Here is a 43,002-nt window from a genome sequence, read left to right as displayed (position 1 = left end):
TATAAGATCCCTCAAAGATGATGAGGTTAATAGGTTCGAGGTGGAAGCGTAGTGATACGTGGAGCTGACGAATACTAATCGATCGAAGACTTAATCAAATTTAAATCACAAGTTTTTGTTTGTGTAGAAGATATACTTACTATCTAGTTTTGAATGTATCAGCATTCAATTTTATCTGGTGCCTATGGCAAAGAGGTCACACCTGTTCCCATGCCGAACACAGAAGTTAAGCTCTTTAGCGCCGATGGTAGTCGGACTTACGTTCCGCAAGAGTAGGACGGTGCCAGGTAATTCAACGAGAGAGGTCATGATGACTTCTCTTTTTTTGCGTTTAAAGAAGAAAGTTTTGTGGTGAGATCGCTTGTGTAGCTGTCTCGCCTTTTTTGATAGTACACAAAAGCGAGAGATTCGGGCGTTTTATCTAATTTTATAAGAAATACTTGAGAAACACGCATGTGATCATGAATCATCGCAAATTCAGAAATAGTGGATTTACTTGTGGATCCGTATGAAATTAAGTAATCAAGACATCAAGACATGTGGGTATTAAAAAAGCGCACAACCTATCAAGATTGTACGCTTCGACATGCCTCGCTATTTTTACATATATGAAATTATAATAAACCTAGGTACTTTTAATTATCTATCCACCACAGAAGATGGACAGTCGCTTAAATGTTATCACGGGATTATTCTTTTTTATCAATGCTGTTTTTCATATCGTCGTAGTTGCCATAAAATTTTGTTAATGTTTGATTTTCTAATAAGTAGGTTGTATGGAACAGTTTGTTTAAGAAATATCTGTCGTGTGAGACAGCAATGACAGTGCCATTATAATCTGCTAATGCGTCTTCAATCGTTTCTTTCGCTTCAATATCTAAATGGTTGGTTGGTTCATCTAATATCAGCATATGGTAGTCACTGTTTACTATTTGTGCCCAACGTAGACGAACTTTTTCACCACCACTCAAATCTTTTACCCTTTTAAAAACATCTTCTCCGTAAAACATGAATTGTGCAAGGATATGACGTGCTTGTCCTTCTGTTACAGAGACTTCTTTGCGAAATGTTTCAAGTAGTGTGTCATCTGTGTCGTCATTAAATATATGTTGAGATAGATAACTAATTTTCAGATGGTCGGCCGTTTTAACCGTGCCTTCGTCTGGCGCTACATGGCCTAATATCATTTTGAGCAGCGTAGATTTACCTATACCATTGTTACCTACGATGGCGACATGTTCATTTTTTCGTACTAACATATCAGTGTTTTTTAGTAATGTTGTGTCATATGTTTTGGAAACATCTTGCATTGTAATGACTTTATCTGCACCTAAAGTATTGTCTTTCAAATCAAGGTGCATTTGTTTATGTTTTAGTGTTGGTTTTTCCAATGTTTTAATGCGATTTAATGCTTTTTCCATACTTTTTGCACGTCGGAACATGGAAGCGTTGGGTGGTTTCGCTTGGCTTGCCCATATACGTAATTGTTTAATCGCTTTTTGCATTTGTTTGATTTTCTTTTGTTGCGTTTTATAAGCTTCGAATTCAGCGAGTATGCGCTTTTCTCGTTCATCTACAAAATATGAATAATTGCCATGATACGTATGAAGTTGTTGCTGATCAATTTCAATAATTTGAGTTGTGACGTCATCTAAAAAGTAGCGATCATGTGAGACAATCACGACGGCACCTGTATATTGCTTAATGTATTGTGTAAGCCACTCAATCGATTTAATATCAAGATGATTGGTTGGCTCATCTAATAATAAAAGTTCAGTAGGTTGCAGTAATATTTGGGCAAGACAGACCTTTGTACGTTCGCCACCGGATAGTTTGCCCCACATTGTATCAAGCAAATGTGTAATGTTCAATCCGTGTGCAACGCGGCGTATTTTCGCATCTATTTCATAACCACCATGTGTTTCATAATAAGACTGTAATGCGCCATATTGTTGCATGTAGGTATCTAACTGCTCTGTATCATTTGCCATCTGCTGTGTAAGATATTCAAGTTGTTGTGCGATATGATGTAATTTTTTAAAAGCCGATTCGAGGTATGTGTAGACAAGTGTCTGTGCATCAGTATTAGGTAATTGGTCTAAATAGCCAATCGCGATATCTTTCTGCCAACTGATTGTGCCTGAAGAGGGCGTTTCAATGCCAGCAAGCAATTTGAGTAATGTGGTTTTACCCTCGCCATTTCTACCGACTAAACCGATAATGTCTCCAGCATTAAGTGTGAGCTTTACTTGATCAAATAGGACGTTATCTAAATAACGCTTTGTAATAGAAGATGTATTTAATATATTCATTTTGCTTCCTCCGTAGTAGCCATAAGGAAGCGCAAAAGGTGTCAGTTCCTTATAGCATGATTATTTTTTCAAAAAAGACAGACTCCACCAATTTTGAAAAAACAGTCGCAAATTTGTTGCGAATGATTTGTAAAAATCTGCAACAAAACGCTATAAGAAACATATGGACACCTCCTTGAGTAGAATTACTTCTATTGTATCTAAAATGCCTTATTATTTCAAAAATAGCCAAAAATTCTTTTTAGCCTGTGCTATGATATACAGAAGACAATCAATGGAGGTGCGGGAGATGGCGCAAGTGTTATGGCAACAAATGCGTAATTGGGAGGAAAAGCAACCTATCTCTCTACATGTTCCTGGTCATAAAAATGGAACGATTGGGGATACGTCATTTGTGCAAGCGCAGTATGATGTGACGGAGATTACAGGTTTTGATGATTTACACCAACCTGAAGCTGTACTCAAAGAAAGTATGGCAGGTGTAGATCGACATCCGGATTATGATGCATTTTATCTCGTGAATGGTACGACGAGTGGTATATTGGCAGTGATTCATGCGTTTCAATCGTTAACAGGCGATGTAATACTTGCACGCAATGTACATAAGTCTGTTTTTAATGCGTTAGATTTGGGGATGCAACAAGCAGTCATTCTACCTACAGCAACGGATGCGTTAACCCAACAATATGTGAAACCAGATGGAACGGCGATTCAGCGATTGACTGGTAAGCTGGGTGTCGTTACCTATCCCAACTACTATGGCCAGACATTTGATATTGCACAAACGGTCCGACAGTTTCATGCACAAAATTGTCCGATTCTCGTGGACGAGGCACATGGGGCACATTTTGGGCTGACAGGTTTTCCGTCATCAGCATTGCACGCTGGAGCGGATTTCGTTGTACAGTCGTTTCATAAGACGCTACCGAGTTTGACGATGAGTTCGGTTTTATTTATACACAAAGCAGCCCCGAGACGTGATGAGGTTATCCGTTTACTACAAACGTTTCAATCGTCTAGCCCGTCTTATTTGTTAATGGCGAGTTTAGAGGCGGCCAATGCCTTTTATGCATCATATGAAAGTGACTACTTTTTTGAACGGCGTGCCAAATTGATAGATGTGGTATTATCGAGTGGCTTGCGTGTCAAAGAGATGGACGATCCTTTGAAATTATTAGTGTATCATCCGACTCTAACAGGACATCAGTTACAGCAATGTATGGAGGATGAAGGCATCTATGTTGAGTTAGCGGATACGCAACATGTGCTATGGGTGTTACCGCTATGGCATGAAGGAGATACATATCCTTTTGAACAGTTGATGACACGTATTAAAGCAATTCATATACCAAATGACGTGATGACTGAGCTCGAATTGCAACAACAGTTATATACAGAGGAAGGACGCTATGTGCCGACACAAGTGGAACGGAGTCGTTGGATTTCTTTTGAAGAAGCGTGTGGCAAGGTGTTAGCACAGCATCTCGTGTTGTATCCGCCGGGCATTCCGAGCATGCTGAAGGGCGAACAAGTCACGTCATCTATGATAGAATTAATGGGACAATGGTATCACAGTAACTTGAGAGTTGAAGGTCTCAAGGAAGGTAAAATAAAAGTGAAGGATGACGAATAACATGGGATTATTTATTACGTTTGAAGGGCCAGAGGGGTCTGGTAAAACAACAGTATTACATGCTGCGGCAGCTGAACTTGAAAAGGCACATCATGTTGTAACAACACGTGAACCTGGTGGTGTTGAAACGGCTGAGGCGATTCGCAACATTTTGCTAGAAGGTGATGCGATGGATGGTCGTACAGAAGCATTGCTATTTGCAGCTGCACGACGTGAACATCTTGTTCAAAAGGTGTTGCCAGCATTGGATTCTGGCGCGATTGTCTTATGTGATCGTTTCATTGATAGTTCGCTTGCGTACCAAGGATATGCACGTCATATTGGCGTAGAAGGTGTCGAGCGCATTAATGATTTTGCAATTGAAGGACATTATCCTGATATGACGATTTATTTGGATATTCCAGCAGCGTTAGGGCGTGAGCGTATTGCGGCGAATCAGCGTGAACAGAATCGTTTGGACAAAGAAGATCATGCGTTTCATGACCGTGTTGTTGCGGGATATCAGCAGTTAATTGCACGTCATCCTGAACGTTATACGGTCGTTGATGCGAGCAGAGCGGTTGATGACGTTGTGACAGATGTGGTCGCTGTTATTCGACAACAAATTGAGAAAAAATCATTGGAAAATTAAACAAGACTGATACTAAGATATGATATAATACTGGGTAAGAGGTGTGACAAAAAATGAAAATGATTATAGCGATTGTTCAAGACCAAGATAGCCAAGAACTTTCGAATCAACTCGTTGAAAATAATTTTCGTGCGACAAAATTAGCGACAACAGGTGGCTTTTTGCGCGCAGGAAATACGACATTTTTATGTGGTGTAGACGACGAGCGCGTGGATGAAATTCTAGACGTCATTAATAAAACGTGTGGCAATAGAGAACAACTCGTTTCTCCGATTACACCAATGGGTGGAAGTGCGGATTCCTACATCCCGTTCCCAGTTGAAGTGGAAGTAGGCGGCGCAACGGTGTTTGTGATGCCGGTAGATGCGTTTCACCAATTTTAAACATGATACTGAAGGTTGTGGCAGTGTATGCACGTCTTAGGATAGCAGCCTGTCGCACCCTTTTTTAATTTGATATAATTTAAGCAGGATTTATAGGGACATGATGATGTCTTAAAGGAGGTTTGTGCACAACATGACGGAGATGGAACGGCTGACGGCAGCATATCGCAATGGCAAATTATCACATGCGTATTTATTTGAAGGTAATGATGCGGAAGCAATGACGACAACGGCGTTAGCATTTGCACAACTCATATTATGTCAGGACAATGAACAGTGTCGTATGAAAGTAGAGATGCACAACCATCCGGATTTTCATTATGTTCGAACGGAAGAAACAAATATTAAAAAAGATCAGATTGAAGAACTGGTACACCACATGAATCGATTACCGATAGAGAGTGATTATAAAGTGTACGTGATTCAAGATTTTGAAAAACTGACGGTTCAAGGGGAAAACAGTATCTTGAAGTTTTTAGAAGAACCGCCGGCAAATACCGTAGCGATTTTATTGTCTACGAAGCCGGAACAAATTCTTGATACCATTCATTCACGCTGTCAACACGTGTATTTTAAACCGATGCAACGTGCTGATTTTGTCACATATTTAGTAGATCATGCCGACTTTACACGCCCGATCGCAGCGTTGATGAGTGCGTATACGACACAAGTTGAAGTGGCGACACAGTTGGCTGAAACGTATGAACTCGCCCCATTAAGACAAGTGATTTTGCAGTGGTGTGATAAGCTCGTGAAGCAACGAGAGATGGCATTGATTGGCGTGATTGAATTATTGAAACATGCGAAGAATAGACAATTACAGCAATTGGTTCTTGCGACAATGAATGCATATTTTCAAGATTTACTCTATATCAAAGTAGGGATGCATGAGAAAATTGTATTTACGGAATTGCAAGAAGACTACGAAGCGATTGCAACGACGTTAAGTTATCGTCAGTTGACGCATATCATTGAAACCATCACGGAAGCACATAAAAAATTGATGCAAAATGTGAATCCAGCGTTGGTATTTGAACAAATTGTTATCAAAATGAAAGGGTGACGCGTGTGTATCTTGTCGTCGGAATATACTTTGAAAAGTCAAATACATTAGAATACTATGCGCCATTAGACCACACTTTGATAGAAGGACAGCATGTCGTTGTTGAGTCCAACCGTGGGATAGAGCTAGGGGTTGTGAAGTATGCCCCGAAAATGGTGCATGAAGCAGATGTTGTTCTACCGTTGAAGCCGGTTCTGCGTGTTGCAACAGAATCTGATATTGACACATATCATTACAATGAAGCACGTGCTGACGAAGCGTTGGCGCTATGTAAAGATTTTGTACAAACACTTGCGTTAGATATGCGACTGGTTAACTGTGAATATACGTTGGATCGTGCGAAAGTGATTTTTAATTTTACAGCTGACGAGCGTATTGATTTCCGTAAACTGGTGCGTATGTTAGCACAAAAGTTGAAAACACGTATTGAGTTGCGTCAAATTGGGGTGCGAGACGAAGCGAAGTTATTAGGGGGCATTGGTCCATGTGGGCGCTCCTTGTGCTGTGCAACGTTTTTAGGTGACTTTGAGCCAGTGTCTATTAAAATGGCGAAAGATCAAAACTTATCGTTGAATCCGACTAAAATTTCAGGTGCATGTGGGCGTTTGATGTGCTGTTTGAAATATGAAAATGATTTTTACGAATCGGCGCGTGCGAGTATGCCTGACATCGGTGAATCTGTGGAGACACCGGAAGGCATGGGCGAAGTGGTGGCACTTAACATTATCGACGTAACGATGCAAGTACGTCTGGAATGTGATGACCAGTTGATGGAATATCATATTGAAGAATTAGAGATATTAAAATAAGGAGGCAAGCATATTGGATCGAAATGAACTTTTCAACCGCTTGATGCAACTAGAAAATAATGTAAATCGCATCCATGAAGATATGCAAGAACTCAAATCTTTGACGGTGGCGCTTGTGGAAGAGAATGTCGCGTTACAGATAGAGAATGATAATTTGAAAACGTTGATGAACCAAGAACCGGAAGCGACACCTGTTGAAAGTGTGCCGCATGTTCAAGAAGCGAAGAAAACGCCTCAAAAGAAACAGCGACAAAGCCGAGAATATTTTGCGACGCTTTATCGAGAAGGTTTCCATATTTGTCACGATGTGTTTGGTAAGCATCGCAATGGACAAGATTGTATTTTCTGTATGGATATTCTCAATGATAGGCTGTAACAGGTGGGGTTGTTATGTTAGAAGCAGATGAAAGGTTCGATTATTTATTAAAAGAAGACTTGCGCATTATTCAAAATGATGCGGTCTTTTCTTTTTCAACGGATGCGTTATTACTGGGGCATTTTACGAATGTCCGCAAGCGTGACCGCATACTTGATATGTGTACAGGGAATGGTGTTATACCGCTATTGTTATCAGATAAAGGTCAGAATGAAATCACAGGCGTAGAGATACAATCCCAACTTGTAGATATGGCACGACGAAGTGTAGTGGCTAATGATTTGGCACAGCGCATTACGATTGAAGAAATGGATATCAATGCGATTCCACAGCGTTTTAAGCCTGCCCAGTTTGACTTGGTAACGTGTAACCCGCCATACTTTAAGGCGAATCAAGTGCATCAACATCAATTGGAAGCACATAAAATCGCCCGCCATGAAATTTACTGTACGCTAGATGACTGTTTACGCGTTGCAAATCATGCGTTAAAGCAAGGTGGCCGTATCGTCATGGTGCACAGGGCGGAACGTTTATTAGATGTCATGACGTCAATGCGACGCTATCAACTGGAGCCAAAGCAGTTGTATATGATTTATAGCAAGCCTGGTAAAGAGGCGCAAACGATTGTTGTTGAAGCACGCAAAGGTGGCAATCAAGGCTTGCATATCGCTCCGCCATTTTATATTTATGATAAAGATAATCAGTATACACCAGAAATGAGGCGTGTATATTATGGCTAAACATTATACGTATATTGTAGAGTGTGTCGATCATTCGTTGTATACGGGTTATACGACGGATTTAACAGCACGTATTCATAAGCACAACGAAGGCAAAGGTGCAAAATATACAAAAACAAGACGGCCGGTACGTCTAAAACATTACGAAATCTTTGATACGAAGTCAGAAGCGCTAAAACGGGAATATGCCATTAAGCAACTGACACGCCAACAAAAAATAGCGTTAATTGAGGAGCGATAAGATGGCACATTTATATTTAGTAGGAACACCTATTGGGAATTTGGAAGATATGACATTTCGCGCAATTCGAACGTTGCAAGAAGTCGACACCATTGCATGCGAAGATACACGTGTAACGAAAAAGTTGTGTCATCATTTCAATATTGAGACGCCTTTGAAGTCTTACCACGAGCATAATAAAGATCAAATGACAGAAGCATTAATTCGTCTTTTAGAAGCGGGACAAAATATTGCGCTTGTGTCAGATGCAGGATTACCGCTTATCTCAGACCCGGGTTATGAACTCGTTGTGCGTGCAAGACAAGAAGGTGTGGACGTCGTGCCAATTCCGGGTGCCAATGCTGGTTTGACTGCCCTCATGGCAAGCGGACTACCGTCTTTTACGTATACATTTTTAGGGTTTTTGCCGCGTAAAACAAAAGAAAAGTTAGAAATTTTACAAGTGCGCATGTTTCAAGAGAGCACGCTTATTTTGTATGAATCGCCATTCCGTGTGAAAGACACGTTACAAGCGATTGCGGAAGTGGATTCTGAGAGACGTGTGACGCTTGGGAGAGAGTTGACGAAGAAGTTTGAGCAAATTGCGACAGCGACTGTGTCGGAGTTGGTTGCACAACTCGAAGATACGATACCGCTTAAAGGGGAGTTTGTCGTGTTGATTGAAGGGGCAGTACCTCAGGCAACGACGGCATGGTTTGATGGTCTCTCCATCGTTGAGCATGTGGCACATTATATCCAGCAACAAATGAAGCCGAAACAAGCGATTAAGCAAGTGGCACAAGAGCGTGAGATGGCGACGAAAGAAGTGTACAACATCTACCACAATATTGAGACGCCGGAGTCTTAGGACAATAGGGAGGTATATTGAAAATACAAGTAAATTTCGATATATTAGATAAGATAAGAAATGAGGAGGAGCGCTGATGGTGAAAGAGACATTTTATATTACGACACCGATTTATTATCCGAGTGGCAATTTACATATCGGACATGCATATTCGACGGTGGCTGGGGATGTCATCGCACGTTATAAACGTATGCAAGGTTACGATGTACGTTATTTGACAGGAACAGATGAACACGGTCAAAAAATTCAAGAAAAAGCTCAGAAAGCTGGAAAGTCTGAACTTGACTATTTAGATGGTATGATTAAGGATATTAAAGCGCTTTGGGAAAAGTTAGACATTTCCAATGATGACTTTATCCGTACGACAGAACAACGTCACAAAGTTGTTGTTGAAAAGATTTTTGAAAAGTTATTAGCACAAGGTGATATTTACCTTGGTGAGTATGAAGGTTGGTATTCTGTACCGGACGAGACGTATTATACAGAAACGCAACTTGTAGAGCCTGTTTACGAAAACGGTAAAATTGTTGGTGGGAAAAGCCCGGATTCAGGACACGAAGTAGAGCTTGTGAAAGAGGAAAGTTATTTCTTCAAGCTGTCTAACTATACAGATCGTTTGCTTGCTTTTTATGATGAGCATCCGGAATTCATTCAACCACCATCTCGTAAAAATGAGATGATTAACAACTTCATTAAACCAGGTTTGGCAGACTTAGCCGTGTCACGTACGTCATTTGACTGGGGCGTAAAAGTACCATCAGATCCGAAACACGTTGTCTACGTATGGTTAGATGCGTTAGTGAACTATATTTCTGCACTTGGTTACTTAACGGATGACGATGAATTATTCCGTCGTTATTGGCCAGCAGATATTCATCTAATGGCGAAAGAAATCGTGCGTTTCCATTCAATTATTTGGCCGATTATTTTAATGGCGCTTGATTTACCATTACCGAAAAAAGTGTTTGCACATGGCTGGATTTTAATGAAAGACGGTAAGATGAGTAAATCAAAAGGGAATGTTGTAGATCCGAACGTCCTCATTGATCGTTATGGTTTAGATGCAACACGCTATTACTTAATGCGTGAATTACCATTTGGTTCGGACGGTGTTTTCACGCCAGAAGCATTTGTTGAGCGTACAAACTATGACTTAGCTAATGACTTAGGTAACCTTGTAAATCGTACCATTTCAATGATTAACAAATATTTTGATGGTGAATTACCAGCGTATGCGGGTGCCAAACATGCGCTAGATGAAGAAATGGAACAAATGGCGCTTGATACAGTCAAAGCATATCATGAGAATATGAATGACTTACAATTTTCAGTCGCTTTATCAACTGTTTGGAAATTGATTAGCCGTACGAATAAATATATTGATGAAACGACGCCATGGATTTTAGCAAAAGATCCAGACCAACAAGAGATGCTTGGCAATGTGATGGCACACTTAGTTGAAAATATCCGTTTTGCAGCGGTATTGCTACGTCCGTTTTTAACAAATGCGCCAAAACAAATTTTTGAACAACTCCATATTAATAATGAGACGTTATTTGAATTAGAAAGCCTGACAACATACGGTCAATTAACAGCGCCTATTACAGTAACTGGAAAACCAACACCAATTTTCCCACGTTTAGATGTGGAAGCAGAAGTAGATTTTATTAAGACATCTATGCAACCTGCTCAGCCGGAAAAAGAAGCTGTACCAACTAAGGAACAAATTGATATTAAAGCATTCGATAAAGTTGAGATTAAAGCTGCAACAATTATTGATGCTGAAAATGTGAAAAAGTCAGATAAGCTATTGAAAATTCAAGTAGATTTAGATAACGAACAGCGCCAAATTATTTCTGGTATTGCGAAGTTCTATCAGCCAGAAGATATTATTGGTAAAAAAGTAGCAGTTGTTACAAACTTAAAACCAGCGAAATTAATGGGCCAAAAATCTGAAGGTATGATTTTATCAGCCGAAAAAGATGGTGTGCTGACATTGATTAGCTTACCAAATGCTGTACCAAATGGTGCGGTGATTAAATAGTAACGCATTAAGAGGTGAGGTCATGCTTTGAAGGACTCACCTCTTTTCTATAAGAATGATGTTGAAGCAAAAGGAGGCAGTGACATGTTAATTGATACACATGTTCATTTGAATGCAGATCAATATGATGAAGATTTAGAAGAAGTGATTGAACGTGCGCTTGAAGCGGGTGTTGACCGCATGTTCGTTGTCGGATTTGATACGAAAACGATTGAACGTGCCATGCGCTTAGTAGAAGATTATGACTTTATTTATGCGATTATCGGCTGGCACCCAGTTGATGCGATTGACTTTACAGAAGAACGTCTTGCGTGGATTGAGAAGTTAGCAGAACACCCTAAAGTGATTGGTATTGGTGAGATGGGATTGGATTATCATTGGGATAAATCGCCAAAAGATGTGCAAAAAGAAGTGTTCCGCAAACAGATTGCATTGGCAAAACGTGTGAAGTTGCCGATTGTCATCCATAACCGAGAAGCGACGCAAGATTGTATCGATATTTTAATGGAAGAGCATGCAGAAGAAGTCGGCGGCATTATGCACAGCTTTAGTGGCTCACCAGAAATTGCTGATGTTGTGATTAATAAACTTAACTTCCATATTTCATTGGGTGGTCCCGTAACATTTAAAAATGCGAAACAACCGAAAGAAGTAGCGAAACATGTCCCATTAGATCGTTTGTTAGTAGAGACGGATGCACCATACTTAACCCCACATCCTTATCGTGGTAAACGTAATGAGCCGGCACGTGTGACATTAGTCGCTGAGCAAATTGCAGAATTACGTGGCATTAGTTATGAAGAAGTGGCACAACAAACAACAGCCAATGCAGAACGTTTATTTAATTTGTAATGAACGTGTGATAGGTCCTATGAAAAAGAAGGTGTGAGTGTGAAAATAAATGAATTCATCGTTGTTGAAGGTCGTGATGATACCGCACGTGTCAAAAGTGCAGTAATGTGTGAGACGATTGAAACGAACGGCAGTGCGATCAATCAAGACGTGCTAGATGTGATACGACAAGCACATGAAACAAAAGGCGTCATCGTGTTAACAGATCCTGATTTCCCGGGTGATAAAATCCGCACAACGATTCGCAATGCGATTCCCGGTGTCAAACACGCGTTTATCGACCGTGAAGCGGCGAAAAGTAAACGTGGTAAAATTGGTGTAGAGCACGCCTCTTTAGAAGATATTAGAGACGCTTTAATGCACGTTGCTACCCCTTTATCAGAAGGAGAAGAAACGATTGATAAAGCGGTGCTGATTGATTTAGGGCTAATTATTGGTCCAGATGCAAGACGACGACGTGACATATTAGGCAAACGTCTGCACATCGGTCATTCGAACGGGAAACAACTATTAAAGAAACTCAATGCGTTTGGCTATACGGAGGAAGATGTGCGACGCGCATTGGATATAGAGGAGTAAAAAGATATGTACGATAAAGACATTGCAACGCCCTCGAGAACGAAAGCGTTGTTGAATCAGTATGGTTTTAGCTTTAAAAAAAGTTTAGGTCAAAACTTTTTAATCGACGTGAATATTATTCATAAAATTATTGATGCGTCAGGGATTGATGAACAAACGGGTGTGATTGAAATTGGTCCGGGTATGGGATCACTCACACAGCAACTGGCTAAGCATGCGAAACGTGTGCTTGCTTTTGAAATCGACCAACGTTTGATTCCAGTACTGGATGACACACTATCACCGTACGATAATGTGACGGTCATCAATCAAGATATTTTAAAAGCAGACGTGGCACATGAAATTACGACGCACCTTCAAGGCTGTGACAAAATTATGGTCGTTGCCAATCTGCCGTATTATATTACAACACCGATTTTATTGACATTATTAGAACAGAACTTGCCGATTGATGGTTATGTTGTGATGATGCAAAAAGAAGTGGGCGAGCGTTTGAATGCGAAAGTAGGAACCAAGGCATACGGCTCTCTATCAATTGTGACGCAGTATTATACAGAAACGTCAACGGTCATGACAGTACCTAAAACGGTCTTTATGCCACCACCTAACGTTGATTCTATTGTTGTTAAGTTGATGAAGCGCCCACAACCACTCGTTGCAATTGATGATACGGAGTTGTTTTTCAAAATGACAAAAGGTGCATTTGCCCAACGCCGTAAGACCATTTTGAATAACTATCAAAACCTTTTTGTAGACGGCAAAGTGCATAAGGAAGATATCGTTGCATGGCTTGAACGTGCTGATATGGATGCAAGAAGACGTGGGGAAACGCTGTCAATACAAGAATATGCACGATTGTATGACGAGTTGAAAAATTTCCCGAATTTAAAGATTTAAAATGATTGACATTCTAAATTGCCCTTGATAAAATTAAAGATTTTCTATTGACTCTATGCGCATTTCGTGTTATAATACACTTATAGCGAGGTGGAGCGATATGCCAAAATCTATTGGAGACATCAAAAATCGACTTGATTGTCAATTAGGGAATCGTATTGTACTGAAAGCTAACGGGGGACGTAAGAAAACAATTGAACGTTGTGGCGTGTTAACTGAAACATACCCATCTGTGTTCGTTGTTGAATTAGACCAAGATAAACACAACTTTGAACGTGTGTCTTATACATATGCGGATGTGTTAACGCAAAATGTGCATGTCTCATTTGTGGATGAGGACACTTATCAAGAAGCGAGCGCAAGATAAACGAGCTGTATCTAACAGTCAGAATGAATATTGAACAGGGATGCCATTCAATCTAGGGATTGAGTGGTTTTTGTTCGTTTTTCAAGGGATTAAATGATATTTCAAGAAAATGATTATAGACGTTAAAAAAGGGTATTCACAGTTTGTCAAAATTAAAATTTGTTTTCCACTGTTAACTTCAAAGCCGCATTTGCTAGCTTTCGTAATGCAAGGCGCATGATAGAACTTAAATGACATCGCGCATAGGCATAGAGCCATATCTCGTCATGCTGCATGCACAAGAAGTGTACTTTAAAAAGGGGTTTTAAGTGCTAAGCATGATAAACTTTATCGGAATATTAAAAGAACTTTTACCTTGCCAGTTGTTTTCGTAGTTGAATGGGGTTATTATACGAATATGAGAGTCATGTAATATTTTACAAAACTTTGGTCGCGCTTTCTAAATCCATAAAATACTTTCGAGTTATGAAGGTAATTATGGTAAAATCACTGTAATACCAACTTGAAAGAGGAAAAATTGCGATGATTTATGAAACAGCGCCAGCTAAGATTAACTTGACATTAGACACTTTATTCAAACGAGATGATGGCTATCATGAAGTTGAGATGATTATGACGACGATTGATTTGAATGATCGCTTGTCTTTTCAAAAACGTCGTGATAATAAAATCGTATTGAATGTAGATGAAACGTTCATACCATCAGATGAACGCAATTTGGCATATCGTGCGGCACAGCTTATGAAAGACACATATGGTATTAAGCAAGGCGTAACGATTACTTTAGATAAAAATATTCCTGTTGCTGCTGGGTTAGCGGGCGGCTCGAGTGATGCTGCCGCAACAATGCGTGGCCTCAATCGTTTGTTTGAGTTGGGGCTATCATTGGATGAACTAAGTGCGTTATCTGCGGAAATAGGCTCGGATATTCCGTTCTGTGTATATGGCACAACTGCACTATGCAAAGGACGTGGTGAGAAGATTGAGTTGTTAAAACGACCGCCTTCAGCGTGGGTTGTGATTGCAAAGCCACACACTGGGCTTTCTACACCTGATGTTTATGGTGGACTAGATCTCAATAAACCGTATGACGTCCATACACAAGCGTGTTTAACAGCGATTGCGCAAGAGGATTACATGCAGATGTGTAACAGTTTATCCAATCGCTTAGAACCCGTTTCCATGCGTTTGCAACCAGAGATAGAGAAGTTAAAAAGAACGATGATAAACAGTGGTGCTGATGGTGCGCTGATGAGTGGTAGTGGCCCAACTGTTTATGGATTTGCACAACGAGAGCGTCAAGCACGACACATTTTTAATGCTGTGAGTGGTTGTTGCAACGATGTTTACCTTGTTAGAACACTTGGCTAACATACAGAGAAAGGATGAATGAACAAGGTGCGATACAAAAGAAGTGAACGCATTGTTTACATGACTCAATATTTAATTAGCAATCCAAATAAACTCGTACCGCTGACATACTTTGTGGAGAAATTTCAACAAGCGAAGTCATCGATTAGCGAAGATGTCCAGATTATTAAAGATACTGTTGTCAAAGAAGGTCTCGGCTCGATTGAGACTGTGGCAGGTGCGAGTGGTGGCGTAAGGTATCGACCACGAATGCAACGTGAAGAAGCAGAAGCGGTGATCCAAGAAGTCACAACACTATTGCAAGAGAAGGATAGACTTTTACCAGGTGGGTACCTCTTTTTATCAGATTTGATGGGCAATCCTACTTTATTGAAAAAGGTAGGTAAGCTGATTGCGACGATTTATATGGAAGAAGAGCTGGATGCGATTGTGACGATTGCAACGAAAGGTATTTCATTGGCACATGCTGTTGCAAGTGTTCTTAATTTACCAGTCGTTGTCATACGCAAAGATAATAAAGTTACTGAAGGCTCTACGGTATCTATTAATTATGTTTCAGGGTCTTCTAGAAAGATTGAGACGATGGTATTGTCGAAACGCACACTTCAAGAACATTCCAATGTGCTTGTCGTCGATGATTTCATGCGTGCCGGTGGTTCAATCAATGGCGTGATGAATTTAATGGCGGAGTTTAAAGCCCAAGTAAAAGGGGTATCAGTACTTGTGGAGTCCAAAGAAGTGAAGCAACGGCTGATTGAAGATTATACTTCTCTTGTCCGCCTATCTGATGTTGATGAATACAATCAAGATTTCAAGGTAGAGCCAGGCAATAGTTTATCTAAATTCTAAAAAAGGAGCATTCAACAACATGAAATTAATTAACACTCAAAAAGCACCAGCAGCTGTTGGACCTTACTCACATGCTGCTATTGTCAACGGTATGGTTTACACGTCAGGTCAAATCCCTTTGAATTTAGAGGGTGAGATTGTGAGTGATTGCATTGTGGAACAGACGAAACAAGTGATTGAAAACTTGAAAGTCGTACTGGAAGAAGCAGGCTCTGACTTAGATCACGTTGTCAAAGCATTAATCTTTTTGTCGGATATGGAAAATTTCCAAAAGGTAAATGAAGTATACGGTTCGTACTTTGATGCACATAAACCTGCAAGAAGTGCGGTAGAAGTTGCACGTTTACCGAAAGACGTGAAGATTGAAATTGAAGTGATCGCTGAGGTCAAAGAGAAATAATCTCAACAGTTTGAGTCAGTTAACTTCTACAAAAAATTATATACAAATCTATGGGGGGCGCACTTATGAAAGTGACAGATGTTAGACTTAGAAAAATACAAACGGAAGGAAGAATGAAGGCGTTAGTATCAATTACACTTGATGATGCTTTTGTTATCCATGATTTACGTGTGATTGAAGGCAACTCAGGCCTATTCGTTGCAATGCCAAGCAAGCGTACAGCTGATGGCGAATTCCGTGACATTGCGCATCCAATTAACTCAGATATGAGACAAGCAATTCAAGATGCAGTAATGAAAGTATACGAAGAAACAGATGAAGTACTTCCAGCGCAAGAAACAACTGAAGAAGCATAATAACACTGTAAAGTAGACAAAGATGTATATGATTGTACGTCATTGTCTACAAAAGAGGCTAAGACGCAGACTTTTAAAGTCCTATCTTAGCCTTTTTTGTTGTATTTGGGTCTATTTTCAAGATATGTTTGTGAGATAATAAGAATACGATTTGAACATGGATTGTCTGTTTATTTTTTTACTTCTTGAAAGTGTATGTTGCATTAAATTATAATTATAGAGAAGTGCAAAAAAACTGGAGGTTCATTACCATGCAGAAACACGCAATTGTTTTAGCAGCTGGCAAAGGGACGCGGATGAAATCAAAGCAATACAAGGTGCTTCATGAAGTTGCGGGCAAAGCAATGATTGAACATGTAATCAATCAAGTACAGCAATCAGGTGTGACTGATATTGTAACAATTGTTGGTCACGGTGCAGAGCAAGTCAAAGCGACACTCGGTACAACTTCAAAGTACAGTTTTCAAGAAGCACAGTTAGGAACTGCACATGCAGTGAAACAAGCAGCTGAGCATTTAGCAGCTGAGCAAGGTACAACATTAGTCGTATGTGGAGATACACCACTGATTACGGCTGAAACATTATCAAAGTTAATTGCACACCATGAAGCATCACATGCGCAAGCGACAGTCTTATCAGCAACAGCACCACAACCGTTTGGATACGGACGTATTGTCAGAGATGACCAAGGTGCGCTCGTTGAGATTGTTGAAGAGAAAGATGCTACAGAAGCACAAAAGATGATTCACGAAATCAGCTCAGGCATTTTTGCATTTGATAATGCAACGTTGTTTGAGATGTTAGACAAAGTGGATAACAACAATGCGCAAGGTGAGTATTACTTACCACAAGTATTGACGTTGATATTACAGCAACAAGGGCATATTGGTGTCTATCATACGGATGATTTTGATGAAATTATGGGTGTCAATGATCGTGTCGCGTTGAGTCGTGCTGAACAGGCATATCGCGTACGCATGAACGAGTATCACATGCGTCAAGGTGTGACGATTATCGACCCGAACACAACGTACATCGGTCCAGATGTAACAATTGGTTCAGATACAACGATCGAACCGGGTGTTAAAATTACTGGTAAGACAGTGATTGGTAGCGACGTACGCATTGGTCAGTATTCAGAAATACATGCAAGCCAGATTGATGATGGTGTAACGATTAAACAATCTGTGCTCAACGAAGCGATTGTTGGTGCGCAATCAAACATCGGCCCATTCGCACAGTTACGACCGGGTGCAGACCTTGGACAAGATACAAAAATTGGTAATTTCGTTGAAGTTAAAAAGGCACGTATCGACGATGGTGCAAAAGTCTCTCATTTAAGTTACATTGGTGATGCAGAGGTTGGCGCACGTACTAATATCGGCTGTGGCGCGATTACTGTAAACTATGACGGTGTGAACAAGTTTAAAACAACGATTGGCGCAGACGTCTTTATCGGTTGTAACGCCAATTTAGTGGCACCGGTCTCAATTGGTGACGGGACACTTGTTGCAGCGGGCTCAACGATTACAGATGATGTCCCAGAAAAAAGTTTAGCACTTGGACGCTCAAGACAAGTCACAAAAGCAGGGTACTTAGACAAAGACACAAACGAAGCATAAAAGGGAAATAAGGTTTTATAGCAGATTAGTGATCAAAACAATTATTGGAGGATTTATAATGTTAAACACCGAATATAAAAATTCGTCTCTGAAGATTTTCTCATTGAAAGGTAATGAACCACTCGCACAAGAAGTTGCAGACCATGTGGGGGTAGAGCTTGGTAAATGTACGGTCAAACGCTTTAGTGATGGTGAAATCCAAATCAACATTGAAGAAAGTATTCGTGGGTGTGACGTTTTTATTATTCAACCTACTTCAAATCCAGTGAACGTTCACTTGATGGAACTCTTAATCATGATTGATGCATGTAAGCGTGCATCTGCAGCTACGATTTCAATCGTCGTACCTTATTACGGTTACGCACGTCAAGACCGTAAAGCGCGTAGTCGTGAACCAATTACAGCGAAACTTGTTGCGGATTTATTTGAAACAGCTGGTGCAGACCGCATGATCGCATTAGATTTACATGCGCCGCAAATCCAAGGTTTCTTTGATATTCCGATTGATCACTTGATGGGTGTGCCGATTTTGGCAGAATACTTCTTAAACAACAAAGATATTGATCCAGAAAAATGCGTGGTTGTTTCTCCAGACCACGGTGGTGTAACACGTGCGCGTAAACTTGCGGACATTTTAAAAACACCAATCGCAATTATTGATAAACGTCGTCCAAAACCGAATGTGGCGGAAGTTATGAACATTGTCGGTGAAATTGAAGGACGTACAGCGATTATTATTGACGATATTATCGATACAGCAGGTACCATTACATTGGCTGCACAAGCATTGAAAGATAAAGGGGCTACAGAAGTATACGCATGCTGTACGCACCCAGTATTGTCTGGCCCAGCGAAAGAACGTATCGAAAACTCAGCGATTAAAGAATTGATCGTTACAAACTCAATCTTGTTAAAAGATGAACAAAAACCAAACAACATTAAAGAACTTTCCGTTGCAGAATTACTTGCACAAGCGATTATCCGTGTTTATGAACGTGAATCAGTGAGCGTGTTATTTGTTTAATGCATGTTGACTTATCTGTAGAATTTGTGTAAAATACTTCTGTTCGTGTCAATACGGACAAATACACATTTGCAAGCAGCGAATAGGCTGATGGGCAAATGCTGCACGAGAGACGTGCGACAGAAAGGTGGAAAATGAATATGACTTCATTAAAGTCTATTATTCGTCAAGGTAAACAAACTCGCGGTGACTTACGTAAAATCCGTGAAGCAGGTAAAGTACCTGCAGTTGTATATGGTTACGGTACTAAAAACGTATCAGTTAAAGTAGATGAGGTAGAATTCATCAAAGTGATTCGTGAAGTAGGACGTAACGGTGTTATCGTTTTAGGTGTAGGTTCAAAAGAAATCAAAGTTATGGTATCTGATTACCAATTTGATCCACTTAAAAACCAAATTACACACATCGACTTCTTAGCGATTAACATGAAAGAAGAACGTACAGTTGACGTACCAGTTCACTTAATCGGTGAAGCACCTGGTGCAAACGAAGGTGGCGTAGTTGAGCAACCATTGTTCGACTTAAGCATTACAGCAACGCCAGACAGCATTCCTGAAAGCATCGAAGTAGACATCAGCGAATTAAACGTTGGCGATACTTTAACTGTTCAAGATATTAAAGTATCAGGTGACTACACAATCGAAAACGACGCTGAAGAAACTGTTGTATCAGTTGTTGCACCAACTGAAGAGCCAACTGAAGAAGAAATCGAAGCAATGGAAGGCGACGCTACTCCAGAAGAGCCGGAAGTTGTTGGTGAAGAAAAAGAAGAAGCTGAAGAAGAATAATCTTCACTTTCAAAAGCATTATCCATTTCGGTGGGTAGTGCTTTTTTGTTTTGTATTGAGTGATGTGGTTGTAACTTTGGTTGAGGGCGAAGTTCAGGTTCTTCACCTTTTGTGGTGGGATGGCATATGCTGTCTCACCTTTTTTGGTATACAAAAAGCGCATATGTCTCTATAATTTCAAGTGCCTAAACCCAAATTAAAGGAGACATGATGCGCCTATGTGTAATGATATATTAAAACTACTCAAAATAAAAGATAAAAATATACAAGTGGTAGATGTTCAAGACGATGTTGAAGTGCGAGGACAACGCTCTACAGTCATTCATGGTACACTCTCATATCTACCTGAAGCTTGTGAATGGTGTGGTCACAAGAATGAGGGTCAGATTCATAAACATGGTAACGTATTTCTCGTTTAACCTTATTAAAGTCTCAGGAGTCTAATGTCTATTTTAACCTAGCGAAACAGCGTTATAAGTGTCAGTACTGTCAAAGAACCTTTACAGCTTCTACAAATATTGTTGAAGAAAACTGTTTTATTACTAATCGTGTGAAGTTGGCAATTCAAGACAAACTTACACAAGTGCGTTCTGAGATAGATATTGCACATGATTGTTGCGTATCTCCAAGTACTGTGAAACGATGTATCCACCAAACAGCGAAATCATTGACGGTTAAACCATCATCTGGCTTACCGCAACACATATCGATAGATGAGTTTAAGAGCGTCAAACATGTAGCGACTGCTATGAGCTTTCTTTTTATAAACAACGAAACGAATCAAATCATAGATATATTAGAAGACAGACGTATTCATAAACTCAAAGAGTATTTCTATCGCTTTGATCGTCGTGAACGATTGGCTGTTAAAACAGTTACTGCTGACATGTATGAACCATACATTCAATTCATCAAAGAAATGTTTCCAAACGCAATGCTTATCTTTGACCGTTTTCATATCGTTCAACACCTTAACAGAGAACTCAATAAGCAACGTATTTCTGTTATGAATGCTTGTCGCTATCAAGCTTCTATGGATTACACAAAACTTAAAAAGCATTGGAAGCTTTTTCTTGCCGACAGACAAGATATTAATAGCTATGAATTCTTTTGATCGAAGTCATTCAAAACGTATACAACATCTAGAGACATCTTAGCGTATCTTTTAAGCCTTGATGAACAACTCTACTATACGTATATGCTTGTACAAGTGTTGAGAGAATCACTAAAACAATGTGATTGGTTACGCTTTAAAGAAACATTATTAAGTGTTGAGAAGAAAAAGGTATCTCGTGGTGTCTGGCGTGTCATTCGATTTTATAAAAAACACTTACCCATCATTCAATCAACGATTAACAATCCACAATTCAATAATGGTGGTATTGAAGGGATAAATAATAAAATTAAGTTAATTAAACGCGTATCGTATGGCTATCGAAATTTTGATAACTTCAAAGCACGGATACTGTTGATTTTCAAGCTGTATCAACGCCCTGTCAAGGACGGCCTAACGCGTTATGTTGCTTAAACGTTACGTAGTAATAGCTAGAACGCCTATTGTGTTATAGTATGTATTTAGAATCATGAAGGAATCGTTTCTATTGCGAGACTCCTTGCAGAATAAGCCGAAGTGAGAAATCCATAAACGCTTCTTAACGCTTTAAATAAAAGCGTTTATTAGTTCGAGCGAGGCCTGCAGGAAAGCGAGCAATAAAGAAACGATGGTACTGAAAAAGCGCACAACCCATCAAGATTGTACGCTTCGACATGCCTAGCTATTTCTACACATATGAAATTATAATAAAAATAAAACTAGGTACTTTTAATTATCTATCCACCACAGAAGATGGACAGCCGAAGTTCATGAGAGCGGAAAGTGCGTGTTTGTGTTACGATATAAAGGTCATTAACCGTGTTGGCGAACGTAGGTCAAATTACAACTGTATGGGTAGCATCGACTTACGTGAATGACAGTATTATAAAAATAACGATAAACATTTTTAATATAAAGATAAAGCGTAACAAACGGAGGAAAGAACGATGAAATGTATTGTGGGTTTAGGAAACATTGGCAAACGCTATGAGCGCACAAGACACAATATTGGTTTTGAAGTCATTGATTATTTACTTGATCAAAACCGTATAGAACTAGATAAACAAAAGTTTCGCGGGGCGTATACGATTGAACGCATCAATGGCGAAAAAGTGATGTTGATTGAACCGTTGACATTGATGAATCTATCAGGAGAAGCGGTTGCGCCATTAATGGATTATTACAATATTGAAGTGGAAGATTTATTAGTTCTTTACGATGATTTGGATTTACCGCAAGGACACATTCGTCTGCGTCAAAAAGGAAGTGCAGGTGGTCACAACGGTATGAAGTCCATTATTGCACATTTAGGTACGAGTGATTTTAAACGTATTCGTATCGGTATTGACCGACCGACGAACGGCATGTCTGTCCCGGACTATGTGTTACAAAAGTTTTCAGATGCTGAGATGAAAACAATGCAACCCGTCATCGAACATGTTGCCAAAGCAGTTGAAGCCTTTATAAACAATGAAAAGTTTGAGAATGTTATGACACACTATAATGGTGAGATTCAGTGAAACCAATTATAAACGAAATCATTCATCAAGATACGCAGTTTAAGACGTTTGCTGAACAGGTGGGAGATCATAATTTACTAGTGACAGGTCTTACGCCTTCAGCTAAAGCTGCGATGATTGCAGAAATGTATCAATCAAGTCATCGTCAAGTTTTGTTAGTGACGAATAATTTGTATCAAGCGGATAAACTAGAAACAGACTTGTTACAGTTTGTGCCGGATGAAGAAGTATATAAGTATCCTGTACAAGACATGATGACAGAAGAATTTTCAACACAGAGCCCCGAGTTTATGAGTGAACGTGTCCGTACTTTGACCGCACTTGCACATGAGCGTCGCGGGTTATTTGTCGTTCCATTAAATGGTTTGAAGAAATTGCTTACGCCAAAAGCTTTATGGCAGTCACATCAAATGGTATTAAATATTGGCGATGACATCGACCTGAATGAATTTTTGACGAAACTTGTGAGCATGGGGTATCGCCGAGAATCTGTTGTAACTAATATCGGTGACTTTTCGGTGCGTGGTGGCATTATTGATATTTATCCGCTATTAGGTGATCCAGTGCGTATTGAGCTGTTTGATACGGAAGTCGACTCGATGCGTTTATTTGATGTCGAAACACAGCGTTCATTGGAAAATATTGAGACGTTGGAAATTACGACGGCACATGATTTTATTATGACCGAAGAAGTAAGACAACGTACGGTTGAAAAATTGACGGCTGCGTATGAAGAAACGCGTCCTAAAATTGATAAAGCGGTGCGTCAAGATATTAAAGATACGTACGATGCCTTTCATATTACAGATGAAGAACGCTTCGATCCGCAAGTACTAAGACGTTTAATCGCCTTTATGTATGACAAATCGGAGACGATTATTGATTATTTTAAAGAAAATGCGATTGTGTTCGTAGATGAATATCAACGGGTAAAAGAAACTGAAGATACATTGATGGCTGAGACAACGGACTTTTTACAAAATCTTGTAGAAAGTGGGAAAGGTTTTATCGGTCAGCGTTTTATGGATGATGATGCGTTTGATACGATGATACGTCAGCGCCCGATTACGTACTTTACGCTGTTTACGTCATCAATGCCTGTGAAGCTGGATGAAATATTCAAGTTTTCATGTAAACCGGTGCAACAATATTATGGTCAGTACGATATTATGACGTCAGAGTTACAACGTTTTATGCGTCAAGAGTATCGCATTGTGATGGTTGCAGAAACGGCAACGAAAAAAGAACGTATTCAAGCGATGTTGAGTGAAATGCACGTACCGACATTGTTAGACCCTGATATTGAGGTGATGTTACCAGGGCATGCGGCAATTGTCGAAGGTAGCTTGTCTGAAGGTTTTGAGTTACCGTATATGTCGCTTGTTGTTATTACAGAACGAGAATTATTTAAGTCGAAGCGTAAAAAAACATCGAAAAAACGTCGTAAAACGTTAACGAATGCAGAAAAGATTAAGTCGTACCAAGAGTTAAATGTTGGAGATTATGTCGTGCACGTGCATCATGGTGTCGGACGTTATCTTGGCGTGGAAACACTTGAAGTTGGCGATGTGCATCGTGACTATATGAAAATCCAATATAAAGGGACGGATCAGTTATTTGTTCCTGTAGATCAAATGGACCAAGTGCAAAAGTATGTCGGTTCAGAAGATAAAACGCCGAAGCTGTACAAGCTTGGTGGTAGTGAATGGAAAAAAACGAAAGCGAAAGTGCAGAGTAATGTTGAAGATATTGCGGACGAGTTGATTGCGCTCTACAAAGAACGTGAGCAATCCGTCGGCTATCAATTTGCACCAGATACGGAAGAACAACATGCGTTTGAGATGGACTTTCCGTATGAACTGACTGAAGACCAAGACAAGTCGATTCGGGAAATCAAGGCAGATATGGAAAGTGCACGTCCAATGGATCGCTTGTTATGTGGGGACGTCGGTTACGGTAAAACGGAAGTTGCGGTGCGTGCAGCATTTAAAGCAGTCATGTCAGGGAAACAAGTGGCATTTCTTGTGCCGACGACGATTTTAGCACAGCAACATTATGAAACGTTGATTGAACGTATGCGCGACTTTCCAGTGGAGATTCAGCTGATGAGTCGTTTCCGCACAGCCAAAGAAATTCGCGAAACGAAGGAAGGGCTGAAGACGGGCTTTGTTGATATTGTTGTCGGTACGCATAAATTGCTCGGTAAGACGATTGAATACAAAGATTTAGGCCTGTTAATTGTCGATGAAGAACAGCGTTTCGGTGTCCGTCATAAAGAAAAAATTAAAGCACTCAAAGCCAATGTGGATGTGCTCACATTGACGGCAACGCCAATACCGAGAACGTTGCATATGAGTATGTTAGGTGTGCGTGATTTATCAGTAATTGAAACGCCACCTGAAAACCGCTTCCCTGTTCAAACGTACGTACTAGAACAAAATGCCAACTTTGTTAAAGAAGCGTTAGAACGAGAACTTTCAAGAGACGGTCAAGCGTTCTATTTATACAACAAAGTGCAGTCGATTTATGAGAAGCGTGAGCAATTGCGTATGTTAATGCCAGAAGCGGAGATTGGCGTCGCACACGGGCAATTGACAGAGCGAGATCTCGAAGAAACGATGTTAAACTTTATTAATGGCGAGTACGATATTTTGCTGACAACGACAATTATCGAGACGGGTGTAGACGTACCGAATGCGAACACACTTATCATCGAAGAAGCGGATCGTTTTGGTTTAAGTCAGCTGTATCAATTGCGTGGACGTGTGGGTCGCTCGAGTCGTATCGGTTATGCGTATTTCCTCCATCCACAAAACAAAGTATTAACTGAAACAGCAGAAGACCGTCTGCAAGCGATTAAAGAATTTACAGAGTTAGGTAGCGGTTTTAAAATTGCGATGCGTGACTTGAATATCCGTGGTGCTGGGAACTTGTTAGGTAAACAACAGCATGGCTTTATTGATTCGGTCGGTTATGACTTGTATGCACAAATGTTAGAAGAAGCAGTCAATGAAAAACGTGGTGTGAAAGTTGAAACACCAGCACCTGAACTTGAAATGGATATTCGTATAGATGCGTATTTACCGGCGTCGTACATTCAAAACGAACAAGCAAAAATTGAAATTTATAAAAAGTTACGCGCTACTGAAACACACGCACAATTGATGGATATTAAAGACGAATTGCTAGATCGCTTTAATGAATACCCACAAGAAGTGGCACATTTGTTAGATTCTGTAGAAATAAAAGTATATTTATTACAAGTCGGCGTCCAATATGTTAAAGATACAGGCAAAGCAATTGAAGTGATGTTAACACAAGCAGGCACGGATCGTATTAATGGTGAAGAGTTATTCCGTCAATCTGAGCCACTTGGACGTAGCATGACGTTAGGTGTCAAAGATGGTTGCATGAAAGTGACGTTGAAAAAAGGCAAGCAATGGTTCGAGTCACTGAAGTTTTTAGCGAAAATACTATCGGAAAGTTTGAGGTTGGAAGATGAAGAAGCAAGCGGCATTTAATGGTGTCGTCGTATTAACTGTCGCATTAATTGTTGTTAAAATACTGAGCGCACTTTATCGCGTCCCTTATCAAAATATATTAGGCGATGCAGGTTTGTATGCGTATCAACAAATCTATCCAATCGTCGCATTAGGCGTTGTGCTGTCGAGTAATGCGATTCCGAGTGCGTTAACGCAAATATTAGACGGTCGTCCAGCAAATCGTACAACATTTCGCCGTTTAACCGTCACGATAGAATTGATTGGTATTACATGTGGTGTTGTCCTATTTCTAAGTGCTGCACAAGTGGCACACTGGATGGGCGACCCACAACTCACCCCGATGTTACATGCCGCAAGTGCGAGCTTTTTAGTCGTAGGCTTACTCGGTTTGTTGCGTGGGCATTTCCAGTCACAACATCAAATGGTTTATCCGGCATACTCTCAAGTGATTGAGCAACTCATACGTGTCGGCATGATTGGTGTCGTCATCGTTTGTTTTATACACCAAGACATATCTATCTACACCGCAGGCACGTGGGCGATTTGCGCATCAACAGCGGGCTTTATCGGATCAACGATGTATTTATGGTGGCGCAGTGATATAAAGACAGAAGTAACCACACAAACGATGTCGATTCCGTGGCGTCAATTTTTTGTAGCAATGACTATATTTGCAGTCAGCCATCTTATCGTTATTTTATGGCAAGTCGTGGATAGTTTTACAATTGTGAACATGTTACGCTCGGGTGCAGGCTATGCGTTCAAAGACGCTATTATGCAAAAAGGGATATACGATCGAGGTGCGTCCTTTATTCAAATGGGCTTAATTGTGACGACGACATTTTGCTTTGTGCTTGTCCCGTTACTGACTGATACGAAACGACGAGGTGAGCTTGATGAAATGAACAGTTATGCGAACGCCTCGCTGAAAATTACCATTGTGATTAGTAGTGCAAGTGGTGTTGGTTTAATGAATCTCTTGCCGAACTTAAATCGTGTCTTTTTTGAAAGTAATGTGCTGACAGGAACGTTGACAGTATATATGCTGACAGTTATTTGTGTATCATTGATGATGATGTATATGGCAATGCTAGAAATATATGCCCGTTTTCGTTTGATTATCGGGGCTGTCATTGTTGGTTTAGTGAGTAAGCTCATTTTAAATATTGTATTGATACCGCAAGTGGAAATGTTGGGGGCAAGTTTGGCAACTGTTCTGTCACTTGTTATCGCAGTACTCGTGTTACATTACGGTGTCGTGCGTTGCTATCAACTGAACCATCTCAAATTATTTTATGGCAAATTAGCATTAGCGCTGCTTGTGATGACAATAAGCGTACAACTTTGTCAGTGGCTCATACACACGACATCTCGATTGGGTAGTCTTATAGAACTACTTGTCGCAACTGTTGTCGGCGTTTTAGCGATTGGTTGGCTGCTTGTACGACTTGCCATTTTAGATGGGGAAGAATGGGTACACTTACCATTTGGTGACAAAATGTATAATTGGAAAAGAGGGAGAAAACGATGACACATCAGTTAACGATTATCGGTCTTGGTAACTATGGTTTAGATGAGTTGCCGTTGGGGATTTACCGTTTAATAACACAAAAGAAAAAGTTGTATGTCAGAACGGCAGAACACCCTGTTATACAAGAATTACAAAATATAGAAATCATCGCTTTTGATGATACTTATGAACAATATGATACGTTTGAGCCTGTGTATGAAGCGATTACGACACAATTACTAGAACGTGCACAACAAGAAGATGTTGTATATGCCGTGCCAGGACATCCACGTGTGGCAGAAACAACAACGCAATATTTGCTGACACGAGCGGCTGATTACAATGTCAAAGTGGAAGTTAAGGGTGGACGTAGTTTTATTGATGATATATTTGCAGCAGTGAATGTTGATCCCAATGATGGATTTACGATGTTAGATGCGACGGCATTGGATGTCGCAGCACTCAATCCACGAACAGCAACGATTGTGACACAAGTGTATAGCGAAATGGTAGCTGGAGAGTTAAAACTGCAGTTGATGGAATGTTATCCAGATGACTTTGAAGTGACGATTGTCGACGGTGCCCATCAATCGGGTGCAACGCTAACGACAGTTCCGCTATATGAGTTGGATCATGAGGCACGTTTTACGAACTTAACAAGTGTCTTCGTACCAGCGATCACTGATACGCAAGCGCTGTATGGTGACTTTGACTTTGCCAACCAAGTCATCGCGCGTCTCGTTGATGATGAAACAGGCTGTCCGTGGGATAAAGTACAGACACATCAGACATTAAAACGCTATTTGTTAGAAGAGGCGTTTGAGTTATTTGAAGCCATCGATAATGAAGACGATTGGCATATGATAGAAGAATTAGGCGATATTTTACTACAAGTATTACTGCACGCGCATATCGGACAAAAAGCAGGGTATATGGATATTCGTGAAATTGTTTCGAGCTTGTCAGATAAAATGATTCGTCGTCATCCACACGTATTCGACAACGATCATGCGGATAACGTTGACGATGTGATGTCGATTTGGCAAACACAAAAAGCAGCAGAAGGGAAAGAAACACGCGTCAAATTTGAGAAAGTATTTGCACGTCATTTCTTAAAACTGTATGATGAAGTCAAAAATAAGGACTTTACCGAAGAAATGTTAGAACACTATTTAACACAAGGAGGCCATTATGAGACTTGATAAATATTTAAAAGTGTCACGACTGATCAAGCGTCGCACACTTGCGAAAGAGTTAAGTGATCAAGGACGTGTTGCAGTGAATGGGCAAACAGCGAAAGCAGGCACGCCTGTTAAAGTGGACGATGAATTAGTCATCCAATTTGGTCAAAAAGTTGTAACAGTCAAAGTCACTGCGTTAAATGAACATGCCACAAAAGAAAACGCTAAAGGGATGTATGAGCTTGTTAAAGAAGAACGCATTCAGCCCTAGACGACAAAAAGAGGTGATGCCGCATGAGTAAGAAAGTACAAGGTATTGGCAATCAATATACATCGCAAGCAAATGCGAAACGTCAACGCCACGAGCGGCTCAAAAAAGTCGTCAAAAAGCGTATGACGGTGTTTGGTGGTGGACTTCTTGCGATCATTATCGTCTTGTTAATCATGGTCGGTATGCAAATGCATAGCAATCAACAGGCGTCTCAAGAACGTCAAGCGAAAGAAGAAGCCTACCAAAAAATACAAGAAGAAGAAATTGAGTTAAAAGAACGTCTAAACAACTTAAATGATGATGAATATATCGAAAAAATTGCGCGTGATGAATATTACTTGAGTAACGATGGTGAAGTCATTTTTAAACTGCCTGAGGATCAACAGAAAAACCAGAAACAAGAGTAGTGTGTAATAGCGCAGCGTAACCGTTAGGCATTGCGTAGATGACACGGTGTTAACTTGTGTTTTGTTGACACCAGACATACGCCTCACAACCTCGTTTGTCAGTGTTCGATAAAGAAAATGATGAAATGGGTTTTTGTCGTTGTGAAAATAGTCAAACAACCGTATAATAGAGTTAAATATCGAACTCGGGAGGATTCATTAAAACAATGGCAATCGAAGTAGGAAGCAAGGTTAAAGGTAAAGTCACTGGTATCAAAAAATTTGGTGCATTTGTGGAGTTGCCAGAAGGAAAGAGCGGGCTTGTGCATATTAGTGAGGTAGCGGACAACTATGTTGAGAACGTAGAAGATCACTTATCTATGGGTGATGAAGTGGAAGTGAAAGTTCTCTCAATTGCAGATGATGGTAAGATTAGCCTATCTATCAAGAAAGCAAAAGAGCGCCCACGCCGACAAAAACCAGCACAAAAGCCAGAAGACTTTGAGAAAAAACTATCTAATTTCTTAAAAGATAGTGAAGATAAACTTAATTCTGTGAAACGTCAAGCAGAGTCAAGACGTGGTGGCCGAGGTTCACGTCGATAAGGCATCACAATCTAGGGGTTGAGAAACGAAGGGAACTTTGAATCTCAACCTCTTTTTCGCTGTTGCGGGCAAAAGGCGTATGTAGACGAGAACAAAGTTTTGTAACTTGAGACTGAAACAATGGAAAGCAAGGGGGCTTCAGAGATGCAACAATTTTGGCAACCGACAGACCATCTTGTCGTGGCTGTGTCAACAGGTGTCGATAGCATGGTGTTGCTACATCAATTGCTAGAACAGCATACGGGCACATATCGACAACTGACGTGTTTGCACGTTCATCATGGCTTACGTGAGGCATCAGATGATGAAGCAGGCTTTCTTGAAGCATACTGCCAACAACACCATATTCCACTATTTGTACATCACTTAAATTTAACGGAAACGGTTGAGGCCGGACGTAGTATCCAACATGCATCACGTTTATTACGCTATGCATGGTTTGAGAAGATGATGCACGACTTGCATGCGGATTATTTACTGACAGCACACCATCAAGATGATCAACTAGAAACGATTTTTTATCGTATTTTTACAGGACGTATTGACCGCAGTGCTTTAGGCATCTCGCCAAGTGAGCAACGTGACGGGTATCGCCTTGTACGGCCACTTCTCACAACGGCAAAGTCAGAAATACGTGCCTATCAACAACAACATGATGTGCCGTACTTTGAAGATGAAAGTAACCAAACGAATACCTATGTTCGCAATGATATTCGCAATCGCTTGTTGCCAGCTATCGACAGTAATATACATTTGCAAACAGACCAGCTACTGAAAATTATGGACTTTCATACCGAGGCACTCTCGCTTATTACACAACAAGCTGAGCAGTTTATGGCACAACGCGTTGAACAACATGCCAAGCAGCAGTGGATCATTTCGAGAAAAGCATTCAATGAATTGTCGCCGCATGTTAAAATGAAAGTCTTGGACGAACTTCTTGGACACTTTGAAGCGGTCGTGTCTGTAAGTGAACGTACGTACCAAGATTGGTTTGCCAAGTTGCAAAGTGATGTTGCACAGACACCATTAATGCACACAAACAAATGGCATGTCGATATCGTGTATGATAAATTAGTCATAGTGCCAGCGCACGGGAATAAAACGTTGGTGCCACAAACGATTACAGCAGCGGGATGTTATCAGTTTGGTGACTATGTGATTAAGGTGACAGCGGCATTTTTTGATGCACACGCTGCACTGCATATTCGGCCGCGTCAAACAGGTGATCGTGTGACGCTAAGCAATGGTCAACATAAAAAAGTAACACGCTTAATGATTGACGCAAAAGTAGCGCAGTCACTCCGAGAGCAAATGCCAGTTGTTACGTTAGAGACAGGTGACATCATCGTAGTCGGTACGTGTTACCAACATGCTACATATAAAAATTATATTCACATTCAATATTTGGGAGATGACATAAATGAGAAATGATTTGAAAGAGATTTTATTAACAGAAGAAGAGATTCAAGAAATCTGTGAGCGTCTTGGACGTGTATTGACAGAAGACTACAAAGGTAAAAACTTATTTTGTGTAGGGATTTTGAAGGGGTCTATCTTATTCATGACCGACTTAATTAAACGCATTGATACACCACTTGCAATCGACTTTATGGACGTATCGAGCTATCACGGTGGTTTAGAATCAACAGGTGAAGTACAAATTTTAAAAGACTTAGGCTCTTCAATTGAAAATAAAGATGTCTTAATTATTGAAGACATTCTTGAAACAGGTACAACGTTAAAATCTATTACAGAATTGTTGCAATCACGTCGTGTAAACTCATTGGAGATTGTGACATTGTTAGATAAACCAAATCGTCGTAAAGCGGATATTCAAGCGAAATACGTTGGTAAAGTGATTCCTGATGAATTTGTTGTTGGCTACGGTTTAGACTACAAAGAGGAATATCGTAACTTGCCATACATTGGTACGCTGAAACCAGAAATTTACACGAAGTAATAGCCAAAAAGATGAGACGAGTGACCTGATTGAAGTTCTGAAATGAAACGAAAAACAACGGAAACTCGTCTTTTGTTGTATACAACGTATATGAAGTACAATTACTAGCAAGTTGTATTTATATTATGGTAAAATTTTTGTTAGCTTTATAATTGGAGTAGGAGGAAACGTCGCATGCAGAAAGCTTTTCGTAATGTGCTATTTATAGCGCTGATTGGCGTCGTCATCTTTGGGTTATTTTCATGGATTAACGGCAATGGCAATGTCCCAAAAGAACTTACTTATAATCAATTTATGCAAAAGTTGGAGAAAGGTGACCTTAAGTCATTAGAAATTCAACCAGAAAGCAATGTGTATAAAGTGAGCGGTAAGTTGAAAAATAACGATGACTTCGCGTCAACGATATTATTTAATAATGATAAAGAGCTAGATAAAGTCACTGATACAGCTCAAAAACAAAAAGGATTAGAATTTACAGTTAAAGAAGAAGAAGGACAGAGTGTATTTGTAAGTATCATCTCAACATTAATCCCTGTCCTAGTGATAGCATTGTTATTCATTTTCTTCTTAAGCCAAGCACAAGGTGGCGGTGGCGGCGGTCGTATGATGAACTTTGGTAAGTCCAAAGCGAAAATGTACGACAGTCAAAAAGGTCGCGTACGCTTCTCAGATGTTGCGGGTGCTGACGAAGAAAAACAAGAATTAGTCGAAATTGTAGACTTCTTAAAAGATAATAAGAAATTTAAACAAATGGGTTCACGTATTCCCAAAGGTGTGCTGTTAGTCGGCCCACCAGGTACCGGTAAAACATTGCTTGCACGTGCAGTTGCAGGCGAAGCAGGTGTGCCATTCTTCTCGATTAGTGGTTCAGACTTCGTAGAGATGTTTGTCGGTGTCGGTGCAAGCCGTGTGCGTGACTTATTTGAGAATGCTAAAAAGAATGCGCCATGTATCATCTTTATTGACGAGATTGATGCAGTCGGTCGTCAACGTGGTGCCGGTGTCGGTGGCGGTCATGATGAACGTGAACAGACATTGAACCAGTTATTAGTTGAAATGGATGGTTTCGGTGAGAACGAAAACATCATTATGATTGCAGCGACTAACCGTCCAGACATCTTGGACCCAGCACTTTTACGTCCAGGTCGTTTTGACCGTCAAATTCAAGTCGGTCGTCCAGATGTGAAAGGCCGTGAAGCTGTTTTACACGTTCATGCGAAGAACAAGCCATTAGACGAAACAGTGGATCTTAAAGCAATTGCGCAACGTACACCAGGTTTTTCAGGTGCAGACTTAGAAAACTTATTGAACGAAGCATCATTAATTGCTGCGCGTAGTGGTAAACAAAAAATTGATATGCGTGATATTGAAGAAGCAACAGACCGCGTGATTGCCGGACCAGCGAAAAAATCACGTGTTATTTCTGAGAAAGAACGTAATATCGTTGCACACCATGAAGCGGGTCATACAGTTATTGGTATGGTATTGGATGAAGCGGAAGTTGTACACAAAGTAACAATCGTACCACGTGGACAAGCAGGTGGTTATGCGATGATGTTACCGAAACAAGACCGTTTCTTAATGACAGAACCAGAATTACTCGATAAAATTTGTGGTCTGTTAGGTGGCCGTGTAGCGGAAGACGTTATTTTCAACGAAGTATCTACAGGTGCTTCTAACGACTTTGAACGTGCGACACAAATTGCACGTGAAATGGTAACGCAATACGGTATGAGTAAAAAACTTGGACCATTACAATTCTCACATGGTGGCGGTCAAGTCTTCTTAGGTAAAGATATGTCTGGAGAGCCTGAATATTCAGGTCAAATCGCATTTGAAATTGATAAAGAAGTACAACGTATCATCAAAGAACAATATGAACGTTGTAAACAAATTTTATTAGAACATGAATCACAACTACGTCTTATTGCTGAAACATTGTTAACTGAAGAGACATTAGTTGCTGAACAAATTCAATCATTGTTCCACGAAGGACACCTTCCAGAAGTGAACTATGATGATGCGAAAGTCGTTGAACGCTCTGAAAATGACGAATTCAACGAAGGCAAATATGGTAAGTCTTATGAAGAAATTCGCCGTGAACAAGAAGAAATGACAAATCGTGCTAACACGAGTTCATCAGATCGTGGTGAAGAAACAACAGATCAAACATCAGAAGAAGATACAACAGCGTACGATCAAGCACCGGAGATAGACCGTCCAGGTGATGATCAAACACCACCACGTCAATAGGATAATTGTTATTTAAAGACTTTCTCATAGATGGAGCAAAACCGTCTGTTGAGAAAGTCTTTTTTAGGTTATGATATTGTGGAAAAGGTCGCGCAAGTCATTTCAGTTGTACTTATCTGTTTACGCGAGTATGATAATGCAACATAGAGAAAATATGATGGTTCGAAATGACACATATATAGTGGATGTCGATGAAATAATCATATTAAAAAGGAGATAGAAAAGAACATGACGCAAGATTATATTGTTAAAGCACTTGCATACGGTGGCGAAGTCCGTGCATACAGTGCGAGAACAACAGACGCAATTCAAGAAGCACAAACAGATCATTACACGTGGCCGACAGCATCAGCGGCACTCGGTCGTACGATGACAGCAACCGTGATGATGGGGGCAATGTTAAAAGGCGAACAAAAATTGACAGTTACAGTCAATGGCGATGGCCCAATCGGTAAAATTGTAGCGGACGCAAATGCACAAGGGAAAGTTCGTGGCTATGTAACGAACCCACAGACACACTTCCCATTAAATGCACAAGGAAAATTAGATGTCCGTCGTGCAGTCGGGACAAACGGTGCAATCAATGTCGTAAAAGACGTCGGCATGCGTGACTATTATACAGGGAACAGCCCAATCGTATCAGGCGAACTAGGAGAAGACTTCACATACTATTTTGCGAACAGTGAACAAGTACCGTCATCAGTAGGGGTCGGTGTTCTAGTGAATCCGGACAACTCAATTAAAGCAGCAGGTGGCTTTATTATTCAAGTGATGCCAGGTGCTAAAGAAGAAACAGTAGCGAAGTTAGAAGAAGCGATTAACAACATGACACCTGTTTCAACACTTGTTGATCAAGGTTATATACCAGAAGAAATGCTACAAGAAATTTTAGGCGCGGACAATGTAGAATTTTTAGAAACAATGCCTGTTGAATTTGAATGTAACTGTGGCCATGAAAAATTCTTAACAGCGATTAAAGGTCTTGGAGAAGCTGAGATTGAAAGCATGATTCGTGAAGACCATGGTGCTGAAGCAGAATGTCATTTCTGCCGTACGAAATATCATTTTTCAGAAGAAGATTTACAAGACTTACTTGTGTCAATGAAATAAACGTGAAAAATTTTACGTGACACGTGTGATTTTACTTTTGAAATTGTCTGAACAATGATACACTAGTTATATCCGATATATTAACTAAGCATTCGAATGAGACTATAACAAAAGTGAGGTTGTCGATTATGGTAAGAAAACCCGTAGAAAACATTACTGAGATTATTGGCCAAACACCTGTGGTCAAGCTACGTCATCAAGCAGGTGAAGATGCAGCAGACATTTATGTGAAATTAGAATATCAAAACCCAGGTGGTTCGGTAAAAGACCGTATCGCATTGGCAATGATCGAACAAGCAGAAAAAGAAGGCAAAATTAAACCTGGCGATACAATTGTAGAACCAACAAGTGGGAACACGGGTATCGGTTTAGCGTTTGTATGTGCAGCGAAAGGATACAAAGCGGTATTCACAATGCCTGAAACAATGAGCCAAGAGCGTCGCAACTTATTAAAAGCATACGGTGCTGAACTTGTGTTAACACCAGGTGCGGAAGCGATGAAAGGTGCCATTAAAAAAGCAAAAGAGCTTAAAGAAGAACATGGTTATTTTGAACCACAACAATTCGAAAACCTTGCGAATCCACGTGTTCACGAATTGACAACAGGTCCAGAACTTGTTGAGCAATTTGAAGGTAAAACAATCGACGCCTTTTTAGCAGGTGTTGGTACAGGTGGTACATTATCTGGTGTCGGTAAAGTATTAAAAGAAAAATACCCAGACATTCAAATCGTAGCGATTGAGCCAGAAGACTCACCAGTATTAAGTGGTGGCGAACCAGGTCCGCACAAACTTCAAGGTTTAGGTGCTGGCTTCGTACCAGGCACATTAAATACAGAGATTTATGAAGAAGTCATCAAAGTTGGTAATGAAGTCGCGATGGAAACATCACGTCGTGTCGCAAAAGAAGAAGGTATCTTAGGTGGTATTTCTTCAGGTGCAGCAATTTACGCAGCTATCCAAAAAGCGAAAGAACTTGGTAAAGGTAAAACTGTCGTAACAGTGTTACCAAGTAATGGTGAGCGTTACTTATCAACGCCACTTTACAACTTCGACTAATTCATTGTCCTCCCCGTTAATGATCGTTGTGGTCATTAGCGGGGATTTTGTCTTGTGAGCTGATAAAGCGTTCCCAGTTTCTGCTACAACATGTTAAGTAGGCCATGCGGCACACGCATTGTTCATGACTGAGTGTATTTTTTAAAACACTTGGGTAAGCAGTGAGTTGTAGGGACGGGATAATAAAATTTTTTGTAGAATATATATGTATCCGAGATGTGGTGTGTTTCTGTGTTTTTTAAGGCGATAGCTGCCTTGATGAGAGATAGAGAATTTTATGCTGGCACAGGAGATTTCGGTCCGAGAGTGGGGACATAGGAAAAATTCATTTAAATAAGTGAGCGAATATTTGTAAAAGGCAGTTGGTGTCTGAAGTGAAAATACATTTCAAAAACTTTGGGAGCACTACAGCAACCTAGGTATTAGCATTGGTTTCGTCGTAGTGCCCCTACAAGGCTGATTAGATATGTGTCAGAATTGAAAAGTGTAGGCATATATCAATCAGCTACTATAAAACTTTTAGCTATCCTTGCCGGACGACGACAGCCTTTTGCCAAAACAAGATTTCTGTCCCAATCTCACGTCTAGCTGTCAGCACCTGATTGTTCAAGCTTGTTTGGAATCTAGTCACTCTTACCGAGGGACTATAGCAAAATCTTTACTAACATATGAGATTTGTATAATGTGCTCAAGTGTCTATATCAGTTGTACACGGCGAATTTTGTTATAATAGTTTCGTTGAATTAAATGACAATTTTCGTGATAACTATGGAAGGAAGTGTTCTAATGCAAGAGACACAAATCATGGGTATTTTGAATGTAACGCCAGATTCATTTTCAGATGGCGGTCAGTACAATGACGTGGATAAGGCAGTTGCACATGCAGAACAAATGATTCAAGATGGCGTGCATATTATTGACATCGGTGGTATTTCAACACGTCCGGGTTTTGAAGAAATTTCAGTTGAAGAAGAACGTGCGCGTGTGATCCCGGTTGTTGAAGCGTTAAAAGGCATTTCTGCAACGCTGTCTATTGACACATATCGCAGTGAGGTAGCGGAAGCGGCGTTAAAAGCTGGTGCGACAATGATTAATGATCAGTGGGCGGGCCTATACGATCCACAAATTTTTAAAGTGGTTGCTGAACATAACGCTGAAATCATTTTAATGCACAATGGCGATGGACAACGTGATGAACCAGTGATGGACGAAATGCTTGTGACATTGTTGAAACAAGCGAATAAAGCGGAGTTAGCGGGTATTCCAAAAGAACATATTTGGTTGGATCCGGGTATCGGTTTTGCGAAAACACGAGAAGAAGAGCGAGAAGTAATGGCAAATCTTGATGCGCTAGTAGCGACAGGATACAAAGTGTTACTTGCAACGAGCCGTAAACGATTTATTAAAGAAATTCTAGGCGGCGATAACAAAGTAGATGAGCGAGATGAAGCAACGGCTGCTACAACAGCATACGGCATTATGAAAGGTGTTCATGGTGTACGTGTACATAATGTATTGATGAATGCACGACTGGCAAAAGCGATGGATAGTTTGAGAGGTTATGAAAATGAGCGATAAAATCTTTTTACAAGGACTCGAATTTTACGCATATCATGGTGCGCTATCCGCTGAAAATGAGATTGGCCAAATTTTTACGGTAGATATTGAAATGAAAGTTGATTTAGCGCCAGCTGGACATTCAGATCGTGTGGAAGATACGGTGCATTATGGCGAAGTGTATGAAGATGTCAAAGCAATTATGGAAGGTGAGCCAGTCAATTTACTAGAACATCTTGCTGAACGTATTGCAAAGCGTATAAATTCACACTATAATCGTGTAATGGAAACGAAAGTTAGAATTACGAAGAAAAATCCACCGATACCTGGTCATTATAAAGGTGTTGGTATTGAGATAGTAAGGGTGAAGTAATATGGTAGACGCATATCTAGGCTTAGGTGGAAATATTGGTGAGCGTGAAGTGCAGTTAAAAACAGCGATTGCACAGTTGGACAACCATTCACAAATTGAAGTAGTTGCTGTATCGCCAATGTATGAAACGAAGCCAGTCGGTTATGTGGAGCAGCCAGATTTTCTCAATGTGTGCGTGCACGTTCAAACGTCACTTGCCCCACACGAATTGTTAGAAGTGGGATTAGGTATAGAAGCGAACTTGCACCGTGTGCGTGATGTACGTTGGGGACCGCGTACCATTGATATTGATATATTGTTGTACGGCAACGAAATCATCGAAACAGAAACGTTAGTTGTGCCACACCCACGTATGACAGAGCGTGCTTTTGTGATGATTCCGCTCAATGACATCGCACCAGATGTGGTTGAACCGAGATCAGGACAACCGATTCATACATTTGTGACATCAGATAAAACAGTTGTACGTTATGAATCATAAGTCACGCGTGAACAAGAGAAAAAGAAACGATTGGAGGAATAACTGTTATGTGGAAAATTGGAGATGTTGAGATTGAGAACAGAGTCGTTCTTGCACCGATGGCAGGCGTCTGTAACTCTGCATTTCGACTTACAGTTAAAGAATTTGGGGCTGGCCTCGTTTGTGCAGAAATGGTAAGCGATAAAGCAATTTTGTTTAACAACCCAAAAACGATGAAAATGTTATATATAGATGAGAATGAACGTCCATTGTCACTTCAAATATTTGGTGGCGAAAAAGAAACGCTCGTTGAAGCAGCAGAATATGTTGATAAGCATACAACAGCAGATATTATCGACATTAATATGGGATGCCCCGTATCGAAAATTATCAAGTGTGAAGCTGGGGCACGTTGGTTATTAGACCCTAATAAGATTTATGAAATGGTATCAGCAGTAACGGAACGTGTGAGCAAGCCAGTAACTTGTAAAATGCGTATCGGTTGGGATGACGATCACATTTTTGCGGTAGAAAATGCGAAAGCCGCAGAAAGAGCGGGTGCAGCAGCGATTTCAATTCATGGTAGAACACGTGTCCAAATGTACGAAGGCGAAGCAGATTGGGATATTATTCGTCAAGTGAAAGAAGCGGTGTCGATTCCTGTGATTGGTAATGGTGACGTCACAAGTCCAGAACTTGCACAGAAGATGTTAGATGAGACAGGCGTGGACGCAGTGATGATTGGCCGAGAAGCATTAGGGAACCCGTGGATGATTTATCGAACTGTGCATTATTTGGAAACAGGCGAATTAATAGAAGAACCACAAATCGATGAAAAAGTTGATATTGCTTTATTACATTTGCGTCGTCTAGTAGAATTAAAAGGTGAAAAAGTAGGTGTCATGGAAATGCGTAAACATGCATCGTGGTACCTTAAAGGTGTCCGTGGTAACGGAAAAGCACGTAAAGCATTAAACCAAGCGGAAACAGAAGCAGAAATGACAGAGATACTGATGAATTTTCGTGATGAAATGAACGCCAAACAAAAAGTAGAAGCTTAGAAGTAAAAAAGGAGAGGTAAGAATGACAGAAGAAATGAATGACCAGATGCAGGTGCGTCGTCAAAAATTACAAGAATTACGTGACTTAGGAATTGACCCATTCGGTGAGAAGTTCGAACGCACAGGGACAGCAGAAAGTTTGAAAGCAGATTGGGATCAGTATTCAAAAGAAGAACTTGCAGACAAAGAAGACGAAAGTCGCACAGTCATTGCAGGCCGTATTATGACAAAACGTGGTAAAGGTAAAGCTGGCTTTGCACATATTAAAGACTTAACAGGACAATTACAAATTTATGTACGTAAAGACCAAGTAGGTGACGAAGCATTCGACATCTGGAAAACAGCTGACTTAGGAGATATCGTCGGTATTGAAGGTGTGATGTTCAAGACGAATACAGGCGAGTTATCAGTTAAAGCGAAATCATTCAAACTTTTGTCTAAAGCATTGCGTCCGTTACCGGATAAACACCACGGACTTCAAGATATTGAACAACGTTACCGTCAACGTTATTTAGACTTAATTACAAACGAGGAATCAACACAAGCATTTATTAATCGTAGTCGTATTCTTCAAGAAATGCGTAACTACCTTAACGAAAAAGGCTTTTTAGAAGTTGAAACACCGATGATGCATCAAATCGCCGGTGGTGCAGCCGCACGTCCATTTATTACACATCACAACGCACTTGATGCAACGCTTTATATGCGTATTGCGATTGAGTTACATTTAAAACGCTTAATCGTTGGTGGACTTGAAAAAGTATATGAAATTGGACGCGTATTCCGTAATGAAGGTGTCTCAACACGCCACAATCCAGAGTTTACAATGATCGAATTATACGAAGCGTATGCAGATTATAAAGATATTATGTCATTAACTGAAGAACTTGTTGCGCATATCGCACGTAAAGTATTAGGTACAACATCTATTCAATACGGCGGCGAAACAATTGACTTAGAACCGCAATGGCGTCGTTTGCATATGGTTGATGCAGTTAAAGAAGCGACAGGCGTAAACTTCTTTGATATTAAATCAGACGAAGAAGCACACCAAGTTGCTAAAGAACATGGCATTGAAGTCGACAAAAACATGAAGTATGGTCATATCTTAAATGAATTCTTCGAGCAAAAAGTTGAAGAAACATTAATTCAACCAACATTCATTTATGGTCATCCAATTGAAATTTCACCGTTAGCGAAGAAAAATCCAGAAGACCCACGTTTCACAGATCGCTTTGAGTTGTTCATCGTAGGACGTGAGCATGCGAATGCCTTTACAGAATTGAACGACCCAATTGATCAACGTGAGCGTTTTGAAGCACAACTTGTTGAAAAAGAACAAGGTAACGATGAAGCACATGAAATGGATGACGACTTTATCGAAGCATTAGAGTATGGTATGCCGCCAACAGGTGGTCTAGGCATTGGTATCGACCGTTTAGTTATGTTACTTACAGATGCACCATCTATTCGTGACGTATTACTTTTCCCATACATGCGTCAAAAATAATAGCCAATACATGCAAGATAATAGAAACAGGCAATAAACAAAACGTTTGTTGTCTGTTTTTATAATTATGATTAGCTTGATAGATGAATTAGTAAAACTTTATAATTCAATTTCGGTTATATGTATGGCTGAACTTGCAAGAAGGTATGAGTGTCCAATGCCGTTGATTGTTGAGGTGCTTTTATACAAATTCAAACGTTTAGGTATTTAAAGAGATAGCTGATTTACTAAGGGATTAAAGTGGTTCGATAAATTTATATAAAAAATTTATAGAAAGTGTTGACATTCATAGGGGAATTGTTTAATATATAAAAGTCGCTGAAAACAAGCGGCTGATTGATGTAAAGTGTTTGCAAAAAACATTAATAAAGTGTAAAATTAACTATTGAATAGTTATTGCAAACCTAGTATTATAAATAAAGTAGTCACGACGCACTACGAAATAACAATTGTCTGGTGATAATGGCAAAGAGGTCACACCTGTTCCCATGCCGAACACAGAAGTTAAGCTCTTTAGCGCCGATGGTAGTCGGACTTACGTTCCGCAAGAGTAGGACGTTGCCAGTCTATTGTATAATGGAGAATTAGCTCAGCTGGGAGAGCATCTGCCTTACAAGCAGAGGGTCGGCGGTTCGAACCCGTCATTCTCCACCATTTGCCGGCCTAGCTCAATTGGTAGAGCAACTGACTTGTAATCAGTAGGTTGGGGGTTCAAGTCCTCTGGCCGGCACCATTTTCTCGAGCCATTAGCTCAGCTGGTAGAGCATCTGACTTTTAATCAGAGGGTCAGAGGTTCAAATCCTCTATGGCTCACCATATAAATTTTATTGAGCAGAAGTAGTTCAGCGGTAGAATACAACCTTGCCAAGGTTGGGGTCGCGGGTTCGAATCCCGTCTTCTGCTCCATTATTTTTGCCGGGGTGGCGGAACTGGCAGACGCACAGGACTTAAAATCCTGCGGTAAGTGATTACCGTACCGGTTCGACTCCGGTCCTCGGCACCATCTATTATTATAAAAAGCGCCCGTAGCTCAATTGGATAGAGCGTTTGACTACGGATCAAGAGGTTATGGGTTCGACTCCTATCGGGCGCGCCATTTTAATTACGGGAAGTAGCTCAGCTTGGTAGAGCACTTGGTTTGGGACCAAGGGGTCGCAGGTTCAAATCCTGTCTTCCCGACTTACTTAAATACTTATTATGGGGGCTTAGCTCAGCTGGGAGAGCGCCTGCTTTGCACGCAGGAGGTCAGCGGTTCGATCCCGCTAGTCTCCACCATTATTTTCTTTTGAGATATGAACATTGAAAACTGAATGACAATATGTCAACGTTAATTCCAATAATTTGAGTACTCAGAGTAGTACTTTCAAGAGTGATTGACTTAAACAATCAACGAGCTATATCAAG

General features: G+C 40.3%; 39 protein-coding genes, 8 tRNA genes, 3 rRNA genes and 1 pseudogene. 50 read left to right on the top strand and 1 reads right to left on the bottom strand.

From position 1 onward, the window contains the following. Together TP70_RS10845 and rrf (TP70_RS10840) are read left to right on the top strand one after the other, a co-directional pair. A 23S ribosomal RNA gene (locus TP70_RS10845) occupies positions 1 to 98 on the top strand; the annotation flags it as partial. A gap of 76 nt (positions 99 to 174) precedes the next feature. Then, positions 175 to 289 (top strand): 5S ribosomal RNA (gene rrf, locus TP70_RS10840). A 400-nt stretch (positions 290 to 689) separates the two neighbouring features. On the opposite strand, the gene abc-f is transcribed toward rrf (TP70_RS10840), so the two are convergent. Beyond that, entirely contained in the window at positions 690 to 2,312 is a 1,623-nt protein-coding gene (abc-f, locus tag TP70_RS10835; RefSeq protein ID WP_044361605.1) for a ribosomal protection-like ABC-F family protein, read from the bottom strand. Between the two features lie 289 nt (positions 2,313 to 2,601). Here abc-f and TP70_RS10830 point away from each other — a divergent pair, with 289 nt between their 5' ends. The 48 genes and pseudogenes from TP70_RS10830 (at position 2,602) to TP70_RS10595 (ending at position 42,873) form a co-directional block, all read left to right on the top strand. After that, a complete protein-coding gene (locus TP70_RS10830) occupies positions 2,602 to 3,945 on the top strand; it encodes an Orn/Lys/Arg family decarboxylase (RefSeq protein WP_044361603.1) in 1,344 nt (447 codons plus the stop codon). Between the two features lies 1 nt (position 3,946). Beyond that, complete coding sequence (tmk, locus tag TP70_RS10825; protein WP_044361601.1) at positions 3,947 to 4,576, top strand: dTMP kinase; 630 nt, start codon at positions 3,947 to 3,949, stop codon at positions 4,574 to 4,576. A gap of 53 nt (positions 4,577 to 4,629) precedes the next feature. Next, positions 4,630 to 4,959, top strand: a complete 330-nt coding sequence (locus TP70_RS10820) for a cyclic-di-AMP receptor (RefSeq protein ID WP_044361600.1) — start codon at positions 4,630 to 4,632, stop codon at positions 4,957 to 4,959. Between the two features lie 133 nt (positions 4,960 to 5,092). Continuing rightward, the gene (locus tag TP70_RS10815; protein WP_044361598.1) at positions 5,093 to 6,022 is read left to right on the top strand and encodes a DNA polymerase III subunit delta' C-terminal domain-containing protein; all 930 of its coding nucleotides are present in this window, start codon (positions 5,093 to 5,095) and stop codon (positions 6,020 to 6,022) included. 5 nt (positions 6,023 to 6,027) lie between these two features. After that, positions 6,028 to 6,831: a PSP1 domain-containing protein gene (locus TP70_RS10810; RefSeq protein WP_044361597.1), complete on the top strand. Its 804-nt coding sequence runs from the start codon at positions 6,028 to 6,030 to the stop codon at positions 6,829 to 6,831. A 13-nt stretch (positions 6,832 to 6,844) separates the two neighbouring features. Next, positions 6,845 to 7,207 (top strand): DNA replication initiation control protein YabA, encoded by a 363-nt coding sequence (gene yabA, locus TP70_RS10805; RefSeq protein ID WP_044361595.1) that lies wholly within the window; start codon positions 6,845 to 6,847, stop codon positions 7,205 to 7,207. Positions 7,208 to 7,221: 14 nt separating this feature from the next. Next, on the top strand, positions 7,222 to 7,947 hold the full coding sequence (locus TP70_RS10800) for a tRNA1(Val) (adenine(37)-N6)-methyltransferase (protein ID WP_044361594.1): 726 nt from the start codon (positions 7,222 to 7,224) through the stop codon (positions 7,945 to 7,947). After that, complete coding sequence (locus tag TP70_RS10795; RefSeq protein WP_044361593.1) at positions 7,940 to 8,188, top strand: GIY-YIG nuclease family protein; 249 nt, start codon at positions 7,940 to 7,942, stop codon at positions 8,186 to 8,188. Before TP70_RS10800 ends, TP70_RS10795 begins: the two co-directional genes overlap by 8 nt. Before the next feature lies 1 nt (position 8,189). Continuing rightward, the gene (gene rsmI, locus TP70_RS10790) at positions 8,190 to 9,035 is read left to right on the top strand and encodes a 16S rRNA (cytidine(1402)-2'-O)-methyltransferase (protein WP_044361592.1); all 846 of its coding nucleotides are present in this window, start codon (positions 8,190 to 8,192) and stop codon (positions 9,033 to 9,035) included. 76 nt (positions 9,036 to 9,111) lie between these two features. Continuing rightward, positions 9,112 to 11,079: a methionine--tRNA ligase gene (metG, locus tag TP70_RS10785; protein ID WP_044361591.1), complete on the top strand. Its 1,968-nt coding sequence runs from the start codon at positions 9,112 to 9,114 to the stop codon at positions 11,077 to 11,079. Positions 11,080 to 11,163: 84 nt separating this feature from the next. Beyond that, entirely contained in the window at positions 11,164 to 11,931 is a 768-nt protein-coding gene (locus TP70_RS10780; protein WP_044361590.1) for a TatD family hydrolase, read from the top strand. A 39-nt stretch (positions 11,932 to 11,970) separates the two neighbouring features. Continuing rightward, positions 11,971 to 12,510: a ribonuclease M5 gene (gene rnmV, locus TP70_RS10775; RefSeq protein WP_044361588.1), complete on the top strand. Its 540-nt coding sequence runs from the start codon at positions 11,971 to 11,973 to the stop codon at positions 12,508 to 12,510. A 6-nt stretch (positions 12,511 to 12,516) separates the two neighbouring features. Continuing rightward, positions 12,517 to 13,407 (top strand): 16S rRNA (adenine(1518)-N(6)/adenine(1519)-N(6))-dimethyltransferase RsmA, encoded by an 891-nt coding sequence (gene rsmA / locus TP70_RS10770; protein WP_044361587.1) that lies wholly within the window; start codon positions 12,517 to 12,519, stop codon positions 13,405 to 13,407. 100 nt (positions 13,408 to 13,507) lie between these two features. After that, entirely contained in the window at positions 13,508 to 13,774 is a 267-nt protein-coding gene (locus tag TP70_RS10765) for a Veg family protein (RefSeq protein WP_044361586.1), read from the top strand. Between the two features lie 522 nt (positions 13,775 to 14,296). Continuing rightward, a complete protein-coding gene (gene ispE / locus TP70_RS10760) occupies positions 14,297 to 15,145 on the top strand; it encodes a 4-(cytidine 5'-diphospho)-2-C-methyl-D-erythritol kinase (protein WP_044361584.1) in 849 nt (282 codons plus the stop codon). 27 nt (positions 15,146 to 15,172) lie between these two features. Beyond that, complete coding sequence (gene purR, locus TP70_RS10755; RefSeq protein WP_044361582.1) at positions 15,173 to 15,994, top strand: pur operon repressor; 822 nt, start codon at positions 15,173 to 15,175, stop codon at positions 15,992 to 15,994. 19 nt (positions 15,995 to 16,013) lie between these two features. After that, positions 16,014 to 16,394, top strand: a complete 381-nt coding sequence (locus TP70_RS10750; protein WP_044361581.1) for a RidA family protein — start codon at positions 16,014 to 16,016, stop codon at positions 16,392 to 16,394. Positions 16,395 to 16,459: 65 nt separating this feature from the next. Then, positions 16,460 to 16,750 (top strand): septation regulator SpoVG, encoded by a 291-nt coding sequence (gene spoVG, locus TP70_RS10745; RefSeq protein WP_044361579.1) that lies wholly within the window; start codon positions 16,460 to 16,462, stop codon positions 16,748 to 16,750. Between the two features lie 251 nt (positions 16,751 to 17,001). Continuing rightward, positions 17,002 to 18,372, top strand: a complete 1,371-nt coding sequence (glmU, locus tag TP70_RS10740; protein ID WP_044361578.1) for a bifunctional UDP-N-acetylglucosamine diphosphorylase/glucosamine-1-phosphate N-acetyltransferase GlmU — start codon at positions 17,002 to 17,004, stop codon at positions 18,370 to 18,372. 58 nt (positions 18,373 to 18,430) lie between these two features. Then, on the top strand, positions 18,431 to 19,396 hold the full coding sequence (locus TP70_RS10735) for a ribose-phosphate diphosphokinase (protein ID WP_044361576.1): 966 nt from the start codon (positions 18,431 to 18,433) through the stop codon (positions 19,394 to 19,396). Positions 19,397 to 19,536: 140 nt separating this feature from the next. Continuing rightward, on the top strand, positions 19,537 to 20,184 hold the full coding sequence (locus tag TP70_RS10730) for a 50S ribosomal protein L25/general stress protein Ctc (protein ID WP_044361575.1): 648 nt from the start codon (positions 19,537 to 19,539) through the stop codon (positions 20,182 to 20,184). Between the two features lie 218 nt (positions 20,185 to 20,402). Then, a pseudogene (locus TP70_RS10725) lies at positions 20,403 to 21,712 on the top strand (ISL3 family transposase). A 512-nt stretch (positions 21,713 to 22,224) separates the two neighbouring features. Continuing rightward, the gene (gene pth / locus TP70_RS10720; protein ID WP_044361574.1) at positions 22,225 to 22,797 is read left to right on the top strand and encodes an aminoacyl-tRNA hydrolase; all 573 of its coding nucleotides are present in this window, start codon (positions 22,225 to 22,227) and stop codon (positions 22,795 to 22,797) included. Next, entirely contained in the window at positions 22,794 to 26,318 is a 3,525-nt protein-coding gene (gene mfd / locus TP70_RS10715; protein ID WP_044361572.1) for a transcription-repair coupling factor, read from the top strand. The genes pth and mfd overlap by 4 nt, the downstream gene beginning before the upstream one ends. Continuing rightward, on the top strand, positions 26,296 to 27,831 hold the full coding sequence (locus TP70_RS10710) for a polysaccharide biosynthesis protein (protein WP_044361571.1): 1,536 nt from the start codon (positions 26,296 to 26,298) through the stop codon (positions 27,829 to 27,831). The genes mfd and TP70_RS10710 overlap by 23 nt, the downstream gene beginning before the upstream one ends. Continuing rightward, the gene (locus TP70_RS10705) at positions 27,828 to 29,012 is read left to right on the top strand and encodes a MazG nucleotide pyrophosphohydrolase domain-containing protein (RefSeq protein ID WP_044361569.1); all 1,185 of its coding nucleotides are present in this window, start codon (positions 27,828 to 27,830) and stop codon (positions 29,010 to 29,012) included. Before TP70_RS10710 ends, TP70_RS10705 begins: the two co-directional genes overlap by 4 nt. Continuing rightward, the gene (locus tag TP70_RS10700) at positions 29,002 to 29,262 is read left to right on the top strand and encodes an RNA-binding S4 domain-containing protein (RefSeq protein WP_044361567.1); all 261 of its coding nucleotides are present in this window, start codon (positions 29,002 to 29,004) and stop codon (positions 29,260 to 29,262) included. Before TP70_RS10705 ends, TP70_RS10700 begins: the two co-directional genes overlap by 11 nt. Positions 29,263 to 29,285: 23 nt before the next feature. After that, a complete protein-coding gene (locus tag TP70_RS10695; protein WP_044361566.1) occupies positions 29,286 to 29,669 on the top strand; it encodes an FtsB family cell division protein in 384 nt (127 codons plus the stop codon). 206 nt (positions 29,670 to 29,875) lie between these two features. Beyond that, complete coding sequence (locus TP70_RS10690; protein ID WP_044361565.1) at positions 29,876 to 30,253, top strand: S1 domain-containing RNA-binding protein; 378 nt, start codon at positions 29,876 to 29,878, stop codon at positions 30,251 to 30,253. Positions 30,254 to 30,397: 144 nt separating this feature from the next. Then, complete coding sequence (gene tilS / locus TP70_RS10685) at positions 30,398 to 31,687, top strand: tRNA lysidine(34) synthetase TilS (protein WP_044361564.1); 1,290 nt, start codon at positions 30,398 to 30,400, stop codon at positions 31,685 to 31,687. After that, on the top strand, positions 31,677 to 32,216 hold the full coding sequence (hpt, locus tag TP70_RS10680; RefSeq protein WP_044361563.1) for a hypoxanthine phosphoribosyltransferase: 540 nt from the start codon (positions 31,677 to 31,679) through the stop codon (positions 32,214 to 32,216). Before tilS ends, hpt begins: the two co-directional genes overlap by 11 nt. 174 nt (positions 32,217 to 32,390) lie before the next feature. Beyond that, complete coding sequence (gene ftsH, locus TP70_RS10675; protein ID WP_044361561.1) at positions 32,391 to 34,469, top strand: ATP-dependent zinc metalloprotease FtsH; 2,079 nt, start codon at positions 32,391 to 32,393, stop codon at positions 34,467 to 34,469. Between the two features lie 228 nt (positions 34,470 to 34,697). Next, positions 34,698 to 35,579, top strand: a complete 882-nt coding sequence (hslO, locus tag TP70_RS10670) for an Hsp33 family molecular chaperone HslO (protein ID WP_044361560.1) — start codon at positions 34,698 to 34,700, stop codon at positions 35,577 to 35,579. Between the two features lie 128 nt (positions 35,580 to 35,707). Continuing rightward, entirely contained in the window at positions 35,708 to 36,637 is a 930-nt protein-coding gene (gene cysK, locus TP70_RS10665) for a cysteine synthase A (protein ID WP_044361559.1), read from the top strand. A 786-nt stretch (positions 36,638 to 37,423) separates the two neighbouring features. After that, positions 37,424 to 38,215, top strand: a complete 792-nt coding sequence (folP, locus tag TP70_RS10660) for a dihydropteroate synthase (RefSeq protein ID WP_044361557.1) — start codon at positions 37,424 to 37,426, stop codon at positions 38,213 to 38,215. Further along, entirely contained in the window at positions 38,205 to 38,567 is a 363-nt protein-coding gene (gene folB / locus TP70_RS10655) for a dihydroneopterin aldolase (RefSeq protein WP_044361555.1), read from the top strand. Before folP ends, folB begins: the two co-directional genes overlap by 11 nt. 1 nt (position 38,568) lies before the next feature. Continuing rightward, complete coding sequence (gene folK / locus TP70_RS10650; RefSeq protein ID WP_044361554.1) at positions 38,569 to 39,048, top strand: 2-amino-4-hydroxy-6-hydroxymethyldihydropteridine diphosphokinase; 480 nt, start codon at positions 38,569 to 38,571, stop codon at positions 39,046 to 39,048. Between the two features lie 47 nt (positions 39,049 to 39,095). Then, complete coding sequence (dusB, locus tag TP70_RS10645) at positions 39,096 to 40,088, top strand: tRNA dihydrouridine synthase DusB (protein ID WP_044361552.1); 993 nt, start codon at positions 39,096 to 39,098, stop codon at positions 40,086 to 40,088. 22 nt (positions 40,089 to 40,110) lie between these two features. Then, positions 40,111 to 41,598, top strand: a complete 1,488-nt coding sequence (lysS, locus tag TP70_RS10640; protein ID WP_044361550.1) for a lysine--tRNA ligase — start codon at positions 40,111 to 40,113, stop codon at positions 41,596 to 41,598. 452 nt (positions 41,599 to 42,050) lie between these two features. Beyond that, positions 42,051 to 42,165, top strand: a 5S ribosomal RNA gene (rrf, locus tag TP70_RS10635). An 11-nt stretch (positions 42,166 to 42,176) separates the two neighbouring features. Then, positions 42,177 to 42,252 (top strand) — tRNA-Val (locus TP70_RS10630). A 3-nt stretch (positions 42,253 to 42,255) separates the two neighbouring features. Further along, positions 42,256 to 42,331, top strand: a tRNA-Thr gene (locus TP70_RS10625). 7 nt (positions 42,332 to 42,338) lie between these two features. Continuing rightward, positions 42,339 to 42,414 (top strand) — tRNA-Lys (locus tag TP70_RS10620). Between the two features lie 15 nt (positions 42,415 to 42,429). Beyond that, positions 42,430 to 42,504 (top strand) — tRNA-Gly (locus tag TP70_RS10615). 8 nt (positions 42,505 to 42,512) lie between these two features. Continuing rightward, a tRNA-Leu gene (locus TP70_RS10610) sits at positions 42,513 to 42,601 on the top strand. A gap of 16 nt (positions 42,602 to 42,617) precedes the next feature. Then, positions 42,618 to 42,694: transfer RNA gene (locus TP70_RS10605), tRNA-Arg, on the top strand. Between the two features lie 9 nt (positions 42,695 to 42,703). Beyond that, a tRNA-Pro gene (locus tag TP70_RS10600) sits at positions 42,704 to 42,777 on the top strand. A 20-nt stretch (positions 42,778 to 42,797) separates the two neighbouring features. Further along, positions 42,798 to 42,873: transfer RNA gene (locus tag TP70_RS10595), tRNA-Ala, on the top strand. Positions 42,874 to 43,002: the final 129 nt, after the last annotated feature.

Origin of the sequence: Staphylococcus microti, from assembly GCF_000934465.1 — a bacterium.
GTDB lineage: Bacteria > Bacillota > Bacilli > Staphylococcales > Staphylococcaceae > Staphylococcus > Staphylococcus microti.
The sequence above is the reverse complement of the archived record's forward strand: the minus strand, read 5'-3'. Positions and strand labels throughout refer to the sequence as shown.

Excerpts from the sequence above, each read along its gene's own strand:
- abc-f (WP_044361605.1), bottom strand. The coding sequence starts at position 2,312 with ATGAATATATTAAATACATCTTCTATTACAAAGCGTTATTTAGATAAC.
- TP70_RS10830 (WP_044361603.1), top strand. The coding sequence starts at position 2,602 with ATGGCGCAAGTGTTATGGCAACAAATGCGTAATTGGGAGGAAAAGCAA.
- tmk (WP_044361601.1), top strand. The coding sequence starts at position 3,947 with ATGGGATTATTTATTACGTTTGAAGGGCCAGAGGGGTCTGGTAAAACA.
- TP70_RS10820 (WP_044361600.1), top strand. The coding sequence starts at position 4,630 with ATGAAAATGATTATAGCGATTGTTCAAGACCAAGATAGCCAAGAACTT.
- TP70_RS10815 (WP_044361598.1), top strand. The coding sequence starts at position 5,093 with ATGACGGAGATGGAACGGCTGACGGCAGCATATCGCAATGGCAAATTA.
- TP70_RS10800 (WP_044361594.1), top strand. The coding sequence starts at position 7,222 with ATGTTAGAAGCAGATGAAAGGTTCGATTATTTATTAAAAGAAGACTTG.
- TP70_RS10795 (WP_044361593.1), top strand. The coding sequence starts at position 7,940 with ATGGCTAAACATTATACGTATATTGTAGAGTGTGTCGATCATTCGTTG.
- rsmI (WP_044361592.1), top strand. The coding sequence starts at position 8,190 with ATGGCACATTTATATTTAGTAGGAACACCTATTGGGAATTTGGAAGAT.
- metG (WP_044361591.1), top strand. The coding sequence starts at position 9,112 with ATGGTGAAAGAGACATTTTATATTACGACACCGATTTATTATCCGAGT.
- TP70_RS10780 (WP_044361590.1), top strand. The coding sequence starts at position 11,164 with ATGTTAATTGATACACATGTTCATTTGAATGCAGATCAATATGATGAA.
- rsmA (WP_044361587.1), top strand. The coding sequence starts at position 12,517 with ATGTACGATAAAGACATTGCAACGCCCTCGAGAACGAAAGCGTTGTTG.
- TP70_RS10765 (WP_044361586.1), top strand. The coding sequence starts at position 13,508 with ATGCCAAAATCTATTGGAGACATCAAAAATCGACTTGATTGTCAATTA.
- ispE (WP_044361584.1), top strand. The coding sequence starts at position 14,297 with ATGATTTATGAAACAGCGCCAGCTAAGATTAACTTGACATTAGACACT.
- TP70_RS10750 (WP_044361581.1), top strand. The coding sequence starts at position 16,014 with ATGAAATTAATTAACACTCAAAAAGCACCAGCAGCTGTTGGACCTTAC.
- spoVG (WP_044361579.1), top strand. The coding sequence starts at position 16,460 with ATGAAAGTGACAGATGTTAGACTTAGAAAAATACAAACGGAAGGAAGA.
- glmU (WP_044361578.1), top strand. The coding sequence starts at position 17,002 with ATGCAGAAACACGCAATTGTTTTAGCAGCTGGCAAAGGGACGCGGATG.
- TP70_RS10735 (WP_044361576.1), top strand. The coding sequence starts at position 18,431 with ATGTTAAACACCGAATATAAAAATTCGTCTCTGAAGATTTTCTCATTG.
- TP70_RS10730 (WP_044361575.1), top strand. The coding sequence starts at position 19,537 with ATGACTTCATTAAAGTCTATTATTCGTCAAGGTAAACAAACTCGCGGT.
- pth (WP_044361574.1), top strand. The coding sequence starts at position 22,225 with ATGAAATGTATTGTGGGTTTAGGAAACATTGGCAAACGCTATGAGCGC.
- TP70_RS10710 (WP_044361571.1), top strand. The coding sequence starts at position 26,296 with ATGAAGAAGCAAGCGGCATTTAATGGTGTCGTCGTATTAACTGTCGCA.
- TP70_RS10705 (WP_044361569.1), top strand. The coding sequence starts at position 27,828 with ATGACACATCAGTTAACGATTATCGGTCTTGGTAACTATGGTTTAGAT.
- TP70_RS10700 (WP_044361567.1), top strand. The coding sequence starts at position 29,002 with ATGAGACTTGATAAATATTTAAAAGTGTCACGACTGATCAAGCGTCGC.
- TP70_RS10695 (WP_044361566.1), top strand. The coding sequence starts at position 29,286 with ATGAGTAAGAAAGTACAAGGTATTGGCAATCAATATACATCGCAAGCA.
- TP70_RS10690 (WP_044361565.1), top strand. The coding sequence starts at position 29,876 with ATGGCAATCGAAGTAGGAAGCAAGGTTAAAGGTAAAGTCACTGGTATC.
- tilS (WP_044361564.1), top strand. The coding sequence starts at position 30,398 with ATGCAACAATTTTGGCAACCGACAGACCATCTTGTCGTGGCTGTGTCA.
- hpt (WP_044361563.1), top strand. The coding sequence starts at position 31,677 with ATGAGAAATGATTTGAAAGAGATTTTATTAACAGAAGAAGAGATTCAA.
- ftsH (WP_044361561.1), top strand. The coding sequence starts at position 32,391 with ATGCAGAAAGCTTTTCGTAATGTGCTATTTATAGCGCTGATTGGCGTC.
- hslO (WP_044361560.1), top strand. The coding sequence starts at position 34,698 with ATGACGCAAGATTATATTGTTAAAGCACTTGCATACGGTGGCGAAGTC.
- cysK (WP_044361559.1), top strand. The coding sequence starts at position 35,708 with ATGGTAAGAAAACCCGTAGAAAACATTACTGAGATTATTGGCCAAACA.
- folP (WP_044361557.1), top strand. The coding sequence starts at position 37,424 with ATGCAAGAGACACAAATCATGGGTATTTTGAATGTAACGCCAGATTCA.
- folB (WP_044361555.1), top strand. The coding sequence starts at position 38,205 with ATGAGCGATAAAATCTTTTTACAAGGACTCGAATTTTACGCATATCAT.
- folK (WP_044361554.1), top strand. The coding sequence starts at position 38,569 with ATGGTAGACGCATATCTAGGCTTAGGTGGAAATATTGGTGAGCGTGAA.
- dusB (WP_044361552.1), top strand. The coding sequence starts at position 39,096 with ATGTGGAAAATTGGAGATGTTGAGATTGAGAACAGAGTCGTTCTTGCA.
- lysS (WP_044361550.1), top strand. The coding sequence starts at position 40,111 with ATGACAGAAGAAATGAATGACCAGATGCAGGTGCGTCGTCAAAAATTA.